The organism is Tenacibaculum aestuarii, from assembly GCF_964510395.1.
Classification (GTDB): domain Bacteria; phylum Bacteroidota; class Bacteroidia; order Flavobacteriales; family Flavobacteriaceae; genus Polaribacter; species Polaribacter aestuarii.
The window spans coordinates 1,038,089-1,095,759 of the sequence record NZ_CAZEFY010000003.1 but is presented as its reverse complement, the minus strand read 5'-3'; the positions used below and the strand labels follow the sequence as shown (position 1 = coordinate 1,095,759).

General features: G+C 32.6%; 52 protein-coding genes and 1 riboswitch (2 of these 53 running past the window's edge). Of the genes, 15 read left to right on the top strand and 37 right to left on the bottom strand.

What is annotated here, in order from left to right:
• Positions 1 to 19: the end of a hemolysin family protein gene (locus tag ACKTSU_RS11285; RefSeq protein ID WP_408036484.1), read on the top strand. The gene continues 1,274 nt to the left of window position 1, outside the view; the window shows 19 of its 1,293 coding nt (coding positions 1,275–1,293); its start codon lies off the left edge, out of view; the stop codon is at positions 17 to 19.
• A 107-nt stretch (positions 20 to 126) separates the two neighbouring features.
• Positions 127 to 2,244: a peptidylprolyl isomerase gene (locus tag ACKTSU_RS11280; protein ID WP_408036482.1), complete on the top strand. Its 2,118-nt coding sequence runs from the start codon at positions 127 to 129 to the stop codon at positions 2,242 to 2,244.
• A gap of 83 nt (positions 2,245 to 2,327) precedes the next feature.
• Here ACKTSU_RS11280 and ACKTSU_RS11275 read toward each other — a convergent pair whose 3' ends face one another.
• Positions 2,328 to 2,663 carry a hypothetical protein gene (locus ACKTSU_RS11275; RefSeq protein ID WP_408036481.1) on the bottom strand — a complete coding sequence of 112 codons (336 nt, stop codon included), beginning with the start codon at positions 2,661 to 2,663 and terminating at the stop codon, positions 2,328 to 2,330.
• A 78-nt stretch (positions 2,664 to 2,741) separates the two neighbouring features.
• On the bottom strand, positions 2,742 to 4,142 hold the full coding sequence (lpdA, locus tag ACKTSU_RS11270; RefSeq protein WP_408036480.1) for a dihydrolipoyl dehydrogenase: 1,401 nt from the start codon (positions 4,140 to 4,142) through the stop codon (positions 2,742 to 2,744).
• Between the two features lie 187 nt (positions 4,143 to 4,329).
• Between lpdA and ACKTSU_RS11265 the strand changes: the two genes are divergently transcribed.
• Complete coding sequence (locus tag ACKTSU_RS11265) at positions 4,330 to 4,800, top strand: heme-binding domain-containing protein (protein ID WP_408036479.1); 471 nt, start codon at positions 4,330 to 4,332, stop codon at positions 4,798 to 4,800.
• Between the two features lie 4 nt (positions 4,801 to 4,804).
• Positions 4,805 to 6,034, top strand: coding sequence for a glycosyltransferase (locus ACKTSU_RS11260; RefSeq protein WP_408036478.1), 1,230 nt, complete (start codon positions 4,805 to 4,807; stop codon positions 6,032 to 6,034).
• Here ACKTSU_RS11260 and ACKTSU_RS11255 read toward each other — a convergent pair.
• From ACKTSU_RS11255 to ACKTSU_RS11235, 5 genes are all read right to left on the bottom strand, one after another.
• Entirely contained in the window at positions 6,031 to 7,245 is a 1,215-nt protein-coding gene (locus ACKTSU_RS11255) for a carboxypeptidase-like regulatory domain-containing protein (RefSeq protein WP_408036477.1), read from the bottom strand. The two genes, ACKTSU_RS11260 and ACKTSU_RS11255, sit on opposite strands and share 4 nt — an antisense overlap.
• A 56-nt stretch (positions 7,246 to 7,301) precedes the next feature.
• Positions 7,302 to 9,335 (bottom strand): M3 family metallopeptidase, encoded by a 2,034-nt coding sequence (locus ACKTSU_RS11250; protein WP_408036476.1) that lies wholly within the window; start codon positions 9,333 to 9,335, stop codon positions 7,302 to 7,304.
• A 77-nt stretch (positions 9,336 to 9,412) separates the two neighbouring features.
• Positions 9,413 to 9,892 (bottom strand): 5-(carboxyamino)imidazole ribonucleotide mutase, encoded by a 480-nt coding sequence (gene purE / locus ACKTSU_RS11245; RefSeq protein ID WP_274634667.1) that lies wholly within the window; start codon positions 9,890 to 9,892, stop codon positions 9,413 to 9,415.
• Positions 9,893 to 9,897: 5 nt separating this feature from the next.
• Positions 9,898 to 11,055 (bottom strand): 5-(carboxyamino)imidazole ribonucleotide synthase, encoded by a 1,158-nt coding sequence (locus ACKTSU_RS11240; RefSeq protein WP_408036475.1) that lies wholly within the window; start codon positions 11,053 to 11,055, stop codon positions 9,898 to 9,900.
• 63 nt (positions 11,056 to 11,118) lie between these two features.
• Positions 11,119 to 11,451 (bottom strand): hypothetical protein, encoded by a 333-nt coding sequence (locus ACKTSU_RS11235; RefSeq protein ID WP_408036474.1) that lies wholly within the window; start codon positions 11,449 to 11,451, stop codon positions 11,119 to 11,121.
• A gap of 288 nt (positions 11,452 to 11,739) precedes the next feature.
• Here ACKTSU_RS11235 and greA point away from each other — a divergent pair, with 288 nt between their 5' ends.
• Both greA and ACKTSU_RS11225 read left to right on the top strand, forming a co-directional pair.
• A complete protein-coding gene (greA, locus tag ACKTSU_RS11230; protein ID WP_274634670.1) occupies positions 11,740 to 12,213 on the top strand; it encodes a transcription elongation factor GreA in 474 nt (157 codons plus the stop codon).
• A gap of 80 nt (positions 12,214 to 12,293) precedes the next feature.
• The gene (locus tag ACKTSU_RS11225) at positions 12,294 to 12,686 is read left to right on the top strand and encodes an HIT family protein (RefSeq protein ID WP_408036472.1); all 393 of its coding nucleotides are present in this window, start codon (positions 12,294 to 12,296) and stop codon (positions 12,684 to 12,686) included.
• Positions 12,687 to 12,940: 254 nt separating this feature from the next.
• On the opposite strand, the gene ACKTSU_RS11220 is transcribed toward ACKTSU_RS11225, so the two are convergent.
• Positions 12,941 to 14,089, bottom strand: a complete 1,149-nt coding sequence (locus tag ACKTSU_RS11220) for a sensor histidine kinase (protein WP_408036471.1) — start codon at positions 14,087 to 14,089, stop codon at positions 12,941 to 12,943.
• 75 nt (positions 14,090 to 14,164) lie between these two features.
• On the opposite strand from ACKTSU_RS11220, the gene ACKTSU_RS11215 reads away from it, so the two are divergent.
• Positions 14,165 to 15,025, top strand: coding sequence for a flavin reductase family protein (locus ACKTSU_RS11215; protein ID WP_408036470.1), 861 nt, complete (start codon positions 14,165 to 14,167; stop codon positions 15,023 to 15,025).
• 7 nt (positions 15,026 to 15,032) lie between these two features.
• Positions 15,033 to 15,398, top strand: a complete 366-nt coding sequence (locus ACKTSU_RS11210) for a DUF3127 domain-containing protein (protein ID WP_408036469.1) — start codon at positions 15,033 to 15,035, stop codon at positions 15,396 to 15,398.
• A gap of 212 nt (positions 15,399 to 15,610) precedes the next feature.
• Here the strand turns inward: ACKTSU_RS11210 and ACKTSU_RS11205 are convergent, their stop codons facing one another.
• The 3 genes from ACKTSU_RS11205 to ACKTSU_RS11195 all read right to left on the bottom strand — a co-directional run bounded on the left by ACKTSU_RS11205 (position 15,611) and on the right by ACKTSU_RS11195 (position 18,123).
• Positions 15,611 to 15,847 carry a DUF1456 family protein gene (locus ACKTSU_RS11205; RefSeq protein WP_274634676.1) on the bottom strand — a complete coding sequence of 79 codons (237 nt, stop codon included), beginning with the start codon at positions 15,845 to 15,847 and terminating at the stop codon, positions 15,611 to 15,613.
• 6 nt (positions 15,848 to 15,853) lie between these two features.
• Complete coding sequence (locus ACKTSU_RS11200; protein WP_408036468.1) at positions 15,854 to 16,489, bottom strand: YqaA family protein; 636 nt, start codon at positions 16,487 to 16,489, stop codon at positions 15,854 to 15,856.
• A gap of 77 nt (positions 16,490 to 16,566) precedes the next feature.
• Complete coding sequence (locus ACKTSU_RS11195) at positions 16,567 to 18,123, bottom strand: NAD(P)/FAD-dependent oxidoreductase (RefSeq protein ID WP_408036467.1); 1,557 nt, start codon at positions 18,121 to 18,123, stop codon at positions 16,567 to 16,569.
• 66 nt (positions 18,124 to 18,189) lie between these two features.
• Between ACKTSU_RS11195 and ACKTSU_RS11190 the strand changes: the two genes are divergently transcribed.
• The 3 genes from ACKTSU_RS11190 (at position 18,190) to ACKTSU_RS11180 (ending at position 21,474) form a co-directional block, all read left to right on the top strand.
• Positions 18,190 to 19,569, top strand: coding sequence for a short-chain fatty acid transporter (locus ACKTSU_RS11190; RefSeq protein WP_408036466.1), 1,380 nt, complete (start codon positions 18,190 to 18,192; stop codon positions 19,567 to 19,569).
• 34 nt (positions 19,570 to 19,603) lie between these two features.
• On the top strand, positions 19,604 to 20,227 hold the full coding sequence (gene aat / locus ACKTSU_RS11185) for a leucyl/phenylalanyl-tRNA--protein transferase (protein WP_408036465.1): 624 nt from the start codon (positions 19,604 to 19,606) through the stop codon (positions 20,225 to 20,227).
• Positions 20,228 to 20,508: 281 nt separating this feature from the next.
• Positions 20,509 to 21,474, top strand: coding sequence for an IS110 family RNA-guided transposase (locus ACKTSU_RS11180; RefSeq protein ID WP_408035591.1), 966 nt, complete (start codon positions 20,509 to 20,511; stop codon positions 21,472 to 21,474).
• A gap of 53 nt (positions 21,475 to 21,527) precedes the next feature.
• Here the strand turns inward: ACKTSU_RS11180 and ACKTSU_RS11175 are convergent, their stop codons facing one another.
• From ACKTSU_RS11175 to ACKTSU_RS11150, 6 genes are all read right to left on the bottom strand, one after another.
• A complete protein-coding gene (locus ACKTSU_RS11175; RefSeq protein WP_408036464.1) occupies positions 21,528 to 22,637 on the bottom strand; it encodes a hypothetical protein in 1,110 nt (369 codons plus the stop codon).
• Between the two features lie 162 nt (positions 22,638 to 22,799).
• Complete coding sequence (locus ACKTSU_RS11170; protein ID WP_408036463.1) at positions 22,800 to 23,603, bottom strand: META domain-containing protein; 804 nt, start codon at positions 23,601 to 23,603, stop codon at positions 22,800 to 22,802.
• Position 23,604: 1 nt separating this feature from the next.
• Positions 23,605 to 24,030, bottom strand: coding sequence for an META domain-containing protein (locus ACKTSU_RS11165; protein WP_408036462.1), 426 nt, complete (start codon positions 24,028 to 24,030; stop codon positions 23,605 to 23,607).
• Positions 24,031 to 24,032: 2 nt separating this feature from the next.
• Entirely contained in the window at positions 24,033 to 24,650 is a 618-nt protein-coding gene (locus ACKTSU_RS11160; RefSeq protein WP_408036461.1) for a Pr6Pr family membrane protein, read from the bottom strand.
• Between the two features lie 321 nt (positions 24,651 to 24,971).
• A complete protein-coding gene (locus ACKTSU_RS11155; protein ID WP_408036460.1) occupies positions 24,972 to 26,891 on the bottom strand; it encodes a CocE/NonD family hydrolase in 1,920 nt (639 codons plus the stop codon).
• A gap of 85 nt (positions 26,892 to 26,976) precedes the next feature.
• Positions 26,977 to 29,472, bottom strand: a complete 2,496-nt coding sequence (locus ACKTSU_RS11150) for a zinc-dependent metalloprotease (protein ID WP_408036459.1) — start codon at positions 29,470 to 29,472, stop codon at positions 26,977 to 26,979.
• 188 nt (positions 29,473 to 29,660) lie between these two features.
• Here ACKTSU_RS11150 and ACKTSU_RS11145 point away from each other — a divergent pair, with 188 nt between their 5' ends.
• Positions 29,661 to 31,616, top strand: coding sequence for a YgiQ family radical SAM protein (locus ACKTSU_RS11145; RefSeq protein WP_408036458.1), 1,956 nt, complete (start codon positions 29,661 to 29,663; stop codon positions 31,614 to 31,616).
• A gap of 29 nt (positions 31,617 to 31,645) precedes the next feature.
• On the opposite strand, the gene ACKTSU_RS11140 is transcribed toward ACKTSU_RS11145, so the two are convergent.
• The 13 genes from ACKTSU_RS11140 to ACKTSU_RS11080 form a co-directional block, all read right to left on the bottom strand.
• Positions 31,646 to 31,900, bottom strand: coding sequence for a hypothetical protein (locus ACKTSU_RS11140; protein ID WP_274634808.1), 255 nt, complete (start codon positions 31,898 to 31,900; stop codon positions 31,646 to 31,648).
• A gap of 137 nt (positions 31,901 to 32,037) precedes the next feature.
• Positions 32,038 to 33,510 carry a nicotinate phosphoribosyltransferase gene (locus ACKTSU_RS11135; RefSeq protein WP_408036457.1) on the bottom strand — a complete coding sequence of 491 codons (1,473 nt, stop codon included), beginning with the start codon at positions 33,508 to 33,510 and terminating at the stop codon, positions 32,038 to 32,040.
• Positions 33,511 to 33,515: 5 nt separating this feature from the next.
• Complete coding sequence (gene prs / locus ACKTSU_RS11130; protein ID WP_408036456.1) at positions 33,516 to 34,346, bottom strand: ribose-phosphate diphosphokinase; 831 nt, start codon at positions 34,344 to 34,346, stop codon at positions 33,516 to 33,518.
• Between the two features lie 65 nt (positions 34,347 to 34,411).
• On the bottom strand, positions 34,412 to 35,101 hold the full coding sequence (locus tag ACKTSU_RS11125) for an NUDIX hydrolase (RefSeq protein WP_408036455.1): 690 nt from the start codon (positions 35,099 to 35,101) through the stop codon (positions 34,412 to 34,414).
• 40 nt (positions 35,102 to 35,141) lie between these two features.
• Positions 35,142 to 35,519: a potassium channel family protein gene (locus ACKTSU_RS11120; RefSeq protein ID WP_408036454.1), complete on the bottom strand. Its 378-nt coding sequence runs from the start codon at positions 35,517 to 35,519 to the stop codon at positions 35,142 to 35,144.
• 40 nt (positions 35,520 to 35,559) lie between these two features.
• On the bottom strand, positions 35,560 to 36,099 hold the full coding sequence (locus tag ACKTSU_RS11115; protein ID WP_408036453.1) for a sigma-70 family RNA polymerase sigma factor: 540 nt from the start codon (positions 36,097 to 36,099) through the stop codon (positions 35,560 to 35,562).
• A 253-nt stretch (positions 36,100 to 36,352) separates the two neighbouring features.
• Positions 36,353 to 36,691, bottom strand: coding sequence for a DUF3703 domain-containing protein (locus ACKTSU_RS11110; protein ID WP_408036452.1), 339 nt, complete (start codon positions 36,689 to 36,691; stop codon positions 36,353 to 36,355).
• A 51-nt stretch (positions 36,692 to 36,742) separates the two neighbouring features.
• Positions 36,743 to 38,356 (bottom strand): amidohydrolase, encoded by a 1,614-nt coding sequence (locus tag ACKTSU_RS11105; protein WP_408036451.1) that lies wholly within the window; start codon positions 38,354 to 38,356, stop codon positions 36,743 to 36,745.
• Positions 38,356 to 38,715: a DoxX family protein gene (locus ACKTSU_RS11100; RefSeq protein WP_408036450.1), complete on the bottom strand. Its 360-nt coding sequence runs from the start codon at positions 38,713 to 38,715 to the stop codon at positions 38,356 to 38,358. Before ACKTSU_RS11100 ends, ACKTSU_RS11105 begins: the two co-directional genes overlap by 1 nt.
• A gap of 3 nt (positions 38,716 to 38,718) precedes the next feature.
• A complete protein-coding gene (locus ACKTSU_RS11095) occupies positions 38,719 to 40,155 on the bottom strand; it encodes a M20/M25/M40 family metallo-hydrolase (RefSeq protein WP_408036449.1) in 1,437 nt (478 codons plus the stop codon).
• Positions 40,156 to 40,203: 48 nt separating this feature from the next.
• Positions 40,204 to 40,998 (bottom strand): hypothetical protein, encoded by a 795-nt coding sequence (locus tag ACKTSU_RS11090; protein ID WP_408036448.1) that lies wholly within the window; start codon positions 40,996 to 40,998, stop codon positions 40,204 to 40,206.
• A 3-nt stretch (positions 40,999 to 41,001) separates the two neighbouring features.
• Positions 41,002 to 42,783, bottom strand: coding sequence for a TonB-dependent receptor (locus tag ACKTSU_RS11085; RefSeq protein ID WP_408036447.1), 1,782 nt, complete (start codon positions 42,781 to 42,783; stop codon positions 41,002 to 41,004).
• Between the two features lie 39 nt (positions 42,784 to 42,822).
• A complete protein-coding gene (locus tag ACKTSU_RS11080) occupies positions 42,823 to 45,843 on the bottom strand; it encodes a tetratricopeptide repeat protein (RefSeq protein ID WP_408036446.1) in 3,021 nt (1,006 codons plus the stop codon).
• Positions 45,844 to 45,968: 125 nt separating this feature from the next.
• On the opposite strand from ACKTSU_RS11080, the gene ACKTSU_RS11075 reads away from it, so the two are divergent.
• Positions 45,969 to 46,652: a cell division ATP-binding protein FtsE gene (locus ACKTSU_RS11075; RefSeq protein WP_298998546.1), complete on the top strand. Its 684-nt coding sequence runs from the start codon at positions 45,969 to 45,971 to the stop codon at positions 46,650 to 46,652.
• 209 nt (positions 46,653 to 46,861) lie between these two features.
• On the opposite strand, the gene mdh is transcribed toward ACKTSU_RS11075, so the two are convergent.
• The 6 genes from mdh to ACKTSU_RS11045 form a co-directional block, all read right to left on the bottom strand.
• Complete coding sequence (mdh, locus tag ACKTSU_RS11070; RefSeq protein ID WP_408036445.1) at positions 46,862 to 47,788, bottom strand: malate dehydrogenase; 927 nt, start codon at positions 47,786 to 47,788, stop codon at positions 46,862 to 46,864.
• 143 nt (positions 47,789 to 47,931) lie between these two features.
• Positions 47,932 to 48,951 (bottom strand): DUF6588 family protein, encoded by a 1,020-nt coding sequence (locus ACKTSU_RS11065; RefSeq protein WP_408036444.1) that lies wholly within the window; start codon positions 48,949 to 48,951, stop codon positions 47,932 to 47,934.
• Between the two features lie 86 nt (positions 48,952 to 49,037).
• Complete coding sequence (gene gyrB, locus ACKTSU_RS11060) at positions 49,038 to 50,975, bottom strand: DNA topoisomerase (ATP-hydrolyzing) subunit B (protein ID WP_408036443.1); 1,938 nt, start codon at positions 50,973 to 50,975, stop codon at positions 49,038 to 49,040.
• A 312-nt stretch (positions 50,976 to 51,287) separates the two neighbouring features.
• Positions 51,288 to 52,397, bottom strand: a complete 1,110-nt coding sequence (locus ACKTSU_RS11055; RefSeq protein ID WP_408036442.1) for a helix-turn-helix domain-containing protein — start codon at positions 52,395 to 52,397, stop codon at positions 51,288 to 51,290.
• A 154-nt stretch (positions 52,398 to 52,551) separates the two neighbouring features.
• Positions 52,552 to 53,076 (bottom strand): hypothetical protein, encoded by a 525-nt coding sequence (locus ACKTSU_RS11050; RefSeq protein ID WP_408036441.1) that lies wholly within the window; start codon positions 53,074 to 53,076, stop codon positions 52,552 to 52,554.
• Positions 53,077 to 53,248: 172 nt separating this feature from the next.
• Positions 53,249 to 54,019 (bottom strand): LA_2272 family surface repeat-containing protein, encoded by a 771-nt coding sequence (locus tag ACKTSU_RS11045; RefSeq protein ID WP_408036439.1) that lies wholly within the window; start codon positions 54,017 to 54,019, stop codon positions 53,249 to 53,251.
• Between the two features lie 114 nt (positions 54,020 to 54,133).
• On the opposite strand from ACKTSU_RS11045, the gene ACKTSU_RS11040 reads away from it, so the two are divergent.
• The gene (locus ACKTSU_RS11040) at positions 54,134 to 55,096 is read left to right on the top strand and encodes a hypothetical protein (RefSeq protein WP_408036437.1); all 963 of its coding nucleotides are present in this window, start codon (positions 54,134 to 54,136) and stop codon (positions 55,094 to 55,096) included.
• A 57-nt stretch (positions 55,097 to 55,153) separates the two neighbouring features.
• On the opposite strand, the gene asnB is transcribed toward ACKTSU_RS11040, so the two are convergent.
• On the bottom strand, positions 55,154 to 56,815 hold the full coding sequence (gene asnB / locus ACKTSU_RS11035; protein ID WP_408036436.1) for an asparagine synthase B: 1,662 nt from the start codon (positions 56,813 to 56,815) through the stop codon (positions 55,154 to 55,156).
• A gap of 252 nt (positions 56,816 to 57,067) precedes the next feature.
• A riboswitch (cobalamin riboswitch) is annotated at positions 57,068 to 57,266 on the top strand.
• A 105-nt stretch (positions 57,267 to 57,371) separates the two neighbouring features.
• Here asnB and ACKTSU_RS11030 point away from each other — a divergent pair.
• Positions 57,372 to 57,671: the start of a hypothetical protein gene (locus tag ACKTSU_RS11030; RefSeq protein WP_408036434.1), read on the top strand. 768 nt of this gene lie beyond the right edge of the window; 300 of the gene's 1,068 nt are visible here — the first part of the coding sequence; it begins with the start codon at positions 57,372 to 57,374; its stop codon lies beyond the right edge, outside the window.

Below are 57,671 nucleotides of genomic sequence, written 5' to 3'. Positions count from 1 at the left end.
AATCAATAAAGGAGATTAACTTATCTGTATTTCTCTAGAGAACTCCCTCAAAAACAGCATAAAAAAACATTGCATTATTTACTTTGAAATTGTATTTTCGCACACTGTTAATAAAATAAATGACGTATGGCAATTTTATCGAAAATTAGAGAACGCTCAATGTTCTTAATTCTTGTAATTGGTTTAGCACTTTTTGCTTTTGTATTAGACCCTTCTACAATATCAGATTTTTTTAGTGCAAATAAAGTAAACGAAATAGGTGCAGTAAACGGCGAAAGTATTTCTCGTCAAGAGTTTGCAGAGGCCTTAGAAGCTTATAAAGCACAAAACGGTAATAGAATTTCTGAAATGCAAGCAGCCAAAATAGTTTGGGAAAGCTTAATTCGTCAAAAAATTTACGAGAAACAATTAGAAGAGGCTGGAATTACAGTTGGAGAAGCTGATATTATGAATGCTTTGTACGAGACTCCTAATGTTCAAAATGATCCAAGATTTTTAACCTCTGGTATTTTCGATAAGAATAAGTTAAAAGAACATTTAGCTACAATCAGAGAAGAAAATGGTCAAGAGTGGGCTGCATGGCAAAACTACATGGCTTCTTTAAAAAGCAATATAGAAAAAAATACGTACGATAAATTAGTTGCAGCTGGTTTAGGTGCTTCTTTAAAAGAAGGAGAAGCTCAATACCTAATTGAAAACACTAAAGTTTCAGGAAAGTATGTATATGTACCATATTCAACTATAGCTGATAGTTTAGTAACATTAAAGAAAAGTGATATTCAAAACTATATTAATAAGCACCAAGACGCTTATCAAGTAGAAGCTTCAAGAGATATTAACTTTGTTAAGTTTACTATTGACCCTACAGCTGAAGATGAAGAAGCTATCAAAACAGAAGTAGCAAGTTTAATAGAAGATTCTGAAGTAAATAATACTTCGGTAAAAGGATTAAAAAATGCAACTAACTACCACGAATTTTTAGAAGAAAATAATTCAGATTTAGGTTTAGATACAAACTACAAATTTAAAGTTCAGGTTCCACAAGTAATTGCAGAGGATATTTTTAACGGAAAAGAAGGAGATGTTTTCGGACCATACAAAGACGCAGGATTCTTTAAGTTATCTAAAATTACTGAAGTAAAACAATTACCAGATTCTGCTCAAGCAAGTCATATTTTAATTCCTTTTATAGGTGCTGCAGCTGCTGATGAAACAGTAGTTCAAACAGAAGAAGAAGCTAAGCAAACAGCAGATAGTTTATTATCAGTGGTTAAAGCAAATAAATCTAAGTTTGCTGATTTAGCTAAAGAAATGTCATCTGACCAAGGTTCTGCTGAAAAAGGTGGATTCTACGATTGGTTTGCTTACAACAGAATGGTGCCTTCTTTCAGAGATTTCGTTTTTGAAGGAAAAACAGGAGATATGGGAGTTGTAAAGTCTCAATTCGGATTCCATGTAATTAAAATTGATGGACAAAAGAATTTCCAACCAGTTGTGAAATTAGCTACTTATGGACGTAAGATTGAAGCTTCAGAAGAAACTGAAGATGCAGTATTCCAATCGGCTGAAACATTTGCATTAGAATTAGCAAACGGTAAAGCTTTTGAAGAAACAGTAAAAGAGAAAAACTTAACTTCATTACCAGCGGTAGGATTAAAGTCATTAGATGAAAATGTACCAGGAGTTGGTAACGAAAGACAAATTATTACTTGGGCTTTTGAACCAGAAACTGAAGAAGGAAGCTACAAGCGTTTTGATGTTGAAGGAGGATATATCGTAGCGGTATTAACAGCTAAAACAGCTAAAGGTTTAATGCCAGTTGATAAGGCAATTGCTACTGTTCGTCCTATTTTAACAAACGAAAGAAAAGCTAAGATGATTGAAGATAAGATGAGCGGATCTACTTTAGAAGAAATCGCTAAATCTGCAAATCAATCAGTAAGAGTTGCAACCGATGTAAACTTACAATCACCAACTATTTCTGGTGTAGGATTTGAGCCTAAAGTAGTAGGAGCAATGATTAACGCTAAAGAAAACGAAGTGGTTAAAAACGTAGCAGGAGATAAAGGTGTATTTGCTTTTGTAGTTGAAAAGAGAGAAGAGCCAACAGCATTACCTAACTACGATACTTTTAGAAAGCGTATCGCTGCTGAAAGACAGAACAAGGTATTCCAAATGTATGAGGCTGTTAAAAAAGCGTCTGATATCGAAGATAACATGAGTTCTTTCTACGGAATTCAATAAGAAATAACATCATACCATAAAAAAATCCCGAACTATTTAGTTCGGGATTTTTTGTTGATTTCAATTCAGTAAAGAGAGGTATTTTAATCTTTATAAAATTTTTTATGGAATGTAGAGTTAGCTACACTTTGGATAAAAGGTAAGTTTTTATGAGTTTTAAATTGATCTATTGTAATATCAATAATATATCCTTTATATTCTAGCCAGCTATGTGATTGGTTGTTAAACCACATGTTAACTTTTCTTTCAATGGGGTAAAACCCGTTTTCCAATAATCTTCTCTCTAGTATTTCTGAGGCATTGCCACAACAACCAATTGGAAAGTTTTTACTATTTGGAAATTTTAGGTTGCCTTTAATTATTTCTGATCTAAGAGATAAAACTATTTTGGTAATTTCTTTTTTTTCAGATTCATTCATGACAAAGAAATGTATTATGTAAAAATAAAAAGCAACCTCAAATGAGATTGCTTTTTAAATATGTTTTAAAACTTTTTATTAAGCGTTTAATGGTTGTCCATCCCAAGCTGCTTTTGCTGCTTCTTTTATAGCTTCAGAATACGTTGGGTGTCCATGACAAATACGAGCTAAATCTTCCGCAGAAGCTCTGTATTCCATTGCTACGGCAGCTTCCATAATTAAGTCAGCAACACGAGCACCTACCATGTGAACTCCTAATACTTCATCTGTATTTTTATCAGCTAAAACTTTTACAAATCCGTCTAAGTCTCCACTTGCACGAGAACGTCCTAATGCACGCATAGAGAATTTTCCAACTTTATAATCTACTTTAGCTTCTTTTAATTCGTCTTCTGTTTTACCAACAGCTGCAACTTCTGGCCATGTATAAACAATTCCAGGAATTAAGTTATAGTCGATATGAGGTTTTTGTCCTGCTAAATATTCAGCAACCACTACACCTTCTTCTTCCGCTTTATGCGCTAACATAGCTCCACGAACTACATCACCAATCGCATAAATGTTAGAAACGTTGGTTTGTAAATGATCGTTAACTTCAACCATTCCTCTTTCAGTAACTTTTACACCTGCTTTTTCTAAAGCTAATCCATCAGTATATGGACGACGACCCACTGAAACTAAACAGTAATCACCAGTAAAAGTAACTTCTTCTCCTTTTTTATTGGTAGCTTTAACCACAATTTCGTCACCATTTCTTTCAACAGAAGTAACTCCGTGGCTAGTATTAATTTTCATTCCTTGTTTCTTTAGAACTTTAGTCAATTCTTTAGAAACATCTTTATCCATCGTTGGAGTAATCGTAGGAGCATACTCGATAACAGTTACCTCAGCACCTAAGCGCTTGTAAACCGACCCTAACTCTAAACCAATAACACCACCACCAATTACTAATAAGTGCTTAGGAACTTCAGGAAGTTTTAAAGCTTCTGTAGAAGTAATTACACGCTCTTTATCAATAGTAATAAATGGTAAAGAAGATGGCTTAGAACCTGTAGCTATGATAATGTTAGTACCTTCGATTACTTCTTCAGTACCATCATTTTTAGTGATTTTTACGTGTGTAGCATCTTCAAAAGACCCTAAACCTTCGTAAACTTCAATATTATTTTTATCCATTAAATATTTGATACCTCCTGTAGTAGTTTCTACTACATTTGCTTTACGAGCTACCATTTTTCCGAAGTCAAAAGAAGGTTTCTCTACAGAGATACCATGCTCTTCGAAATGATTTACTGCATCATAGTAATGGTGCGAAGAATCTAATAAAGCTTTTGAAGGAATACATCCAACATTTAAACAAGTTCCACCTAAAGTTGAGTATTTTTCAATGATAGCAACTTTAGAACCTAATTGAGCGGCTCTGATAGCAGCGATATATCCTCCTGGACCAGAACCAATAACGATTAAATCGTATTTCATGAGTTGTGTTTTATTATTTCATCTATTTATATTGCACAATGTCCATTACCAATAGTTTAACTATTTATGCTGATGTTGAACATTGTTTGCAATTGCCCATTTTGGGCTTTCGTAAAAATGAAGTACAAAAGTACAATTATTTGTCGATAAAATTAGTTTTCATATCTTTAAAACTTAAACGCATTGTATGAAAATTTTTAAAAAAATTATCGGGTTTCTATTACTACTGTTAGTAATCGCACAATTTTTTCAACCAGAAAAAAATGAAGGAGAAATTACTTATGTTCAGCCTTTTATAGAAGAAACCAAGCCAAATGATGCAGTGCATAAAATTTTAAAAACTGCGTGTTTTGATTGTCATAGCAATTCAACACGTTACCCTTGGTATAGCAGTATTACACCCGTGAATTATTGGTTGGCAGATCATGTAAATCACGGAAAAGAAGAATTGAATTTTTCTGAATGGGCTACCTATTCTTTAAAAAGAAAGGAACACAAAATGAAAGAGGTTTGGGAAGAAGTTGAAAAAGGAAAAATGCCTTTAGATTCATATACTTGGACGCATGCCGATGCTCGTTTGTCTTCAGAAGAGGTGCAACAAATCACTGAGTGGGCAAAAAGTGTTCAAAATAACTACCAAACGCAATTAGCGGACTAAATTAATGCAACAACTTTTAATTATTGGGTATGTTTGGGTAGAAAATACAACGGGAGCTGGTAACCGAATGTTACAGCTAATCAATGTTTTTAAAAACCATAATTATACCATTACTTTTGCTACACCAGCTCAAAAAACCGAAAACTCTTTAAATTTAGCTGAATTAGGTATAGAAGAGAAGCCTATTGAATTGAATTCAAGTTCTTTTGATGATTTTGTTAAGGAACTTCAACCTGATGTAGTGTTGTACGATCGTTTTATGATGGAAGAGCAATTCGGTTGGCGTGTTGCAGAACATTGCCCTAAAGCGTTACGAATTTTAGATACAGAAGATTTACATTTTTTACGAAAAGTACGTCATCAACAATTAAAAAAAGGAACGGAGTTTTCTAACGAAGCTTTATTGAAATCTGATGAAGCGAAAAGAGAAATAGCTGCTATTTTACGTTGTGATTTGAGTTTGATTATCTCAACTTATGAAATTCAATTGTTAAAAGAAGTTTTTAAGATTGATGAAGCCTTGTTATATCATTTGCCTTTTTTGTTGAATAAGATTGATGATAAAGTTATTGAAAGTTGGAAGCCTTTTGAAGAACGAGCGCATTTTGTATTTGTAGGTAACTTTTTTCATGCGCCAAATGTTGACGCTGTATTACAGTTAAAAACAATCTGGAAATACATCAGGAAAAAATTACCCAATGCTGAATTGCATATTTACGGAGCTTATGTTACGCAACAAATTCAACAATTACATAAACCCAAAGAAGGATTTATCGTTAAAGGTTTTGCAGAAGATGCTTTAGAAGTGGTTAAGAATGCTAGAGTAGTGTTAGCACCCATCCGTTTTGGAGCAGGAATAAAAGGAAAACTAACCGAAGCCATGGAATGTGGAACACCAAGTGTAACTACTTCGATAGGAGCAGAAGGAATGCATGCAAATTTACCTTGGAACGGATTTATAGAGGATGATTTTGAGAAGTTTACTAACAAAGCAGTCGAATTGTATTCGTATGAAATTCTTTGGAAAAAGTCTCAGCAAAAAGGTATAGAAATAATAAATTCACTGTACGATAAAGACGTGTTAGAGATTTCTTTTATGAAAAACGTTAAAAAAATCCAAGAAAACCTTGACCTACATCGTACACAAAACTTTCTTGGAAGTTTGTTACAATATCAAACTTTACAGTCTACAAAATTTATGAGTAAGTGGATTGAAGAAAAGAATAAAAACTAGTTTCCTGATGGTTGATAGTCTAGTGGAAGCATATTGGCAAAAGCTTCAAAGCCCCAATATCCTTCGTTAAATATAGCATTAGGGTTAATAAGTACGCCCGATTTATCTATTTGAGCATTTCCTTCTAACAAAACAATATTTGAGGTTTGTACACCACTAGCTTTTTTTCGTTTTCCAAACATTTCAATTAAATAATTTTCTTCCTCCTTTTCTTTAGTGTAAATAACCATTAAGTGGTCTTTAAAACTTAAATATGGAGTATTGTTATTGTAAATAATCATATCCTCATAAGGAACATTTTTTTTATATAAGTAATCTTCATGTTTAGGGAGTCTAGCTTTTTGTATAGTTACTATAATACTATCAGACTGATTTTTAGGTTTTTCTATTAGCTTTGATAAATCAATAGAGTTTCCATAGAGTTTGAGTAATTCCCTAGCCATTTTTATTTTTTCTTCAGAAGGTCTATCGGGATTTGGCACTCTTTTAAACTGATTTACTACAAAACCTTCTTCTTTTAGTTTCTTTGAAGTTAAACTTCTTAAAAAGTGCATTTGAGAACCATTGTATGCTTCGAGTCGATTTTGTTTCCATTTCTTGGATACATTTTTTTTGAGATTTTTGTAGTGTGCAAAGCCGCTAAAAAATAACTGTTGTCCTTTTAGAGTAAAATCAATTAAATCATAAGTGATTATGTAGCCTAAACCTTGATGTTTAATTTTTAAAGGGTTTTTAGCAAATGCTGTAAGTGTGTTAGTTTTGGGGCTATATTCAAAGTATAAGTCTTTTTCATTTAAGATTTTGCAGGTTTGTGCGAGTTTCGTTCTTCCTAAGAATGTTTGTTTAAACCGAGCCAAATTATACTTCCAGTCATCATCATAAACTGTTTTTTTTATTACCACCTCATTTAAAACACCGTTATCTTCTTCGAGTTTAATTTCAAGGGTTAGTTCTTTACTTTGTGGAGTAATTAAAAGTTGCTTTGTTTTGTAACCTAAAAAAGAAACAACTAATGTGTAGTTTCCTTCTTTAATATTTAACTGAAATTCACCCTCAGAATTAGTGACCGTTCCAATAGTTGTATTGTTAAAGTATACAGAAGCCCCTTCTAATGCCTCATTAGTTTCTGATAATACATTTCCTTTAATTAAGACTTGAGAAAATGAAATTGAGTTTATTAAGAGTAAGAAAACAAAAAATCCCTTTTTCATGAGAAATATTTTTTCATAAAAATAGGGACTTATTTAAAGTGATAAAATTTTATTTGTTAATTCTTGTCAATCAATCCAGCACGCCTTAATAAAGCATCTGGTTTTGGTTCTCTTCCTCTAAAACGTTTGTATAATTCCATAGGTTCTTCTGTTCCTCCTTTAGACAATACATTGTTTTTAAATTTATCAGCAACTTCTTTATTAAAAATACCTTCTTCTTTAAAATATTCAAAAGCATCGGCGTCCAAAACCTCTGCCCATTTATATGAATAATATCCAGCTGAATATCCGCCTTGGAAAATATGAGAAAAAGAAGTGCTCATGCAGTTTTCAGCAATGTCAGGATATAATTGAGTGCTTTCAAAAGCATTCGTTTCAAATTCTTTCACAGAAGTAATGGTTTCTGGAGAATCTCCAGAGTGCCAAGACATATCTAATAAACCAAAACTTAATTGACGCAAGGTTTGCATGCCTTCATGGAAACTTGCAGATTCTTTAATTTTTTCAACATATTCCATAGGGATAATTTCTCCAGTTTCGTAATGTTTTGCAAACAACTCCAACGCTTCTTTTTCGTAACACCAGTTTTCTAAAACTTGACTCGGTAACTCCACAAAATCCCAAGAAACAGAAGTTCCTGATAGGCTTTTATAAGTCGTATTGGCAAGCATTCCGTGTAAGGCGTGACCAAATTCGTGGAATAGGGTAGTAACTTCGTTAAAAGTTAATAAAGAAGGCTTAGTTTGCGTTGGTTTGGTAAAGTTACAAACGATAGAGACTTGAGGTCTTTCATTAATTCCATTGCGAATATATTGTGACTTGTAAGAAGTCATCCACGCACCGTTACGTTTTCCTGGTCTTGGATGAAAATCAGCGTAAAAATAAGAAACAAAATTACCATCAGTATCAGTTACAGCATACGTCTTAACATCTTCATGATACTTATCAATAGTGTCTATTTCTTCAAATTGTAAGTTATACAATTTGTTAGCTACAGTAAATACACCGTCAATTACATTTTCTAACTTAAAATAAGGCTTCAGTAGCTCTTGATCTAAGTTAAACAACTCTTTTTTTAGCTTTTCAGAATAGTAAGCACCATCCCATTTTTGTAACTGGTCTATTCCGTCTAGTTTTTTAGCATAGGCCTCTAAATTATCAAATTCACGTTGTGCAGCAGGTTTCGCTTTTTCTAACAACTCATTTAAAAACTCCATAACCTTTTCAGGAGTTTCAGCCATACGCTCTTCTAATACAAAATGAGCGTGGGTTTTATAACCTAATAGGTTTGCACGTTTGTGGCGTAAGGTTACAATGTCTTTTACAATTTGCTCATTGTTGTATTCATTTTGTTGAAATCCTTTTTTACCAAAAGCTATTGCTAACTTTTTTCTCAATTCTCTATTATCAGCATAGGTCATAAAAGGAATATAGCTAGGATAATCTAAGGTAATCATCCAACCCTCTTTACCTTTTGAGTTAGCGAGTTCTTTAGCAGCTTCTTTAGCGCTTTCTGGTAAGCCTGCTAAATCATCCTCATTGGTAATTAATAATTCAAACGCATTGGTTTCAGCCAACACATGCTCACCAAACTGTAACGATAATTTTGCTAACTCAGCATCAATTTTACGAAGCTCAGCCTTGTCAGCTTCCTTTAAGTTAGCCCCATTGCGTGCAAAACTTTTATACTGTTTATCTAGCAACATTTCTTGTTCAGGAGTCAAGTTCAAATCAGAAAGTTGATCGTACACAGTTTTTACACGTTTAAACAACCCCTCATTTAAAATCATATCGTTTCTAAACTCACTTAACCAAGGAGAAATATCTTTTGCTATTTTTTGAATTTCTTCATTTGTTTCAGCAGAGTTTAAGTTAAAAAAAATAGAAGTAGCTCTATCTAATTTATTACCTGTATTGTCTAAAGCAACTGTAGTGTTTTCAAAAGTTGGAGCTTCAGAGTTTTCTACAATAGCATCAATTTCATCTTTAGCTATTTGTATAGCTTTTTTTATAGCAGGTTTATAATTTTCTTCTTTAATTTGAGAAAAAGGGGGCGTATTAAAATCTTGTAAAAGTGGGTTCTTAGTCATAAAAAAATAGGTTTAAAATTGAAGAAACCTCACAAAGGTACTCTGTGAGGTTTACTTTTTATAGTACTAAAATACTATTATTTTTTTACTCTTTCTGAAGCCTGTTCAACTTTCAGTTTAAGCCCTTCTTTGTAAGCGATAATTTTGTCTAAGACACATTTGTCAGAAGCTCCAATAATTTGCGCTGCTAAGATTCCTGCATTTTTAGCTCCATCTAAGGCAACTGTAGCTACAGGAACACCTCCAGGCATTTGAAGAATAGATAAAACAGAATCCCAACCATCAATAGAGTTTCTGCTTTTTACAGGAACTCCAATTACTGGTAACGGACTCATACTAGCTACCATTCCTGGTAAATGTGCAGCACCTCCAGCACCAGCAACTATAACTTGTACTCCGCGTTTGTGTGCATTGTTAGCGTAATCGAATAATTTTTCAGGAGTTCTGTGAGCAGATACGATATCTACTTCAACTTGAATATCAAAACTTTCTAAAATTTCAATTGCTTCTTGCATGATTGGAAGATCTGAATCGCTTCCCATGATAATTCCTACCATAATTTTTATTTTGCTATTACCTTAATAGTTTCTTTTACTTGTTGAGCGACTTTTCTCGCTTCATTTATATCTTCATTAACAATAGTTACATGTCCCATTTTACGGAAAGGTTTTGTCGTCTTTTTTCCGTAGATATGAGGGGTAACTCCGTCAATCTTTAAAATTTCTTCAATGTTTTCGTATACAACATCACCTGTATATCCTTCAGCACCTACTAAATTCACCATAATTCCAGCTACTTTACTTTCGGTATTGCCTAAAGGAAGGTTTAAAATACTACGTAAATGTTGTTCAAATTGATTGGTGTAACTCGCTTCGATTGAATAATGCCCTGAATTATGAGTTCTTGGAGCTACTTCGTTTACTAAGATTTGGTCATCTTCAGTTTGAAACATTTCTACCGCAAGTAAACCAACAAACCCAAAAGTATCCGCTACTTTTAGTGCTATTTCACGTGCTTTTTGAGCAATGCTATCTTCAATTCTTGCAGGACAAATTACATATTCTACTTGGTTTGCTTCTGGATGAAATTCCATTTCTACAACAGGATAGGTTTTGGTTTCTCCGCTAGCATTTCTAGCAACAATAACAGCCAATTCATTTTTAAAAGGAATTAGTTTTTCAGAAATACACTCTCCTGTTGGTAACCCTTCTAAATCGTTAATTGAACGAACTATTTTTACACCATTTCCATCGTAGCCAAATCTTGCCGATTTCCATACGAAAGGAAAGGTAATAGCTTCGTTACTGATAGAATGTTTTAATTCTTCTAAGGAAGTAAAGCGAGAAAAAGGAGCTGTTGGAATTCCCTTGTCGTGATAAAACACTTTTTGATGTGCTTTGTTTTGAATAGTTCTTAAGTTCTTCGGCTTAGGAAAAATAGTTAATCCTTCAGCTTCTAAAGCATCTAAGGCGTCAATATTTACATTTTCAATTTCTATAGTAAGTACATCTACTTTTTTTCCGAAGTTGTAAACAGTATCATAGTCTAGTAAATCTCCTTGATGAAATTCGTTACAAATTTGAGCACAAGGTGCATCGGTATTACTATCTAAAATAACAGTATGGATGTCAAATTTTTGCGTTTCGGCAAGTAACATTCTTCCTAACTGACCGCCTCCTAGAACGCCCAATTTAAAGTTTGAAGAAAAATAATTTTTCACGATAAATGTGTTAGTTGTGTTGTAGCTGCAAAAATAAGAATCTAATTCTTAGTACAAATAGTATTAACGAGATATTCTTAATCGATTTCCACTTAAAGGAGTAGCAAAATACATTAATGCTGAGCAACCTTTTCCATCTTCAGGAGCCCCTCCATGTATACGGTTGTATAATTTTCCATCACACTGACATACTATAAAGAGCCCATCATAAGTCATAGGTGAACTACAATCTCTTTCAGGGCACTGTAGGTCAAAAACACGAAAATCATTGTTGTTCAAATTTAAAATTAAAATATCTCTTCCTGCGATATAATTAATAGAATGACCTCCTGGTACTAACAAATTATATGGTTCAACATTAAACTCAGGGGATGTTATGTCTATAATAACATCCATTGTTATCCCAGAAAAACAATTGTTTATTGGAGTGTTCTCGCTACAGCTTAAAAAAATTATAACAAAAAATAAGTAAAAGAATTTTTTCATTGTTTTAGTACAGAGTTGATATCATAACGTGACGAAGTTACAAATATTTTGTACATTTGTGTAACAATCTCATTCCTTCGGGTGTGGGATTTTTAAATTTAACCCACAGGGTTTTAGGAAGAAAGGTTATATGCTTCTTGGCTAAATGTTGAGTAAAGTATATAGGATTTTGTTTATAATTTAAAAAAAGGAGAAAAGATGAGTAATGTATCATATTATACGGAGGAAGGATTAAAAAAGCTTAAGGAAGAATTAGCGCAATTAGAACAAGTTGAAAGACCAAGAGTTTCTCAAGAAATTGCTGATGCTCGCGATAAAGGGGATTTAAGTGAGAATGCTGAATACCATGCCGCAAAAGAGGAGCAATCGCTGTTAGAAACAAAAATTGCAAAACTAAAAAATGTGGTAGCAAACGCTCGTGTTGTAGACGAGAGTCAGTTAGATACATCTAAGATTTTAATTCATTCAATTGTTAAAATTAAAAATACTACTAACGGTATGGAGTTTACCTATACTTTAGTAGCTGATAGTGAGAGTGATGTAAGAAACGGAAAATTATCTGTAAACTCACCAATAGGTAAAGGTTTATTAGGTAAAAAAGTAGGTGAGGTAGCTGAAATTCAAGTTCCTAATGGAATAATGAAGTTTGAAATTGTTGAAATTTCTAGATAGATTTTTAAAATAATTATAGTTAAAGCGTTGCTTATGCAGCGCTTTTTTTATTTTTACTAAACACAAAAAAGCAGCATAAAATGGCAAGTATTTTTACAAAAATAATCAACGGAGAAATTCCATCATATAAAATAGCAGAAGACGATAACTATTTTGCTTTTTTAGATATCAATCCTAATGCTAAAGGGCATACGTTGGTAATTCCGAAACGAGAAGAAAATAAATTATTCGATTTATCGAAAGAAGAGTATGACGGATTAATGTCTTTTTCTTACAGAGTAGCAAAAGCCATTGAAAAAACAATTTCTTGCGAACGTGTAGGAATGAGTGTAATTGGTTTAGAAGTACCACATGTGCATGTACATTTAATTCCGTTACATACGATGGAAGATATTCGATTTACAAAGAAAGAAAAATTAACAAATGAAGAGTTTGTAGCAGTTGCAGAAGGAATTGCGAAGAATTTTGAGTGATTTTAAATGAAAGAATTATTTAAAGATATGTTATTGGGTTTTATGATTGTTTTGGAAAAGTTTCCGATAATTACAGGGGTTATATTTTTTGTATTAACAATTTATCTTGTTAAATATAAATTACCGATAGCTTATAGGGGAGAAAAAGGAAATCTATATGTTTATTATCAAAGATTAGGTTTACTAATAGTATTACTGTCAACTAGTATAGTTATCTTAATTTTACAATTGTTTAGAGTTGTTAGAGAAGTTCTTTAAACCTTGTTTAATAAAATCTCAAACGTAGTTCCTTTTCCTAATTCAGATTTTAATACATGTATTTTTCCGTTGTGGTAATCCTCAATAATTCGTTTAGAGAGCGATAATCCGAGTCCCCAACCACGTTTTTTAGTGGTAAAACCAGGATTAAATATTTGTGTAAACTGTGATTTAGGAATTCCTTTTCCAGTATCAGAAACGAATACTTTAATGTTTTTAGAACTTTTACTAATGCTAACAGATAAACTTCCTTTTCCTTGCATAGCATCAATAGCATTTTTAATAAGGTTTTCAATTACCCAACCGTATAGTTCAGTGTTTAAATTGCAAAAGAGCTCGTCTTTTTCAGTAATAAAAGAAAAAGAAATTTGTTTTGAGCTTCTGTTTTCTAAGTAATCGAAAGCAGTTTTTGTAATGGTAACAATATTATGTTGCTTTAGTTCTGGTAACGAACCTATTTTAGAAAAACGGTTGGCAATGGTGTTTAAACGACGAACATCTTTTTCAATTTCATCAACATAATCACTACTTACATTTTCAGCACGTAAAATAGCAATCCACCCCAATAAAGAAGAAAGAGGAGTTCCTATTTGATGCGCTGTTTCTTTGGCCATACCTGTCCATAACTTATTTTGTTCGGCAACTTTATTCGATTTATAAACCATGTAAATAATGGTTAAGAAAAGTCCTAAAATTAGTACTAGTGCAAGCGGATAATATTTTAGTCGATATAAAAGATCGGAGTTTCTATAATAAATGTATTCTTTAACCCCCAAATACTCGATTACAATTGGCTCATTTTGATTTTTCATAATGTACAATTGTTGTTGAAGGTATTTAGGATCTTTCGACTTGATAGAATCCAGATTGTTAAATTCTTTAATATCACCATTTTCATGAACTGAAATGGTAGGAATGTTTTCTATCGTTTGATAAACTTTTGTTACTAAATTAAAACTACCATTAGAATCAGAATTAGCTGCAGCTTCTTTAATGGCAGTAGCATAAATCTCCATTTTAGAGCGCTCGTCTTTTTTAAACTTTTGAAAGAACACATAGGTATTCCACAAAATAAATAAAACGATAAGTAAAGAAATGCTAATAGCAATGCGTTTTATCCAATAAGTGTTTTTAAAAAATGCCATCAATCAAATATAAACTATTCTGTAGAATAACTAAATTTATAAATAGGTAGTATATTTACACTAAAATAATAGAGAATGTTATCAATAAATCCTAAAGATATACCAACTTCAAAACTCCACGGATATTTATTAGGAGCCGTGGCTCCGAGACCTATTGCTTTTGCAAGTACCATTGATGAAGAGGGAAATCCGAATTTATCACCATTTAGTTTTTTTAATGTGTTTGGTGCAAATCCACCAATTATGATTTTTTCTCCAGCACGAAGTGTACGAGATAATACAACCAAGCATACGTTAGATAATGCTGAAGCAACTAAAGAAGTTGTTATTAATATTGTAAATTACGATATTGTACAACAAATGTCGTTAAGTAGTACGATGTATCCAAAGGGAGTAAATGAGTTTGTAAAGGCAGGATTTACAATGTTACCTTCAGATGAAGTAAAGCCATTTAGAGTAGCTGAATCACCAGTACAATTTGAATGTAAAGTAAAAGATATAATCTATACAGGAGAAGAAGGTGGAGCAGGGAATTTAATTGTGTGTGAAGTGGTGAAACTTCACATAAATGAAGATGTCTTAGCAGAAGATGGAAGTATAGATCAGTATAAAATAGATTTAGTAGCAAGAGCTGGAGGAAGTTATTATAGTAGAGCTAGAGATGGCTTTTTTGAAATTCCGAAGCCTTTAACAACGTTAGGAATTGGAGTAGACCAAATTCCTGAAGAAATAAGAAATAGTAATGTGTTAACAGGTAATAATCTAGGAATGTTGGGTAATGTAGAACAATTACCTAGCGATGAAGATGTTAATAACTTTGCTAAAGAACATGCACAGTTTGTGGGTATTTCAACTGAAAAAAAACATACTTTTGCACAAGAGTATTTACAAAATAATGATGTAGAAAGTGCTTGGAAGGTACTTTTAATTAAATAGATAAGAAATGGAAGTAATAGGGAAAATCAAATTAATTAACGAGACACAAACATTTGGATCTAACGGATTTAGAAAGCGTGAACTAGTAGTAACTACTGATGAGCAATATCCTCAAATGATTTTAATTGAATTTGTTCAAGATAAATGTGATTTATTAAACAATTATCAAGTAGGACAAGATGTTAAAGTTTCTATTAATTTAAGAGGAAGAGAGTGGATTAACCCTCAAGGTGAAGCAAAGTACTTTAACTCTGTACAAGGTTGGAGAATTGAAAACTTAGCACAAGCTGCACCTCAAAACATTCCACCAGCAGATCAATTCGAGCCAGCTCCAGATTTATCTGCTAACGAACCAGATGATTTACCTTTCTAAGAATATTTAGAAAACTATGAATACAAAAAAGAGCGCTAAATTAGCGCTCTTTTTTTGTGTTGCGGAAAACTACATTTTTGTTTACGGATATACCTTTTATCAGGTCAAAAGACAGCTATATATTTGTAACATAATCATTCAATAAAAGGAATTGAGTGAGGAATTTAAGGGGAAAATAAAAACCTTCTGATTGAGTTCAGAAGGTTTTTTTATTATTTCTTTTCAGGCATTGGACCTCTTAGGTGGATAATAAGCCCGTTTAAAAAGTTTCGTAAAAACTGATCGCCACATTCCATATACTTTGGGTGATCTTCTTTTCTAAAAATAGCGTTGATTTCCGATTTAGAAACTTTAAAATCAACCAAAGCACAAATGTCAATAATATCAGTGTCTCTTAATTTGTGCGCTACTCGTAGCTTTTTAAAAATGTCGTTGTTGTTGAGTGCCATATTATATTAGTTTACTACAGAAAATATAGCCCAAGCATAAATGGCAAAACGTGCAAAACGAAATAAGCCAACAAAAACTACATTTTTAAATGGATATTTAATCATACCAGCAGTTAAACAGCTAATAGCAAAAGGAAGTGGTAGTAAGGCTCCCACTAAAATTAAAAAACCTCCCCACTTACTTGTGTTTTTAAGGTTTTTAGCCATTTTAACTTCTAAGTAATTCCTTACAGAATCAATTTTTAAAGAGGTTCTTCCTATAAAATAAGCGCATAAACCTCCTAAATAAGAAAGGGTTGCTAACAAAGAAATATTTACAATAGGATCTTCTGTTTTTTTAGACCAAGCGATGAAAATCTCTGGCGGAATTAATCCTAAAATCGTTTCAGATATAAAAAAAGTAATTAATACTCCTGTTCTAGAAAAGGTTTCAGTCATGGTTTGTAAACCATCATTGATGTTATAAACGTATTTATTAAATAATAATAATCCAATAACTACCCCTACAATTGGCCAAAAAGCTTTTTTTAAGCTTACCCAAATAAACATGTAAAATCCAGTGCGATTATAATAGTTGTGTAAACGTTTATAATGCGGCTTGTTTATTTTCTTTTTATTGTATCTTTTACTTTCTTTACTCATCGCTAAAAAGCCTCTAATTTTTAGGAATAGCAAAAGTACGAGGTAATTAGAAATTACGCCAACAAATATTTGTTAATTTATAGGTTTGCAATGGCAGCTTCTGCACAGCGCTCACCGTCCATAGCAGCCGAAATAATTCCTCCAGCATAACCACCTCCTTCACCACAAGGGAACAAACCTTCAATTTGTGGATGCTCTAAGTTTTCTTTTCGTGGAATATTAACAGGGGATGAGGTTCTAGATTCTACCCCAACAATGTTTGCTTCCGCAGTATAATACCCATGCATTTTTTGTCCGAAAGCCGCAAAACCTTTACGTAATCTGCTTCCAATCAATTTAGGAAGTAAGGAATGTAGGGGAGAAGAGTTTAATCCGGGTTGATACGAACAATCATTTAAAGAAGAAGACAATCTACCTTCTACAAAATCGGTTAAACGTTGTGCTGGAGCAACTTGACTTCTCCCGCCAGCATTGAAAGCCATTTTTTCTAAATCTTTTTGATATTGTAAGCCTTTTAAAACTCCGTATTTTTCATACTTCGGTAAGTCTTTGTCAACATTAATTTCAACAACAATTCCTGAATTAGCAAACTTGTTATTTCGACGCGAAGGCGACATTCCGTTTACCACCACTTCACCATTAGCTGTTGCTGCAGGAACAATGAATCCACCAGGACACATACAGAAAGAATACACTCCACGGTTCCCCACTTGGTGTACTAAACTATACGCAGCAGCAGGCAATAACTCATCACGTTGACCAGTACAACTGTACTGAATTTGATCAATAATTTCTTGAGGATGCTCTACACGAACTCCCATAGCAAACGATTTCGCTTTTAGCAAAATGTCTTTTTTATGGAGAAGTTCATAAATATCTCTTGCCGAATGCCCAGTAGCTAAAATCACAGCATTTACAGCCATTTCAGTTCCGTTTTGTAACTGTATAGCTTGTAGCTTATTGTTTTTAACGATAAAATCGGTAACACGAGTTTCAAAATGAATTTCTCCACCGTGTTTTAAAATCGTTTCACGAATGTTTTGAATGATTTTCGGAAGTTTATTCGTTCCAATATGTGGATGCGCATCTACCAAAATTTGATCGGTAGCACCGTGATATACTAAATTTTCAAATATTTTACGAACATCACCGCGCTTTAAACTACGGGTGTATAACTTTCCGTCAGAATAGGTTCCAGCACCACCTTCACCAAAACAATAGTTAGAATCTGGGTTTACCTCATGAAATTGGTTAATAGCACGCAAATCTCTACGACGATCTTGTACATTTTTACCACGCTCTAGCACAATAGGTTTGTAACCTAGTTCAATACAACGAAGGGCCGCATACATACCTGCAGGACCAAATCCTACAATATGAATTTCTTTTGCATTCGATACATCTTGGTACTCAAAAATATAATCAGGAGTATCGGGTTGAGGTTCGTTTACATAAACCGCTACTTTGTAGTTAAAAACAACCTCTTTTTTACGCGCATCAATCGATTTACGTAACACTTTTACACTAGTAATATCAGCAATACTAATACCCAATTTTTTAGCAGCTTTTAACTGTAATATATTGTCTTTACGTTCTTCTACTAGATTAACACGTAATTGAAGTTCTTTTACCATATTGCAAAACTAGGTAAAAAACTATTTATTCTATTTGATTATTTTTAGCAAATCAAACTTTAAACAATGAAGATTACGCAGGTTATAGAAAATATTTTCAAAAAATATTTGCCCTCACCTTTTACCATCGCTATTTTATTAACGTTCGTAACACTTTTGTTAGCGCTGTTTTTTACCAAACCAGAAGAAACTTCAGCAATTAATTATTCTTTAGAGGTGTTACAATTTTGGGAAAACGGAATTTGGTCTAACGGATTGCTCGTTTTTGCTTATCAAATGATGTTGATTTTGGTTTTAGGGCATGTGTTGGTGTTGAGTAAACCTGTAAGTAATTTAATTTTAAAAGTAACAAAGTTCTGTACCAATACGGCAAATAGTGCTGCTATTGTAAGTTGTACAACTATGTTGGTAGCTTTCTTTAATTGGGGATTAGGACTCATTTTTGGTGCGTTGTTAGCACGTAAAGTAGCAGAACATGCGCAAAAAAATAACATCAAATTGAATTACCCGATTATAGGAGCCGCAGGTTATATGGGGTTGATGGTTTGGCATGGAGGAATTTCAGGATCGGCACCGATAAAAATTAACGAGAGTGGACATATAAAAAGTATTATGCAATCGGTTTCTTCGGAAGAAGTTTTAGCTCAAATACCTAATGTGATTGATTATTCTCAAACCATTTTTAGTTGGTGGAATTTGCTGATTTTTTTCGTGGTAGTAGCGGCGGTATCGGCAACCTTTTATTTTTTAGGGAAAAAAGCCAATCCTACAGCGATTAATCTACCAGAATATCAAATGCATACTGATGAAAAGGTTAGCACACAAGCAGAAAGATTGGATAGTTCTAAATGGTTGGCAATTGTTTTTGGTGTGTTGATTTTAGTAGCGTTTAGCTACCGTTATTGGGCAGATATTCAGCAGTTAAAAATTACACCTAATTTAATTAACTTTTTTATGTTAGGCTTGGGGATTATCCTTCATGGAAGTTTTAGAAAGTTTACTTCTGCTGTTGGAGAATCAATTAGTGATGTTTCTGGAATTTTAATTCAGTTTCCGTTGTATTTTGGTATTATGGGCGTGATGAAAAGTACAGGAATGGTAACCTTAATTTCTGACTTTTTCGTGTCGATTTCAACCGCAACCACCTTGCCTATTTTTACTTTTTTTAGTGCTGGTTTGGTGAATATTTTTGTGCCGAGTGGGGGAGGGCAATGGGTAGTACAAGGTCCTATTGTGGTAGAAAGTGCCTTAAAATTAGGTGTTCCGTTACCTAAAGCAATTATGGCATTGGCTTATGGAGATCAAATAACCAATATGTTACAGCCTTTTTGGGCATTACCTTTATTAGGAATCACCAAATTAAAAGCAAAAGAAATTTTACCGTATACGCTTATTGCAATGGTAGTAGGAAGTGCCATATATTTGTTGGGGTTATTACTGTTCTAATAATCCAATAATCTAAGAATCTAATTATCTAAAAATGATTTGGCTTTCTGAAAAAATAGAATTTCCACCGTATGAATTGGCCACAGAAGATGGTTTACTGGCTTTGGGCGGTGATTTATCGGTTGAGCGATTGGTGTATGCTTACCAGCATGGAATTTTCCCGTGGTTTAATGAAGGTGAACCAATTGTTTGGTATTCTCCTTGGGAACGTATGGTGTTATTTCCTGAAGAGGTAAAGATTTCCAAATCGATGAAGCAAGTGTTGAAAAAAGGTGGTTTTACTATAACAGAAAACAAAGCCTTTGACGATGTTATTTTTAACTGCCGACATATTGATCGTTTCGATCAATTAGGAACTTGGATTACCGATGACATGGAAGATGCTTACATCAATTTGCACGACAAAGGCTATGCAAAATCTATCGAAGTATGGATGGATGACAAATTAGTTGCTGGTTTGTACGGAGTAGATTTAGGAAACGGTGTGTTTTGTGGCGAAAGTATGTTTAGCAAAGCAAGCAATATGAGCAAAGTAGCGTTTATTCATTTAGCACAAAAAGGAGGCTATAAACTCATCGATTGTCAAGTATATAACGATCATTTAGCAAGTTTAGGCGCGAGAGAAATTCCTAGAGAGGAGTTTTTGAAGTGGTTGTAACGTTGAGTATATGCAAAGCAGGCTACAACCGTTGAATTTACTACTATTTCGCCTATTTTGTATATACATCTTAAGTTAGCAATTGTTTAAATTTAGTAATAAAAACCAGAAAGAAAAAAGCGTAGAGTAAGGTTATGATATACGTTGAAACCTAGATTTCGTCAACATTGATAATCCCTACGCTTTACTACTTTAAATTCGTTCAGTTCTGTGAGACCAAGATCTCGATTTCAAGTTGTTGAATTGATAGTAGTTATTTTTCTTTCCAATCCTTTTTTCTTATGAGTAAAAATAAACAATTTTTAGGAATCGATGTAAGTAAAGATGTTTTAGATGTGTATGATTATCAAGGTAATTGGTATCAGTTTAAAAATGATGCATCAGGCTTTAAAGAGCTGTTGTTAATCACAAGTGATTTAACTCATTGTATAATGGAAGCCACAGGGTATTATCATGTACGATTAGCTTATTTTTTAACAGAAAAAGGAGTTTTGGTATCAGTAGAAAATCCGTTGAAAATAAAACGTTTTATTCAAATGAATTTATCAAAAGTAAAGACGGATAAGAGTGATGCAAAGCAGCTATATAATTATGGTGTAAGTCAAGCCCCTTCTATATGGAAAGGAGAGAGCAAGGAACAACAAGAATGTTTACAAATAGTACGTTTGTTGAGTGTTTATACGAAACAATCTACTCAATTAAAGAATAAGCTTCATGGCGAATCAGTATTAGGAACTCCATCGAAATTGGTAGTTGGTTCCTTAAAAAGACAGCTAAAAAATATACAAAAAGAGATGGTTAAATTAGAAGATTTGTTGCTAGAAAATGTAAAAAAGAGCTATCAAGAAGAAGTGACTTTATTAAAGTCTATTCCAGGAATAGGGGGTAAAACAGCATTAATGTTATTAGTTTTTACCGATGGATTTAAGCGTTTTACTTCAGCAAAAGAGTTGTGTAGTTACGCAGGTATAACTCCTACTATTAGAGAGTCAGGCAGTAGTAAAAAAGGAAGACCTCGAATAAGTAAAATGGGTAATCCAAAGCTTAGAAATTTATTGTTTATGTGTAGTTTTAATGCTTGCAAATACAACAAAACATGTAGAGAACTTTATGACCGAATTGTAGCTAAGGGTAAGAGTAAAAAACTTGCTTTAATAGCGGTGTGTAATAAGCTACTAAAACAAGCTTTTGCAATAATAAAAAGTGGTTTGCCTTATGATGCAAATTATAAAAGTACTTTGGTTTAAAAAAGTATAAAATTTACTTGTTTTTTACCTCAGTTCTTTGTTACAGCCAGTTTTTAATTAAATATTTCTTTTTCAATCCGCTTAATTGTCTCATGTTTCTTTTTGGCAATGTCAAATAAGTAACTGTAATCCAATCTTCCTACATAGTCTGGTTCTCTTAATTCAGGATAGCAAGATTTCCAAAATAAAAGTCCGACTTCCATTGAAATCTTTGAAAAATCATTTGCTTTTTTTATCCAGTCTTGAGGTTTTAACCAAATCCTTGCTTTTTTAGGAGAATAGTGAACTGAAGAGTTTCTTAAATCCTCATAATTTTCAAAAAACGATTTAAAAGGTTCCTTAATCTGCTTCTCATCAGTTGTATTGATGATAGCTTTTTTGTCCTTTCTGATTATTTTTTGAAAGTTCTCAATCTTAGATTTTAGCGATAAATACCCATTATTTTTCACTCCATTTAAAATTGCTTGTTGTTTCTCATCTAAATTTTCGAGGTTTCTTAAACAAAAATCATGTCCGATACTATTTACAAAACATTCAATAAAAGAATAAAAAGATACAATCGAAAGTCGGCTATTTACAGCTACTTCAAGATTTAGTTCTGTCAATTCACTTCTTTTCTCATTATTAAACTTTTTCCCCTTTGATTCTTCTTGTTTTAAAATCTCACCGTACTTTAAAAGTAAATCAAAGAAATATTGAGCTTTAACTAAAAGATTGAAAGAGTCTTTTAACATGAAATCTTCTTCAATACTTCCTAATCCTTTATGCCCAAATATGCCTATTTTATAATGAAAAGGAACATAGTTATAATTATAGAATTGTGAAAAATCCATAAATTTCTCAAACCAACCGTAATCAATTCCAGAGTTTAAAAAATTATACTCATCATCCTTATTCTTAAATAGGTCATTCCATGCTGTAGCAATTTCTGATATAGAGCATTTCAAAGGAAATTTATCAATGAATTGGTCAGTCATTTTTGTTAGAGTAGACCTTATTTCTGGCAATCGTTCCTTTATTAATTCGGAATCACCATTTTTGAGAAAATCATGAACTGCTGTAACAATATCCTTGATTTGTTTAAGGTCAGTATTTGGAACAAAATTGCCGACCATATGCAAGTAAACAGCATAATCAAAGGTTTCGTTAATCTTTTTTTCCATATTACTCATTTATGCAATGTCTCTCTTTAAATTGGCTGTAACTTGTTTATATAAGTATTTTTAGTGTTTTTATACTAACGATATGGAGGTATAATAGTACTTTTTTATCCAAATATAGAAAATAAAAAACTCCCAATATTTTATTGAGAGTTTTTGTACTTATTAATCCACCTTTTTAAATACTAATAAGGTTTTATCAGGGTTTAAAAGTGTTAATCGGTTATTAGCAATTGTGTAAGAAATAGTACTTGCTAAAGCTTTGGTAAACTCTTGTTCTTTATCGCTACCCTTAGCACATAACATTTCTGTTGAAGCAATATTGGTAAATCGAATTTTAGTTCTTTCAGAAAATAGCTTACCCGTAATTCTGTTGCATCCAGAAGTTCCCATAAACCTATTTTCAGCAGCATTTATTTCTATATAGGGCAATTCTTTACCAAAATCGTCTTTGTTAACTTTTACACCGTTCATTTCTTCTAAAGCCCAAATATCGTGTAGGCGGTAATTGGTAATGTATTGTCCGCATCCTTCTAAGGTTGTAAACTCCGTTTCTTTTCCTTTTTTGAGCTTTAAAGTTACCGAATAAGGAAATGATTTACCCGACATTGCATTGATACATTCCATTTGAATGATTTCTATTTTAAGAGCAGCCAATTCGGTATGTAAAGTATACATTTTTACATTGTTGTCTTGTGCGTAAATGGGTTCTGTATGCGGAGTAAAAATTGAGTCGGTTGGTGTTTTGAAGGTAATCATTTTGTCAGAAATTGTCACACTCCAAAAAGGTTCAACACCCTGCCCCTTAAAATAAGCGTCAGTTATAAGCTGTTTGTTAATTGAGGCTTCTACTTGGGTAATAGAATCGGTAGCAACTGAGTTTTCTGGTGTTTTATCCTTTTCTTTTTTATTAGAACAAGACACTACTGTTAAACATATACTAAGTAGTATTGGAAGATAGTTTTTCATATTATTCTGTTTTTTTAAATCGCATTATTGGTACTTCGTTAATTTGTAAGTTTAGTTTACCTTTTTCATCAATGCTAAACTTGTTAACTTTTTCAATAGTGTTTAAAAACACCTGTTCACCTTGTCCGCAATACATCATGGTTGATGGCCCCGGATCACTAAATGAAATAGATTCGTGATCTAATGTATACGAAGCAGAATATCCATTACAACTATTATTTCCTTCAATTTTTTGGGTTTCTTTGTTAAAGGAGATAGTAGGTTTTTTGTCAGGGTACAAGCCTTGAAAAGCAATTCGAGGTCCTGAAATATATTCTAACTCCCAAGTAGTTTCGTAAAGTTTATTATTGTTCGCATTTTTTAACGAAGCACAAGAAAAAGAAATTAAAGTGAATACAAAAAGTGTTATGAAAATGTTTTTTTTCATTATTAGTGGTTTATAGTTTTATTGATTTTTAGTTTTTTTCCGATTAAAATTAAAAAACTCATAAGAATGAGTGAAACGATTAGTATTACTGAAATATTAATTATTGATTGTTGTAATCCAATTTTTGTAACATTTAGAAAAGGATAAGGGTAAAAACCAGATAGGTTACCTCTTATCATTACGTATATGATATAGAAAATAGGATAGGTTAACCAAGGTAAAATATATTTGAGTTTAAAATTATTTGATTTTGCATATAATAACCAATATATAAACATGTAAATTGGAATAATAGTATGTAATAATTCATCAACAACGAATTGTAACCCTGTAGGATTCCATGTTGCTCGAAGTACAAATTGATATACGAGTCCAACAATTAAAATAAAGGTAGTAATAGCTGTTAAAGCGCCATTTTTATTAAGAACATTCATTTTTCTTGTAATCTTATTAGTAAAGAATAAAGCGACTAATGTGTTGGTTAGGATAGTGAAAAAGCTGAAAAAACGAATAATTGCTTCTTGGAAATCAGTTTGTCTGTTTATGATCATTAAAACAAACTGAGTAATAATGGCAAACCAAGTAATACAAAACCCAATAATTTCAGCTTTCTTTTTCATTTAAGACTTTTGTTTATCAGTGTCTTAAATATACTGTTTTATTTTAAAGTGATGAATTTCAATACTTAATAAGTAGAAAAATCCATTTGATAATTTATGTTGTTGTCTTGTGAATTTTTGAAGACAAAAATCCAGCTATGTTTAGAAGTAGTATATACCTTTTTATCATTTTTTAGTAACATGGTTTAAAGTATAGATGTACATATTGGAAAAAGGTTGCGTAAAAAAATGAAAGAAATAAAATAGTTGTTGATTCTAAAATCAAAAAACTCACAATACAAAAGTTGCATTGTGAGTTTTTATAAGGGAAAAAAGACCCTTTTATTTTAACACAGTAAATTCTATACTAGAATCAGTAAATACCGAATGTGTTTGTGTTTTAAAGTCTTTTTCGTCTGCTTTGTAAATATTGTCTACATAGGTTTGCGGATTCAAATCGATTAAAGGAAACCAGGTACTTTGCACTTGTATTTGCACTTTGTGTCCTTTTTTAAACGTATGGAAAACATCTTGTAGTTTAATATTTACAGCTGTTTTTTGATTAGGAGTAAATGGTTCAGGATTAGAAAAACTATTTCTAAAGCGACCACGCATCACTTCACTACGTACCATTAAATGGTAGTTGCTTAGTTTTAAGTGTGTTTGCATTTCTTTGTTGTCATTTTTCAAATCGTGTGGATGCACATCAATAACCTTTACAATCCAATCGGCAGCTGAACCCGTAGTTGCTACTTGTAGTTTGGCTAAAATATCACCAGCAAGCGTAAAATCTTCGGTTAATACATCCGTTTCAAAAACCAATACATCAGGTCTGCGAGCAGCAAAACGTTGGTCGTCTGTCATATATTTACGAGGAGTAAATACTGTTTTAATATCTTCAGAATACGGAACAGGACGTTTAATATCACTGATAAAACTAATTTTATTGTTTCCTTTTTGCTCTGTTGTTAATTCTTGGTCATTAGATAAGAAAAAGGTTTGTTTTTGGGCATTTTCAGGAGGCCATACATCGTATGATTTCCAAGCTTTTTTACCTGTGTCAAATACATAAGCTTCTGGTAAACCAGAATTTTTAGTGCCATCTCCTTTTAAGAAGTGATTAAAGAATTTTGTTTCTACTTCTTTTTGAAATTTTAAAGAGATAGAGTCTCCGAAGTAGTAGTTACCAACTTTGTTTGCTACTTTATTTCTTGACCATCCGCCGTGATCCCAAGGCCCAAAAACAACAGTATTGTAGTTATTTGGTTGATTTTTTTCAATGTTTTTATAGGTTTCTAAAGGTCCATATAGGTCTTCAGCATCAAACCAACCACCTACAATCATAGTTGCTACGGTAGAAGGGACTTTATCTAAATGTTGAATGATTCCTTTACTTTGCCATACAGAATCGTAGTTAGGGTGTTCTACTATTTCCTTCCAAAAGAAATCGTCAATACGTTCTTTGTTTTCAGCAACTTTTGTGTCTAACTTATCGTATTGAAAATATTCGTTTAAGTTTTTTAAAGGTCCTTTATCTAAGAAAAACTGATATTGATCTTGAGTTTTCATATCAGGGAATGAGTACCATGCAGAATCGGTAGGTTGATCTTTATAGGTTCCGAAGAGAGAAACAGCTCTAAAATAACTTAATAAAAAAGCTCCGTTATGGTGAAAATCATCAAAAAAGAAATCACCAATACAGGCTTGCGGAGAAGCAGCTTTTAAAGCAGGGTGTGCATCAATTGCAGAAACAGTAGCGTAATGTCCTGGGTATGAAATTCCCCAAGTACCTACATTTCCGTTGTTGTTAGGCACGTTATTTACTAACCAATCAATAGTATCATAAGTATCACTAGTTTCATCGGTTTGTTTTTCTGTTTTATTAGGAATGTAAGCACGCATGTTGTCATACACGCCTTCACTCATCCAACGTCCGCGAACATCTTGGTAAACAATAATGTTTCCTTCTTTCATTAAAACTGGGTTTGGGCCAATTTTTTTTCTGAACTTATCTTCTCCATAAGGTTGACAACTATACGGAGTACGTTGTAATAAAATAGGGTAGGTTTTACTGGTGTCTTTTGGTGAATAGATGGTGGCATGTAGCTTCACGCCATCTCTCATTGTAATTTTTACTTCTTTTTTATTGTAATTATCTTTAACGTAGGTGTCTTCGGCTGTTTCTGTTTTGTTAGCTGTTGTTTTTTTACAACTAGCAAAGGAAACAGCAACAATAAATAATAGGGCTAAAGCTTTTTTCATTATAGCTGGTAGTTAATTATATAGCGAATAAAAGTATAAAAAATAACAGCAACCTAGTATGTAGATTGCTGTTATTAAGAAGATGTTATTTGTTTGGCTCTAGAATATTGTCTATTCTATCAGCAGCATCTTGTAAATGATAACGAGTTATCGTGTTACGAGCAGAAGGAATACTTCGTTTAATATCTCTTTGTAAACGTTTTAATTCACCTCTAACTACAGGTTTAATATCTGATTGATTAATCGTAACAGCGGTTTGTTTAAAATAACCACGATCACTTCTTGGTGCTTTTTGATCTTTCGCTTTATTTAATAAAAAGTCTAATTGATCTAAATGCGCACGTTGTAAATTTCTACGGTAAGGATCAATGGTTTTGTTAGCGTATACTTCGCTCCAAATCCCTTTACGTAAATCACCCATCATTTCAATAAGAGAATAAGCTTTAGTTCCGTTTAAAGTTTCGTTCTCAATCATACGTGTTAACCTTCCAGTTTTTAAAACTCTATTTAAGGTTTGTACCTGCAAGCTTCTGATACGTTCAATAATTCCTGAATGTTGTGTCTTACTGATGATGTTTTCATCAATTAACCAAGTAGGAGTTTTAAATAATTCATTGTTTACAAATTGTAAAGCTCTTTTTTGATGCTCTTTTGGTACGTGTATATAAACAGCTCCATCTTGATCAGCAGTTTTAAAATATTCGTATACACCACCAATGTTAGAACTTACATGTCCCATATATCTATTGAACTGACCCACTACTTGTCCATACATAGTTTTTAAATCCTCATATGTTTCACCATCTTCAGTAGTCCATTCTTCTAAACGAGGTAAAATACGCTGTAAGTTTTTAATACCGTAAGCACTAGCTTTCATAGCATCGTCACCTAAATCTTCAGTTTGAGAACTAGGGTCAATGATATTACGAACTTGTTGGTGTCCAAATCTATACACAGGATCTCCAGCTTTTTCTTTAATCCATTGATTTAAGATTGTTTTTTCATCTTCAGCCGATTTTTCTAAGATTGGTCTGTATCCCCAACTAATAGAATATTTATCGTAAGGTCCAATATTAGGCATTAATGCAACACCCTTATCTTCTGGTTGTGCTATATAATTAAAACGAGCATAATCCATGATAGAAGGAGCAGTTCCGTTCTTTTTTGTGAATTCAGCAGAACGTAAAGAATCTACAGGATACGCAACAGAACTTCCCATGTTGTGAGGTAACCCTAATGTATGTCCAACTTCGTGAGAAGAAACAAAACGAATTAAGCGTCCCATAACTTCATCTTTAAATTGAGTACTTCTAGCATCTGGATTGATAGCTGCTGTTTGTACAAAAAACCAGTTGTGTAATAAAGTCATTACATTGTGATACCAGTTAATGTCTGATTCTAAAATTTCTCCTGAACGAGGATCACTAACGTGAGGTCCATTTGCGTTAGGAATAGGAGAAGCTAAGTAGCGAACTACAGAATAACGTACGTCTTCAGGACTCCAATCAGGATCTTCTTCTTTAGTAGGAGCATCTTTAGCGATGATGGCATTTTTAAATCCAGCAGCTTCAAAAGCAACTTGCCAATCTTCAATACCTTGTTTGATGTATTTACGCCATTTCTTTGGAGTAGCTCTGTCTATGTAGTATATAATTTGTTTCTTAGGTTCTACTAATTCACCTCTTTTAAATTTTTCTAAATCTTCGTCTTTTACTTCTAAACGCCATCTATCTAAATATGTAACCGATTTACTTTTTTGAACATCTAAACCGTAATCTGTTTGAGAACTAGTAAACCACCCAACACGCTCATCAAAATAACGTCTTTTCATAGGTGTTTTAGGAAGTAAAATCATAGAGTTACTTAATTCCATAGTAACAGAACCTACACTTGAATTTGAAGGAGGAGCTGCAGAAATATATGTTTTAACATTTCTAATTTCTATGTTTTGAGGGTAGCTGCTAATTCTATCGATGTAAGACCTAGTCTTATCCATTTTAGAAATTTTGTACTGCTTTCTACTTCTTTGAGGAAAACCGATTGCTTGTACATCTCCTTCAAAAAGAGGGCTAGCATCAATTACTGTAGCTGTAGAATCTTTACTAAATGCTTTAATAGGAAAAGCAAATAAAATAGGCTCAAAATTAGAGTTTACAACAGCTTCGTGAACAGGTAAAATAGTATCAGCAACAACATTGTGCGATACAACTTTTAATAAAACTTGTTTTTTGTTTTTTACCCAACGTAATACTTGTGTGTTTTGTTTACCACCACCAAATCCAATTCCGCTAGCGGTTTTGGCGATTCTGGTAACCATTAACATTTCACGATTTAATAACGAATCAGGAATTTCAAATAAAAAGTTAGCGTCTTTTGAGTGTACTTTGAATAATCCTTCGTCGGTTTTGTGTTCTTTGGTAACTACTTTTCCGTAAGGTTGAATGCCTCCTTTTTTAGGTTCTGCTTTTTTAGGAGCCTCTTTTTTAGTGTCTTTTTTCTTTTTTCTTTGAGCTTCAGCACTCAAAGAAATTCCAAAAGAGAAAATGATTACTAATAAGGTTGAGAGTAATCTGTTTGTCATTGTGTGTTATTTGATTGATAAAGAGCGAAATTTAGTGAAATTGCTCCCTATAGAATCTTAATTAAATGTTAAAGGAGAAAAGAGAGATAGGAAGGGCTTTATAAAATGAACCAAAATAAGAATTTTCTAGTGATGAGTTTGTATTGAAATATAAAAGTAATTGATAATTAACGTACCTTTGCAACGGCATGAGAATAAGACGAGTTTCAGATTGGTTACCTACTACAAATAAGGAGGTTAAGTTACGTGGATGGGATGAATTGGATGTAATTCTATTCAGTGGAGATGCATATGTAGATCATCCATCATTTGGACCTGCAGTAATTGGACGTATTTTAGAGAGTTATGGCTTGCGTGTGGCGATTGTTCCACAACCAAGCGTACACGATAATTTACAAGATTTTGAGAAGTTAGGTACACCAAGGTTATTTTTTGCGGTAACAGGTGGTTGTATGGATCCGATGGTTAGTAATTACACGGCTAGTAAACGTCGTCGTGATAAAGATGCTTATACGCCTAACGGAGATAAAGGATTCAGACCTGATTATGCAACTTCAGTATATTCTAAAATATTAAAAGAAAAGTTTCCAGATGTTCCTGTATTGATTGGAGGGATTGAAGCTTCGTTACGTCGTGTTACTCATTACGATTATTGGTCTGATAAATTATTACCAACGATTTTAGAAACTTCTAAAGCTGATATGTTGGTATACGGAATGGGAGAGCAACCACTAAGAGAAATTGTTGAGTTATTGCAAAAAGGTGTTCCGTTTTCGAGTTTAAAAACCATTAAGCAAACAGCTGTTTTGTTAGATGAAGGTGAAAAAGTTCCGAAGAATAAAAATTGGGATGATGTAGAAATCAGTTCACATGAAACTTGTTTGAAGGATAAAAAAGCCTACGCATCTAACTTTAAAGTGATAGAGCAGGAGTCGAATAAACTATATGCGCGTCGTATTTTTCAACAAGTAGGAAATAGAAAGTTGATGATCAATCCACCATTTCCTACCATGACGGAAGAAGAGATTGATGCGTCGTTCGATTTGCCATATACACGATTACCACATCCAAAATATAACAAGCGTGGACCTATTCCTGCGTTTGAAATGATTAAGTTTTCTATCAATATTCACCGTGGATGCTTTGGAGGATGTAGTTTCTGTACTATTTCTGCGCACCAAGGGAAGTTTATTGCTAGCCGAAGTCAAGAATCTGTATTAAAAGAAGTGGATCAAGTTGCGCAGATGGATGATTTTAAAGGGTATTTATCTGATATCGGAGGTCCTTCTGCAAATATGTATAAGATGAAAGGAAAAGTACAGGAGATTTGTGATAAGTGCGTTGCTCCATCATGTATTTCACCTGTAATTTGTAGTAATCTAGATACTTCACATAAGCCTTTAACAAAATTGTATCAGGCAGTTGATGCGCATCCAAAAGTGAAAAAATCATTTATTGGAAGTGGAATTCGACATGATATGTTAGTTCCTGAATTCAATAAGAATGCAGACCCTAAAGAATTGGACGCTTATACGGAAGAGGTGATGACTAAACACGTTTCTGGTCGATTGAAAGTTGCACCAGAGCATACGTCAGATCCTGTATTAAAGTTAATGCGTAAACCGTCATTTAAATATTTTCACTTATTTAAAGAACGTTTTGATCGCATCAATGTAAAAAAGAAATTAAAGCTTCAGTTAATACCATATTTTATTTCGAGTCACCCAGCTTGTGAGGCGGAAGATATGGCAAATTTGGCGGCAGAAACGAAAGATATGGGTTTCCAATTAGAGCAAGTTCAAGGATTTACGCCAACGCCTATGACGGTTGCTACGGTAATTTATTATAGCGGATATCATCCATATACATTAAAAGAAGTAAAAACTCCGAAAACAAGAAAAGAGAAGGAAGATCAGCACAAGTTTTTCTTTTGGTATAAAAAGGAGAATAAAGACTGGATTAAGAACACCTTAACTAAGGTTGGACGTACCGATTTATTGAAGAAGTTATTGCCAGAAGATACCTCTTGGCGTAAAAACAAGGCAGGAAAAGCCAAAAATACGTTTGACGATACGGTAACATATAAGAAGAGTGATAAACCTTCGAGAAGAAAAAACAAAGGTTTTAAAAAGAAGAGACGATAAAAGAAAAATCCGCTATATAGCGGATTTTTTTATGCTTCGTTTTCTAAACGGTTTCGTTTCATTTCAAAAGCTTCAGAGGCTTGTTTTATAATAGTTAAGGTATCAGAAGCTCTTACCATAACTTTTTCTAGTTCCTTATCAAGATCTTTAGATTGGATGTCAAATAATTGAACTTCTACCACACCGATTTTTTCGATTAAACTTTTTTGTGTGTTTTTAATGTCTTCCATTTTTATCAAAACGGCGTTCATCGTATCGAGTCTTTTTTGTTCTTGATCTGTCATAATTTTAATTTTTGATTCCTTTTAATATATGAAAAAATCAAGAGTTAAGCAAATTGAGTGTTTTGTAAGGGGTTGATTTTTAGTGTTATTGGTGAGTTTTAAATAAAAAAACAGGAGTTATATCCTGCTTTTATGTATTACTCAGAAAGTTCTAACACACTGTTTTTTACGCGAAGTCTTATTTCACTAAGTTTGTCATCTATCAATAACTTTCCGTCTCTAAAGACTTCTTTTAGCTCACCTTCTTGTTCTTCAGCCCAACTTACTTGATCATGTAAGTTGTATTCTCCGTCTTCTAAAGTAATTTTTAATAATCCTTTGGCAGATTTTTTGGTTCCATCATCGGTAATAGGATCTTTAAAAATTTCTCTTCCTTCCCCATCTACTTCTCCGTAAGTAGCTTTCATGGCAAATCCAAAGGTATCTCTGGTGTTGTATTGATAGGTAAAAGAACCAATTCCTAAGACTACGTTGGTAGAAGCAAATCCTTTTTGTTTCAAACGTTCACAAATTTGTGTGGCTCTTTCAAGGGTAATGCTATCGCCATAAATAGCTCCAATATGACTGTCTAATTCTTTATAGCCTTTTTCGTTAGTTGTTCCTCCAAAAACTTCCCAAAGCAGTTGTATAACTCCTTTTTGTTCTACTTCTGTCTTACCGTTAGGGTTTCCACAAATAATATCCACAGGATCACCGCTGTCAGGTCTAATCACTACTTTACCGTCTCTGGCTAAGACCTCTTCTTTTAAGTTTGGTAAATATTCGGTAAGTACTTTCCATAAATCCCAAGTATCAGAAACAATAGAAACGATACCGTTTGGATATACTTCAGTAATTAATCTCTTAAAAGTCTCTTCTTCACCACTATTGGTTCCCATACACATTACAGAGTGTTCAGTTGCCGCAACAGAACCGCCAATTAATTCGTTGTCAGAATTTGCATTGTAATATTTTTCTAAAAAGTCTACAGCAGGAATTGTGTCTGTACCAGTAAAACTTAATAGGTGACCAGCAGCACTCATTTCTGCAGCTTCTAAACCAGCCATTCCTCTCATAGAAAAGTCGTGTCCTTGCCAATCTACCATTTCAGGAACAGATGAGGTTTCTTGCGCATATTTATCTAATATTTTTCTGTATTGTTTTGCGATGGTTGCAGAATTACATGGTAACCAAACTGTAGTAGATAATAAGGTTTCAAAATAGTTGGTTAGCCAAAAGAATTCTGGTAAAGTATTATACATGGTAAACATTGGTACTCTAATTGGAACTTCAACACCTTCAGGCAATGCTTTAAAAGTCATAGGAATGTATCCTAAATCGTGTAATGCTGCAATATGTTCAATACCTACCGAGTTTTCACCCAAATAATTATTGATTCTTCTACTGTATTGTTTGCAAATTTCTTCTTTTAGTTTGTTAAAGAAGTTAGTTTGAAATTCTTCAATGATATATTTTTTGATGAAGTATTGTAGTCCGAAAAAAACTACTTTTTCAACTCCTTGAATTCTACTTTTTCTTGGTGTCCAGTTTGAATATACTAAAGTAGTGTTGTCAGGGTATTGTCTTCTGTGGTCTACTTTATAACCGTCTGTATATAGTAATGGATTCATAACTTTTAAATATTTATTTTTATTTGTATGCAATTTTTGTTTTCAATAGTTTTAAAACTATCTGTTGTGAAAATTTTAGTGAAATGTTTTTCAAGCTCACCAAAACCTTTACTAAATATTCCGTGACTTACTGCTAAGTACAAGTTTCCTGCATTTTTAGCTTTTAGCTCTTTAGCTAGTCCTAAAAAGGTACCTCCACCATCACAAATATCATCCACAATTAAACAATCTCTACCTTGTAAATCATTAGCATATACTTTAAAACCTGTTAGCTGACCAGTTTTTACGTTTCGGCTTTTAGAGCATTCAACAACTTCATAGTTTTGAAGATAAGCAGCAACTTTATATATCTTTTTTAAAGCACCACCATCAGGAGAAATTAATATCAAATCACCCGATAGCTGTTGTGTTACTTGTTCTATGAATTTGTGATTATCAATAACTTTACAATTGTTTAATAGGGCAGGAGTAACTTCCGAATGTGGATCGAAAATAGTTATAGATTCGTACTTCTGTGAATTTATAATATCAGCATATACTTTTATTGAAAGAGGTTCACCTGATACCATCAATCTATCTTGACGAGCGGCTGGAAAATAGGGAAGGACAACGTGTAACTTTTTAATTCCCATATTTTTTAATGCATTAGTAGCTAATAAAAGCGTACCGACATCATTAAAAGACTGAATGCGATGTGTAATGGTAACTTCTGGCACATTTTCAAGTTCAGAAATGATTTTAATATGCTGTTCCCCTCCTGAAAAAGTAAAGAAATTATAGCCTATATTGTTTTCTAATCCGTAGGGAGTAAAGTCTTTATCTAGGTTTAAAACCATATTGCGTAATTTTTACACAAATATAATGCGGTTTTTTAAAATAAAAAATGTTTTAGTGTTTTTTTTTACGCAAACTTAATTTCGAAGTGGAATCCTTTCTTTTCTAGTTCTTTATACTTTTTAGCATTAAACTTAAAAAGTTTTGCAGGTCTACCACTAGAAGTCTGGTGTATTTTGTTGGTTTCGGTAAGTATTCCAAAGCTCATAATTTTCTTTCTGAAATTACGTCTATCGATTTTTTGATTAAGGATTGTTTGATATAAGTTTTCTAAGTCTGAAAAAGGGAATTCTTGATTAAGTAGTTCGAATCCAATTGGTTGGTAGTTTATCTTACTTTGTAGTCTTTTTAAAGCAGTGGTTAAAATAAGATTATGATCGAATGCTAATTTTGGAAGTTTGTGAATCGGAAACCATTGTACTTCAGCGGCATCAGTATCAGCACTAATTTTAAAATGATTGGGACTTACCAAACCAAAATAGGTAACAGAAATAACTCTGTTTCTCGGGTCTCTTTTGGGAGTTCCGAATGTGTACAATTGTTCAAGATAATCAATAGTAACTCCTGTTTCTTCTAATAATTCTCTTTCAACTGCATGTTCTAGTGATTCGTTTTCTAAAACCAATCCACCAGGTAATGCCCAAGCTCCTTTAAAAGGTTCAATCCCTCTTTTTATTAATAAGACAGAAAGTTCTTTTTGTTGGTAACCAAAAACAACAGCATCTACAGCAATTTTTATATTTTGTGATATCTTCATTTAGTGTTGAATTTACACAAAATTACGAAAGTTTTAAAAATTACAGATTCTTATTTTTAAACTTGGATGTTAGTTTATTCAAATGTGTTTTTTGATTGTCTTTTTGTAATGTAAACTGCACAATTTTAGCGGTAAAGGCAACAAAAGTTCCAATAGATAGAAAAGTGTAAATAATCGTAAATATTTTACTAATGTTATGTGTGGGCACAAAATCTCCGTAACCTACCGTAGCCATAGTCATTACAGAAAAGTATAAAGAGTCTATAATCTCCCAATGCTCAATTCTGTGATAGAATATAGTGGAACTTGTTAATAGCAAAGAGAGAAAAAAGAATAAGTATCTAAACTCTGTGTCTTTTTTGATCCCTATAAAAACTAGTTTGCAAAAACGATAAAAGTTAATAAAGAACGAGATCATAGTTAAAAAAATAAGTTAGAACAAAGGTTGAATATATAACTTACTTACAAACTTTACAATCTTCTTTATCTTGAATTTCTCCCACCAATTTCCCTTCTTCGTTAAGTGAAAATCCACAACAATCCATAAAACCTTGAGCAATCAATTTACGAGCACGTTGAATTTGAGATTTCGTAGTAGGTAAATTTTGTTTTAAAGTATCAGCAACTTCTTGCTGTTTTAAACCTTTGATGTCTGATAAAAATAATGGATCTCTATATTTTTTTGGTAAATCTTGTATGATTGCACGGAGACAATCTTTTTCGGTATGTTCAAGCTCTTTTGCATCTGTTTGCGCTTCAAAATTTTCAAAATCAACTGTTTGATTGGTACTTTTAAAGTAATCCATCATCGTATTACGAGCAATAGAGAAAATCCAAGGTTTTAGTTTGGTAATATCTTTAAGAGTATGAAGTTTGGTATGAACTTTTACAAAGGTTTCTTGTAAGAGATCATCGGTCACAGTAGTATCTTTCACTTTACTTAAAATAAAGCGTTTTATATCATCAGCATATTTTGTCCAAACTTGTTGTGTAGTCATTATATAAATTTACGAAAAAAGTCACTCTGTGTAAAATGATAGTTGTTGTTGTCATTTTATTCAGAATGACAAAATATTAAAAAGTTGATTTAATTAACAGTTGCAATTGCTGCAGGTACAGTTTTCACATGTACAATTTGAACAGTCACCCGTTTTGCATCCCTCACAATTACAGGTACATTGATTGTTATTTTTCATGATTTATGTTTTAAGTTCATATAGTAGACTGAAAACAGCGCAAAAAGATGCATGATTATGAAAAATATTTTTGAAGCTCTTTTCTAACAGGAATAGGTTTAATTGCTGAAATATTTGAACCTCCTGTGTTTCCTACTGGAACCCAAATTATGGTAAATAAAATTGAAGCAATAATTCGAAAGAACTGCCCAATAATTTCTTTGATACTGTTTGTTTTTATTCCGTAAATCAACATCCAATAATGAGATAAAGTATGCCTATATACATGTTTTTGTCCCAATATATGAGCATTTTCTAAATGATAAAAAGAAACTCGGAAGCGATTGCTTTTAAGTGCCTTTTTAGCTAAGATTAATTGATTATAAAATTCTTGCTTTCGTTGTAGTCTTGTCATGATATATTGATTTTATATATCAGACTATATCAAGAAAATAAAGATGCATTTTTAATTCACTTTTTCTCCATTTACATAGGTTGCTATTACTTTTGTATTCGGAATTTCTTTTCCGTCAATAGTCATTATATCCTTATCAAGAAGGATAAAATCGGCTACTTTACCAACTTCGATGCTTCCCTTTTCGTTTTCCTCAAAATTAGCATAGGCATTCCAAATAGTCATTCCTTTTAAGGCATTTTCTCTAGATAAAGCATTTTCCATTTGGTAACCACTTTCGGGATATCCTTTTAAATCTTTTCTGATGGTTGCTGCGTAAAATGTATATAATGGACTAACATGTTCAATAGGAAAATCGGTTCCTAAAGCAACTTTTCCGTATTCTTTTAATAAGTCGTTAAAAGCGTAAGCTCCTTTTATTCTTTCTGAGCCAACACGGTCTTCTGCCCAATACATATCAGAAGTTGCATGCGTAGGTTGAATAGAAGGAAGAACATTTTTAAATAAATTGAAGTCATTCAGATCTACAATTTGAGCGTGTTCAATACGCCAACGTCTGTCTGTTTTATTTTTTAATACTTCGTTGTAGGTTTTTAACATTATGTAATTAGCGGAATCACCAATAGCATGGGTGTTCATTTGATAATCGGAAGCAGAAATTCTCTTCGCTACTTTTTGTAAGTTCTCATAGGAATTTACCAAAGCACCAAAATGTCCTTTTTTATCAGAATATTCATCCTTTAGAGCAGCACCTCGAGAACCTAGAGCGCCGTCAGAATAAACTTTTACTGAACGAACGTTTAATCTATCAGTTTTAATGATGCCTTTGTTGAGGTAGTAATCAAGGTTTTTTTGATTGTTTGAAATCATAGCGTATATACGCATTTTTAAATCCCCCGATTTTTGTAAACTATCAATTAACTCAATAACTTCTTTATCTAAACCAGCATCGTCAACGGTGGTTAATCCTAAATCAAAACATAATTTTTCAGCATCTTTTAAAGCTTGAATTTGCTCCTTTTTTGATGGTTTTGGGTTGTTAACAAAGTTCATAGCATTATCAATAAGCACCCCAGTTAGTTTACCGTCTTTTTTTATAAACTCTCCACCATCTACTTTAGAATCGGTAGTAATTCCAGCTAAATCAATAGCAGCTTGATTTACTAACATTGCATGACCATCAATTCTGCGAATGGCTACAGGCGTGTTTGGAAATATACTATCCAATTTTTCTTTGGTAGGAAATTCTTTTACTTCCCAATCGTTTTGATCCCAACCACGACCTGTGATATAAGTTGTGTTTTTCTTTTTTTGAAAATTTATTAAACGTTGTAGTACTTCGTCGTAACTTTCTGTTCCTACCAAGTCTACTTTTTGCTGCTGTAAACCTAATCCGTAAAAATGACAATGTGCATCAATAAAACCTGGATAAATAGCACTATTATTTGCATCAACAATGTTTAAAGAAGTGTATTTTTCTTGAATATCTTTATTGTTTCCTATGGCTATAAACTTTCCGTCTTTTATAGCAAAGCTTTCCGCTTTATCAAAAGCGGTATTTACGGTATAAGCATTTGCGTTGATGACTAACGTGTCTACTTTTTCTTTTGGTTTACAAGAAAATAGTAGGCTAAATGTTAGTAGTGGAAATAATACTTTTTTCATTAGTGTGTGTAAATTAAATAGGCGATATATAATAACAAAAGCTGAAGAGGAACTCTTATAATAGCAATTTTTTTAGACCCAATAGCTGGTTTTTCTCTAAAAACATCCCAAATATGAATAGGCAAAAAAAGCAACATTAATACAAACATTGCTAAGGCTGCTTGTTTGGTAGTTTGATTAATTAGTAATCCGATACCAATAGCCAACTCTAATAAACCAGCTATATAGTTTATAATTAATTTAGGAAGGAAATTAGGAATAAAGCGATTGAAAATCTTAGGTTTTACAATATGCATAATACCTGCAAAGGCGAAAAATATTCCGAAAATAATTCTTAATGCTATGATAAGAGTATCCATTATTTAAGGTTTTAAAGCTTCTTCGTTGTATAAATATTTATCCATTAAATATACAATACTAGCCATAGAAGCACTTCCTAACTCAAGTTCACGTTTGTTTACTTTATCAAATGTGTCTGTAGCCGCATGATGATAATCGAAATAGCGTTGCGAATCTGGTCGATAACCTACCAAGGTAACATGATCATCTTTTAAAGGGCCAATATCTGCACCACCGCCTCCAGCAATAATATCATGTAAACCGTAAGGAGCTAACAGTTTTTTCCAGCTTTGTACAAGTTGTAAGTTTCTTTTATTCGCATCAATAGAAAAACCTCTAGGGGTGTGTCCACCTGCATCAGATTCTAAAGCACCAATGTGTAATTCGTTATTTTCCTTTGCTAAACGAGCATATTCAGTAGCGCCACGTAAACCGTTTTCTTCATTCATGAAAAAGACAATTCGGATGGTGTTTTTAGGTTTGATGTTGTTCTTTTTGAATAAATAAGCAACTTCTAACGATTGTACAATTCCGGTTCCGTCATCGTGTGCGCCTTCCCCTAAATCCCAAGAATCTAAATGTCCGCCAACAACCATAATTTTATCAGGATATTCGCTTCCTTTAATTTCTCCTACAACATTGTGAGAAGGAGCGTCTGGAAGATTCTCACAATTTTGTTTAAAGTAAAATTGTAAGTTCGGGTTTTCTTTTAAATGCTTGCTTAAGTTTTCAGCAGCACGAGAACTAATAGCTGCAGCAGGAATATATTGTTCCTTCGGAATATCACCATACCCCATAGAACCTGTATGCGGATAATCGTCAATTCCGTTGGTCATAGAACGAACAATCACTGCTTTTGCTCCAAATTTTCCAACTATAGAAGCTCCTCCATAGCGTTGACCTACGCAACCTCCATAAGCTTGAAAGGTATTGATGAGTGTGTTGTCAAAGGCACCGTTAAAGAATACGATTTTATCTTTAGCTTTATTTCCTAAATTTTTGGCTTCGTCAATGTTTTTAACTTCTATGACTTCTGCGGTAATTCCGTTAGTTGGAGTTGCAATAGAACCCCCTAAAGCACAAATAGGAACATTGACTTTTTCTCCGTTAAATTCATAATTAGCTACTTCTTTTTCTCCGCGTATCCAATGTGGCACCATAATAGGCTGTAACCAAACAGAATCTAAACCAACTTCTTTCATCAATTTTTCTCCCCAAATCACAGATTTAGCTGCTCCTTCAGATCCTGATAAACGGCTTCCGATATTTTGAGTTAGGTCACGTAACCACTCGTATGATTTTCCTTCAGTTAATGCAGAACTAAATAATTGTTTTATTTGAACAGAGTCTTGTTTGTAAGCTGTTTCACTATAGGTTGTAGTTTGTGAGTCTTGTTTTTGTTCTGTTTTACAAGCAAAGCAGAAGATACTTGCTGTAAGTAGAAAGGTTAGTTTTTTCATATTATAGTGTAAATTAGGGAGATAAATCTACACAAAAAAGAATAAAACTTAGTTGATTTGAAGATGAATATGATCGTCGTGTCTCACCGCTTTACATCCTTGAAATCTAATTTTAGAGCTTTTTAGGTGCAAACGTGTTTTAAGATGTGGTTCAATAAACACTTTTTGAGTTCGTTGTAGGTTGGTAATTATTTCTAAGAAATCTTTATTTACCTTATTAGAAAAAGTGAGGTTTTTATTGTTAGTTCCTAGTGTTAGGTATTTGGGATAATCGTACTGCCAGTATTCTTTTTCTTTACAAATAGCTGTGGTATTTGTTTCGTTTTGTGTTGGGTTTTCAAAAATACCATAACCACTATTGGAAGGCTTACTGTTTGTTACTTTTCCAGAAGAATCTTTATAAATAAAAGAAATATCAACTTTTTTTCCATCATTGTGACTTAAGTGAGGGAAAAGTGGGAAACCATCAAAAAAAGGGAAGTTAGCATCTAAATAAATAACTTTAGTATTTGGGTGTTTTTTATTGAGTTGATATCCAATCTCTTTAAGCGCATCGTTTAATTCTGGTTTTACATAGTTTCTATTACATAGAAAAGTTAGTACATTATGATAACTAACCAATTGATTGTTTTCAATTTTAACCCTTCCAAATACCTTTGAAGAAGCCCAAGGAACTATTGTGAAAATAGTGATTAAATAAATTGAACAAAACAAAAGAAAACTACCTAAAATAGGGAGTCTTTTTAGTTTAGCAATGAGTATAACTAAAAGATAAACAAAACCACCAATTTGCGTAAGGATGGTTAGTACTATAAAAAGTATTAAATGTACTAAAAGCTTCACTTTTTAAAATAGTGTATCAAACTTCCAGGTTAATCCTCCCATTGCTTGAAAACCTTGTACGTTAAAATTATTAAATCGTTGATAACTGTTATTTAGTACGTTGTTAAGGTTTAAAAACACAGAAAATGAATCGTCAAAATGATATCCTCCGTTAAAGTTTACATCAAAATAGCTTTTTAAATCTGTTGATGTAAAAGTATCGGTAGGTAAAGCATCATACACACGACCTTTTCTGTTTCCTACAAAGTATAGGTTTGCGCCTGCATACCATTTATCGGTCTTATAAGTTCCGAAAATCTCTCCTTTTATTTTAGGAGTGTTCCAAGTTTCAGTTTCGTTGGTTAACGTGAATTTATTAAACTGTGCATTAGCTCCAATAGTAAGGTTTTTTATACCATCAAAAGCGATTTCACCAAAGAAAGATAACAGTTTAATATCGTCATAAACTACTTTAAAAGAGTTTCCATATTCATATCCGTAGAAAGTAAATCCGTTAGTTCCAGCAATGTTGTCGCCATCAGACTTTGATTGATTCAAAGCAAAAAACGGATTATTTTCAATATCAGCATAACTGACTTTTGTGTTATAGCTAAATTGATGATTTAACTTTCCTCTAATTCCTCCAAAAGCATCAAATTTTTTGTTTGTTTGACGCATATCAAGGGTAGGAGATACGTGAGGGTTGTCATCTGTGTAAGATTGGAACATGTTCGTGGTTAAATCACCTGATGCGCCAACAAATACATTTGCAAAATCTTTTACGATAGGATATGAGATTTCGACATCAGGATAAATGAAAAAGTTAGATTCACTATTTTCCGTATCCATAGAAAAGTAACTTTTTGCACCTAGTTTAATGGCCAAATCTTGTAGGTTAAACTTATATGTTGGATGTACTCCTAAAGTAATAAAACTATAATCGATAGCAGTAACAGCATCGTAAGCATAAGCGTAACTTCCTCCTAAATAACTAACAGTAGTGTTTACATATAAGTCATTTAATTGACGATGAAAATTATCTAAAGGAAAACGAAATTGAGCATTTCCATCTATCAAAAATTCAGAGCTTTCAAAAGAATCAGAAAAATAAGAAATAGCTCCGTTAGCTTCATCTAAATAAGAATCATCTGGCTTTATTTGCCCGAAGATTTTAAAGTGATTATAGCTTTGTGATTCTTCAATAGTACTTAAGGCAAACTCGGTAAACGTAATATTGGTTGGTAAACCATACCAGTTATATTTGTCTTTTTCAGCATCTAAACCTGCAGACCATTGAAAATAGCGTTCTTGTTGTGTGTAATTTAAGTTTAAATCGATGTTGAAAAAAGTACTACTTAGCTCAGTATCTGCAACTGGATCAGAGGATAGTAGAAATTTTACATGAGCTCCTAATTCACTGTTGTAACTTTGGCTACGTCTCATATAGGCTTCTAAGAAAGGAGACAATACGTTTCCAAATCCAACAGACACGTAGTTATCATATAACTTTTCTCTTTTTCCTAAGTCTACTTTTTTCATGGTACCACTTTTAGGAATAAAAGTAGAGGCCACAGGAACTGAAAATATTTGATACTCTAACGCTTTTTTTTGAGTTTCTTTAGTGTGTTCAATTACTGGTTTTTGCTTTATTTTAAAGGCATCGGTAATTTTAGGAACATACGAAGTTACTACGTTTACAACTTCTGTTTTTATAATAGTGTCTTTTGCTTTGTTAGTGGTATTTTTTTCTTGTGCATTTGCATAGGCTATCACAAATAAAGCAAGTAAACTTAGGTGCTTTTTCATCGATCTAATCATTTAACTTTCGTTTGTTATTAACAAATTTTAGTTTTGGGTAGTTACTGATTCGTTTGTTTTGGCTTCTTTGTTTTTAATGGTACGAAGTTCATTTTTAGCTTCTTCAATTACATCTTTATACTGAGTAAAATTTTTAATAATATTCTCTAAGATGTAAGTTGCTTGGTACGCATCTTTCAAAGCGTAATAATTTTTCGCCATGATTATATAGCTTTTTACTCCCCAATATTTGTAAGAAGAATAATTAGCAATTAAGTCTTGAACAGCTTTGGTAGAAGCTTCGTATTCTTTGTTTTCGTGTAAAAAGAAGGCGTTGTAATATAAACACTCAGCTTTTAGCTCACCTGTAGCTTTTTTACTAGCTTCATTAAAGTATTCTTCGGCAGTTAAAAAGTCATTCTTTTTAAAAGAAGAGCGAGCTAAAATTATTTTTGCGTCTTCAGCAATATTAGTGTCAACCTTACCTATAGTTAATACTTTTTCAGCATAGACGATTGCGTTAGCATAATCATTTTTGTTGTAATATCCTTTCATTAAATTACTTTGGGCAAAAATGATGTTTTGCGGATAGTTCGCATCTTTCTCTAATTGTTGAAGTACTAAAATACCATTATTCCAATCTTGTTTTTCTAAATAGATATTAGCAAGTTTTGTTAATGATTCCTCTGTAAATTCATTCTTATTTTGTTTTGAAACATAAGAGTAATGAGGAATTGCTTTATCAAATTGCTTAGTGTTGTTATAAGCTTGCGCTAAATAAAAGTGAGCTTTTAATACATTTATTCCGTTAGGGAATGATTGTAAATACTTGTTGAATCCTTCAATAGCTTTTGGATTGTTGTTTTCTAAGAATTTGTTCTCAGCAGATTGGTAAGTAGCATTATCTAATTCGGCGTTGGTAACATTAGCAAAAGGTATGTTTTTAACCCAAGCAGCATATTCATCAACTTTTCCTAAATCGATATATACATTTTTAATGTTCGTAACCGCTTGTCTTGCTTCGTTAGAGGTTGGATGTTTTGCAACTACTTCTTTATATTTTTCAATAGCTTTTCTGTTGTTATTACTACCGTAGTATAACAGACCTTGACGTAATAATACATTAGGAACGTAATTACTTGTAGGATAATTCGCTAATAAACGCTCATAGGTTTTTTGAGCTTTTGAGGTATTGTTTGTAGTAGTATATGTAGTAGCTAATTGGAACAAAGCATCATCTTTAAGCTGAGATTCGCTATACTCATTAATCAGTGTTTCTAGATCTTGAATTTTAACATCGTTTTTACCTAAGAAACCATTACTCATTGCTGTTTGATATTGTGCATAATCGGAACCAACACCACCTTCTTGAATTACTTTGTTGTACGCTTTTATAGCATTTGAATAACTTTTTGAAGCATAAAATGAATCTCCTAAACGGTTAGAAGCATCATCATTCAAATCGTTATCATCTATATTTTGATCTAGGAATTGCTGAAAGTATTTCGCTGCATTCGGATAACTTTTTAACTTGAAGTTCGTGTATCCAATTTGGTAGTTAAGCATTTTAGCTTCTTCTATGTCTTTATTGGTAACAGAAAGGAAGCTGTCTAAAGCTTTTTGATAATTTCCTAAAGAGTATTCGGTTTCAGCTAACCAATAAGCACCTTTGTTACTTACAGTTGGGTTTTCTGATTGTGTCGCACTAGTAAAATACGATTTAGCCTCGGCAATTTTATTTTCATTAAATAACTGAATACCTCTGTATAACGATACTTCATTAATAATACTTTTACTTTCAGGAGTTTCAGAAGTGCTTAAAAAGTCTAAAGCACCTTGATAGTCTTGTTGGTGTAAGTATGAAGTAACTAATAAATTACTAATTTCAGCTGTATTGGGTGAAGTAGGATATTTAGTTAAAAATCCTTTTAAAACATCAGGAACACTTTCGTATGGATTACCTTCTTCATAACTCAATTTAGCATAGTTTAACGAAGCGCTTTCCGTGATTTTAGCGTCAAAATCCATTTCACTAGCATTTTTAAACGCATTTAAAGCTTCTAGTTTTTTATCTAACTCTAAATAACATTCAGCTAAATGATAGTAAGCATTTTGTGCTACTTTGTTGTTTCCTCCAATAATTTTGTTGAAGTTACTAATAGCAGTTTCATAATCTTTTTGTTGATAATAAGCATATCCTAAGTAATAATAGTCTGTATTCGTCCAACGACCATTTTTACCTTTGTATTCTGTTAAGTACGGAATTGCTTTATCATATTTTTTAAGGTTGAAATAACTTTCACCTACTATTTTAGAAATTTCAGAAACCTCTTTTTTATCTTGAGTAGTTTCTAATAGTTTTTCTCCAATTTGAATTGATTTATCAAATCTTCCAGCTTTAAAACTAATATCTAAAATGTAATAATTTGCTTTAGCTTGGTAGGTAGCGTCGTTGGCTAACTGACTTAAATTGTCTTCAGCTTCTCCAAAGTTTTCTTGTTTGTAAGCAATAAAACCGTAGTAATAACGAGCGTCATTACCATAAATAGGATTCCCTAATAACGTTTGAAAACGAGATTTAGCATCCTTTAAATAATTAGAAACTAAAAGTGCATATCCCATTTTATAGTTTAACTCGTCTCTTTCTTCTGGACTCAGTAACTTTTCATTTACTTTTTGATACCATTTTAAAGAATGCGCTGCCTTTCTGTTAGCAAAATAATAGTTGCCTACATTTAAGTACGCTTTTTCTTTTTTGTTATTGTAAGGATAGTTTTCAACGAATTGAATAACTCTATTATCGGCATCATCTTGCTGTAGCTTTATGGCACACATAGCATCATAATAATCAGCATCTGCCTTTAAGTTATGATGTTCTTCTGAATTGTGCGAAATCTTTCGGAAAATTTCTTGAGATGCAGCGTATGCTTTATTATTATACAAACGCATTGCTTTATGAAAATCGGCATTTGAATGACTATTTATAGCCGATTCTTGTGCCGTTATTATCGTTGTAAAGGTTAAAAAAAGAAATAAAAAGCAGCTTTTTTTGAAACAATTAACTCTCATATTTTTTAGTTATCTAGAAACTATAACGTTAGTTTTTTATTTTTGTTGGGAGACATTTTATCAAAAGTAAGAAATGTTACAGAATTACGTTATAAAATTTTAGATTTGTAAAAAACATATACTCCATGGAAAATCCTGTTTTACACCTTGAAAATGCTGATATTTATCAACAAGACAATTTAGTGCTGTCAAAAGTAAATTTTACGTTGAATAAAGGTGATTTCTATTACTTAATTGGAAAAACAGGAAGTGGTAAAAGTAGTTTGTTAAAAACCTTGTACGGAGATTTACGTTTGCAACGTGGTTTAGGTAATATTGTTGATTTTGACTTAAAGAAGATAAAGGAAAAAGACATTCCGTTTTTAAGAAGAAAACTAGGAATCGTTTTCCAAGATTTTAAATTATTGAATGACAGAAGTGTTTTTGAAAACTTAGAGTTTGTTTTAAAAGCTACAGGTTGGAAAGATAAAACCGAGATGAAAAACAAAATTAATGAGGTCCTAGACAAAGTAGGAATGAAGGAAAAATACTACAAACAAACCTTCGAGCTTTCAGGTGGAGAACAACAACGTGTAGCAATAGCAAGAGCTTTATTAAATGATCCTGAATTAATATTAGCAGATGAGCCTACTGGAAACTTAGATCCGAAAACTTCATTAGAGGTGATGGAGCTGTTGAACGAGATTCATCAAAGTGGAAAAACGATTCTGATGGCAACTCACGATTATCAATTAATTGTAAAGTTTAAACAGAAAGTGATTAAGTGTGAAGGCGGAGAGTTGTTTGAAGTAGTTCAGCAAGCGGTATAGAATAAAAAAAACAAACCCACTTCAAGAGGATGAAGTGGGAAAATTGCTATGAAAAACTATGAAAAGAAACACTACTAATGTTTCTCTACTATAAAGACGTTTAGATTCTGAAAATCTTACATTAGCGCAATAACTTTAACATTTTTTTATAAAAAAAATCCCGAACAAACAATTGCTCAGGACTTTTGAAATTATGTGCTCTTAATTTCTTAGAAATTTAAAGCAGCATTGTTGTTTTTAACCGCTTCAGCTGAAGAAGTTAAAGCTTCTTTTTCTTCAGTACTTAAGTTAATTTCAACGATTTTTTCAATTCCGTTTTTACCTAATACAGCTGGTACACCAATACATAAACCAGATAAACCGTACTCACCTTCTAATAAAGCTGAACAAGGGAAAATCTTTTTTGTATCACAAGCAATTGCTTGTACCATTCCAGATACAGCCGCACCAGGAGCATACCAAGCAGAAGTACCTAATAAACCTGTTAAAGTAGCACCACCAACTTTAGTATCTTGTTTTACTTGCTCTAATCTTTCTTCTGATAAGAATTCAGATACAGGAACAGAGTTACGAGTAGCTAAACGAGTTAAAGGAACCATTCCTTTGTCTGAGTGACCACCGATAACCATTCCGTCAACATCAGAAATAGGAGCTTCTAAAGCTTCTGCTAAACGATATTTGAAACGAGCAGAATCTAAAGCACCACCCATACCGATAATTCTGTTTTTAGGTAATCCAGTTGCTTTGTGTACTAAATAAGTCATAGTATCCATTGGATTAGATACAACGATGATGATAGTGTTAGGAGATTGCTCTACTAAACTAGCAGCTACTGTTTTTACGATACCAGCATTGATTCCTAATAACTCATCACGAGACATTCCTGGTTTACGTGCAATACCTGAAGTAATTACACAAATATCAGACCCAGCAGTTTTGCTATAATCTCCAGTAGTACCTGTAATTTTAGTATCAAAACCATTTAAAGAAGCAGTTTGCATTAAATCCATTGCTTTACCTTCAGCAAAACCTTCTTTAATATCTACTAAAACAACTTCAGAAGCGAAATTTTTAATAGCAATGTACTCAGCACAACTTGCACCTACAGCACCTGCTCCTACAACTGTAACTTTCATTTTATATGTATTTTTTGTAATTAATATGTTTATAAGTGCGTATTACGCACAAGATGCACAAAAATAGGTATTTGGCTATGGATATAAAAGAAAAACCCGTTGATATTTCAACGGGTTTTTAGTAATGTTTATTTTTTGTAGAATTATCTAAAGCTAAAAGCAATACCAGCATTAAAAGCATTGTATTCTTGAAGTGTGTAATCTACGAATAGTTTAAAGAAACCTACGCTTAAACGAGTACCAACTGTAGCTTTAAAACCGCTGGCATTAGAATCTAAGTTTAAGGGATCGCTCAAAGTTCTCTGGTTTAGAGAACCGTTATAAGAAAGTGTATATGTTCCTGACATATCTAAAGAAGATGAACCTCCTGTATATCCAACACCTCCATACACATTAATTACAGGGAAATTTAAAGAAGCAATTGCCTGTACAGTATAAGAGTTTAAATCAAAGTTAACCTTACCATTTTGTATGTCAATATTATCATCTGGGTCTTCATCTGTAATAGTGTAATCAACTCCCATGTTTGTATAGGTAGCTAATAAAGAAACATGCAAAGGTGTTTTATCTAAAGGACCAAACCAGTCGGTAATTTCCTTTTTTAATCCAATACCAAACAAACCTCCTTTTACGTCATCGCTTCCTACCTTAGGAACAAATCGTAAAATAACATCGGTTTTAAAAGGTAATCCCATACTCGCTTGAATAGCAGGAGCGGGAACAGCATTTAAAGGTAAATCTTCTTTGATACCTCCAGGCATTTCAAAAGTACCAGTATAAGTGATTCCATTTTCTTGAAAAGTAACTGTAGCTAAACTGCCATCATTTTCAGAACCAGCCACAGTGGCAGAAGTTATGTTTCCTGTAGGTTGGTTAATTGATTTTAAATTTGATAAAGAAAACATTTCATCCTTTGAAGGAACCATTGAGCCATTAAAACCAATTGAGATGTCAAAACCAAATTTTTTATGCACTTTGGCAGTATGGTACCAACCGTTGTTCATGCCATATATTAAACCCTTCATAGCAGGAGCCATATAGGCATTGGTTAGGCGATTTGTATCTTCTGAATCAGCAAATAAAATTCCTTCTGGACCATTTTGAGCATTAATTTTCAAAGTAAATGTAATTACACTTAAAATTAATAAAAGACTTTTTTTCATAATTATAGGGTTTTTAACGTGGTAAAAATATAAAATAAAAAAAAGCCCAATAATTTTATTGGGCTTTTTATAGTTAAGAAATTGGTTTAAGCATCAATATTTGCATATTTAGCATTCTTCTCAATAAAATCTCTACGTGGCGGAACTTCATCTCCCATTAGCATAGAGAAAATTCTATCAGCTTCAGTTAAATTATCAATAGTTACTTGTCGTAAGGTTCTAAACTCAGGATTCATTGTAGTGTCCCATAATTGTTCAGCATTCATCTCTCCAAGACCCTTATAACGTTGAATGGTTACTCCACCACCCAATTTTTGAGCAATTAAATCACGTTGGTTGTCATCCCATGCATACTCACGTTTTTGTCCTTTTTTAACCAAGTATAAAGGAGGGGTAGCGATGTAAATATATCCCTGTTCAACCATTTCACGCATATAACGGAAGAAGAATGTTAAGATTAAGGTAGCAATGTGAGAACCATCAACATCGGCATCACACATAATCACTACTTTATGGTAACGTAATTTTGTTAAGTTTAATTCACGAGGATCTTCTTCTGTACCAATAGTAACCCCTAAAGCAGTAAACATGTTTTTGATTTCTTCATTTTCAAAAACTTTGTGTTGCATTGCTTTTTCTACGTTTAAGATTTTACCTCTTAAGGGAAGAATAGCTTGGAAGTTACGATCACGACCTTGTTTAGCAGTACCACCTGCCGAATCACCCTCTACTAAGAAGATTTCACACTCTGCTGGATCTGTTTCTGAACAGTCAGATAATTTACCAGGTAAACCACCAATACTCATCACAGTTTTACGTTGTACCATTTCACGAGCTTTACGAGCTGCGTGACGTGCTTGTGCTGCTAAAATTACTTTTTGAACGATGGTTTTGGCATCATTTGGGTTTTCTTCTAAGTAATCTGTTAACATTTCAGATACTGCTTGTGATACAGCAGCACTTACTTCACGGTTACCTAATTTGGTTTTTGTTTGCCCTTCAAATTGAGGTTCTGCAACTTTTACCGATACAATTGCTGTTAATCCTTCACGGAAATCATCACCCGCAATTTCAAACTTTACATTTTTTAGTAAGCCAGATTCATCGGCATACTTTTTTAAGGTATGTGTTAATCCACGACGGAAACCTGATAGGTGAGTTCCTCCTTCGTGAGTGTTGATGTTATTTACATATGAGTGTAGGTTTTCAGCATACGAATCGTTGTACACCATAGCAACTTCTACAGGAATTCCATTTTTTTCACCTTCCATCGAAATTACATCTTGAATTATCTGTGTTCTTGTTCCGTCTAAAAACTTCACAAATTCTGATAAACCTTCTTCAGAATGAAATACTTCAACAATATCATTGCCTTCATCGTTTTTATTACGTTTATCTGTTAGCGTAATAGTGATACCTTTGTTTAAGTATGCTAATTCACGCATACGAGTAGCTAAGGTATCATAATTGAATACTGTAGTTTGTTGAAAGATAGATTTGTCTGGCAAAAAGGTAACGATGGTTCCTGTAAAATCCGTTTCTCCAATAGTTTTTACAGGGTATAAAGTTTTACCTCTTTCGTATTCTTGTTGCCAAATTTTACCTTCTTTGTGTACGGTTGCAGTTAAATGATCAGAAAGTGCGTTAACACAAGAAACCCCAACACCATGAAGTCCTCCTGATACTTTATATGAATCTTTGTCAAACTTACCACCAGCACCAATTTTGGTCATTACAACTTCAAGAGCAGAAACACCTTCTTTTTTATGAATTCCTACAGGGATACCACGACCGTTATCTTTCGTAGTAATTGAGTTGTCTTCATTAATTGTAACTTCAATGGTATCACAGTGGCCAGCTAAAGCTTCATCGATTGAGTTATCTACTACTTCGTATACCAAGTGATGTAAACCACGAACCCCAACGTCCCCAATATACATGGACGGACGCATACGTACGTGCTCCATTCCTTCCAGTGCTTGAATACTGTCGGCGGAATAATTATGTTTTTTTTCTTCGCTCATTATCAAGTGAATTAAATTAAAGTCTTTTCATGAAAAAATCGCCCGAAAGCGACTTTTGTAGTCTTACAAATTTACGTTTTTTTAACCTTAAAATAAAGTTTTTAAGCGGTTTTGAGTAAAAATTATCAACATTTGTTAAAAAAAACAAAACCGCTTTAAAACGCTTAAAAACTAGTTTAAACAAGGTGTTTTACTTTTTGTGGTTTGTTATTGAAGCTGATAAAGATAAAAAAGCCTTAGAAGTTGTTTTTTTGATAGGAGAAAGGAAGTTGATATAATATAAATATAGAAAATAACGACCTTTTTGAAATATTAAATATAGTAAGGAATGTTAAGTTCTTCTTGTTGTTTCTGTAGAGTTGTTGGAGAAATTCCAAACTTCTTTTTAAAACAATTAGAGAAATAAGAAGAGCTATTGAAGCCAACTTCAATAGAGGTTTGGTTTATGTCAGAAGTCCCCACTGTTATTGATTTGATTGATTTTAAAAGTCTAAATTCCTTAACAATCTGATTAATAGATTTCCCTGTTGTTGCTTTACAATTTCTATATAGTTTAGTTTTACACATCATCATCATAGAAGCAATATTCGGGATATTAAAGTTAGGGTTTTGATAATTTTTTGAGATTGTACTTAATAATGAGAGTAAGAAGTTTTCTGCTTCAGGATTTAATCTAAAACATACATTGTTATGTTTAAAATCGGTGTATTTAGAGTAAGTATTTGAGTTTGCTATTTGTGATGAAATGATGAGTTGCTTTTTAGTTTTTATAAAATAAAGGAGTTCGTTAAGTTTACTAATGGTTGAATGTAAAGAATTGTTTTCTTGATTATAATCGTAAGGATGTAAAATAATTTTAACAGGAAAGCAATCAATTTTTTTGTTTAGTCTTTTTTGAATCGAAACAGAACAATCAAAAGCTTTTTTTAAAGAAGGGAAAGAAGCTATGAAAGCCTTTTCTTTAGTTTCGATTTGACTTCCTCCATAAGAATGAATAAGGTTTTGAATAATTGTTTTTTTATATAATAATGTTTCCTGAGCTTTATGTTTTTTTAATTTACATAACAATAATTTTTTATTAAATGCTTTTGCTAAAAATAAAATGGAATGCTCGTGAAAGTTATAATTAAATTCTGACTGTATTACTTTAAGTTGTTGTTCACTTTTAAAAAAAGCATATGCTAAATGACTATTAACAGATGAGATCTTATATGGTTGCAGGTTAATAGATTTGTGATACAGTTTTTTAATGTCTTTTTTATCAATTGCTTTTATTAGGTAAAAAACGCTGTTTTTTTTGTAGTCAACCCAACAGTTAATACACTTTTTAAAAAGTGTTAGTTGAAGTTTGGAGTAAAAAGCAATAGCTAATTCTATTGCTGTTTTGTTAGTTGTTATATGTTGAATAAGGTAAACAGCCATGTGTAAAGTTAACAAATAGATAAGTTCAAAATAGTTAACTAGATGTTAAACAGGTAAAAAACGGGGTGCTTTATGGGTAAATGTTAAAAAAGCATTTTACAATATTGTAAAATGCTTTTTTAATGTTGATGTAAATTTTAGTTAGCAATCGGTTTTAGTGAATGTTTCCGTCATAATCAAGTTTTAGGTTTTTCTTTTCTCCATCTTTTCTTATCTGTACTTTAAATACTTGTTTAGATTTGCTATTGTCTCTGTAGGTAACAAGATATACGTCTTTGTATATAACCCATCCAGGATACTTGTTGTTAATAGCTGTTCTAACAGTTTTTGGAAGTAAAATGTTTTTGTAACGTTCTATAGAACTCATGATTTTACCTTTAGAGTCATAAGTGGCAGTAATTAAACCAGATGTCTCATCATTTTTTGACTTAAAAATAACCTCATAAGCTTCAAATTCTTTGCCAAAAATTGGGTCTTCAGTAATATCATACCTAGCGGCTTCGTTTTGTAGGTTTACAGCAAATTCAGGAGTGTCTTCACGTTGAACTTCCTTAAGGTAGCTTAAATTTAAAGGTTTAATGGTAACAGGTTCCAAAATAATGTTTTTTTGTATATCATTTTGGGAGTGAGCCAGGTTGGTTAGACCTAGGAAAAGTAAACCAAATACTAATTTTTTCATGGTACTAAGTTTTATGGTTAAATAATAAAAATGGGGAGTGTGAGTAATAGTTAATTTAGGGTGTAACAAAATTAAACACTAGACTTAGAAAGGTGTATTAAAATTGTTCTTTTTGCTATTAAAATTGATTCAATAGCAACCTGATTTGTAAAATTTAACATGATTTTATAATTTAAAAGTTCCAGTTTATGATAGGAAGAGCACGCTTTTCATTTTTATTCCATAAACCAATTTGAATACCTTTTAATGATTTTGTGTTGTTAATTAATCCAATTTGAACACCTTGAAGGTCTTCTGTGTAGTTCAAAACTCCTATTTGGGCTCCATTAGTTAAGTTTTGTTTTTTGTTGTTGTTATTTTGGATTCCAATTTGGATTCCATTGGTGAATTCTGAAACGTTAAATCCTCCAATTTGAGCTCCGTTTAAAGTTTGTGTATGATTTCCAATGAAGCTCCCGCTGAGACCATTCATAACGTAGCTGTCATTTCCTAAAATACTTAATGCCATTCCGTTTTGTTTTTCAATTATATTTCCTATTCCTGCAATTGCTATCCCGTTCATTTTTATGAAATACTGACCAATGAAAGCACCTGAAATACCATTAACTTGAGTTTCTGCTGTTGATCCAGATGATAGATTTATTCCATATACAATTTCTGAAGGTTCTGAATCAAGTTTATTTTCAAATTCTGTTAAACTGGTTGATAAAGGAGATTTAGGTATAAGTGGCAGAAGTATACCAAGACCGGGAATCTCTAATCGTACCCCGAATGTTCTGGTTAGTGTAGAGTCTGTAAAAATTGATTTTGGAAAAGTGCCGATTGATACACCAGCAATATCTGTGTTTTTAGAATGAGTTGTCCAAATAGGGGCTCTAAATTTTCTGCTTTGCGCTTGTGTAGTTAAGCAACAAACTAGTAATAGTAAGCAAATATTTTTCATAATTTATTGATTTTGTTTATGGTAAAATTATTGTGATTAATCAAGTTTTAATTGTTTGATTAGCGGTTTTATAAAAATATTTTTGTGATTATCACAAAATGATTATTTTTAAAAATGTTTCAGAAGGTTTTATTAGAGCGAATAAAAAAAGAGTTAAGAGGCAAATCACTTAACGATACATTGGCTGTTGTTTTACAGATTAGTTATGATGCTGCGCACAGAAGGACGAGTTTAAAAAGCAAGATTTCTTTAGATGAGGCAGTTTTGTTAGCTAAACATTTTAACTTTTCATTAGATACATTGTATGGAGAAGTAGTGAAAAATTATGTATCAGTAGAAAAGACACTTCAAATAAAGGATGAAGATAGTTTGCGAGAATATTTTGATACCTCTTATAACTTATTAGTTGAAACAGCAAAAGATAAGAGTTTTAAAATCTACTATTCAGCAAAAGACATCCCGCTGTTTTATTTAATTGATGATTCGTTATTAAGTAGATTTAAAATGTATGTTTGGATGAAGTTGCTGTGTGTAGAATTTAGAAATGTTCGTTTTGATAGATTCTACCCTAAATTATCTACTATACAGTCAGGAAAGCGGCTTGGAGATTTTTACAGCTTTTTGAATGTGTCTGAAATTTGGGATACAACAACTATCAATAGTACGCTAAAACAGATTTACTTTTATTATGAAGCAGGGCAAATCTCTGCGATTGAAGCAATGAGTCTTTGTAGAGAGTTAAAGGTGTTGTTGAATAGTATTTCTGAAAAGGTTTTAGAAAATAAAGGATTTGAACTTTACTATAATGAACTTTTATTGATGAATAATAATGTACTGGTGTTTAACCAAGAGCAACAGCTTCTATTTGTCCCAAATTCTATGCTTTCATATTTTAAAACAGCAGATAGCGAAACATGTTTAGAAGCTAAAAACTACATGGAGAATCAAATTAAGCATTCGAAACTTTTAAATACCTCTGGAGAAAAAGAGCAAAATAAGTTCTATAATAAAATGATGCAGAAAATTAATGCTCTGATCAGTTTAATAAAAGCAGATAGTATTTTAGATTTTGAATAAAAAAACCTCACCAATTGGCGAGGTTTTACACAACTAAAATCTGAACTAAGATTTTTCTTAGTAAGCATCTTCATGTACAGCTTTGATGGCTCTACCAGAAGGTTCGTTTTGGTTTTGAAAACTTTTATCCCAAGCTAATGCAGTTGGTGTACTACACGCAATTGAAGGCACAGAAGGCACAGTTAATGCAGCAGCTTCACTAGGAAAATGTTCTTCAAAAATGGTACGATAGAAATATTCTTCTTTTGCTCTTGGTGTTTGAGTAGGGAAACGATGTGCAGCATTTTCCATCATTTCATCGGTAACAGCAGCCTCAACAACTTCTTTTAAAGTGTCAATCCAGTTATAACCAACTCCGTCAGAGAATTGTTCTTTTTGTCTCCAAGCAACTTCTTTTGGTAAATAACTTTCAAAAGCCTTACGTAATACCCATTTTTCCATACGTTCACCGTTAATCATTTTATCTTCAGGGTTAATACGCATAGCCACATCCATAAATTCTTTATCTAAGAATGGAACACGTCCCTCAATTCCCCAAGCCATTAAACTTTTGTTAGCACGTAAACAATCATATTGATATAGTTTATCTAATTTACGTACTGTTTCTTTGTGAAATTCTTCAGCATCTGGAGCTTTGTGGAAGTATAAATATCCTCCAAAAAGTTCGTCAGCACCTTCACCTGATAAGACCATTTTTATACCCATTGATTTAATAACACGTGCCATTAAATACATAGGAGTAGAAGCACGAACTGTTGTAATATCGTAGGTTTCTAGGTTGTAAATTACATCTTTTATAGCATCCAATCCTTCTTGAATGGTAAAGGTAATTTCATGGTGAATAGTACCTAAATGTTCTGAAACTTTTTTTGCTGCAGCTAAATCAGGAGATCCATCTAACCCAACAGAAAACGAATGTAGTTGTGGATACCACGCGGCATCTTTGTCGTCAGATTCTACACGCTTCGCCGCATATTTTTTAGCAATTGCAGAGGTAATAGAAGAATCTAATCCTCCAGATAATAAAACTCCGTAAGGTACATCACTCATTAATTGACGATGAACAGCAGCTTCTAAAGCATCACGTACTTCATCAATAGAAGTTTGGTTATCTCTAACAGCTTCATATTCCATCCAGTCACGAGAATACCATCTTTGTAATCCATCTTCACGAGTGTAATAGTGCCCAGGAGGAAATACTTCAATCTTGTTGCAAACTCCTTCTAAAGCTTTTAATTCAGAAGCAACATAAAAGGTTCCATGTTTATCCCACCCCATGTATAAAGGGATAATTCCCATATGATCACGAGCTATTAAATATTCATCAGTCATTGAGTCATATACAGCGAAGCCGAAGATTCCGTTTAGGTCATCTAAAAACTCCACACCTTTTTCTTTGTATAAAGCTAAGATAACCTCACAGTCAGATTGTGTTAAAAACTCGTGTTGTTCTTTAAGTTGTTTTCTAATTTCTTTGTGGTTGTATATCTCTCCATTGGCAGCTAACACAAATCTACGATCATAACTAAATAATGGTTGTTGACCAGAAGCTGGATCAACGATTGCTAATCGCTCATGCGCCATTATTACTTTTTCATCGCTGTAAATTCCACTCCAATCCGGACCTCTATGACGAACTTTCTTAGCCATTTCTAAAATTTGAGGTCTTAATATATCTGAAGGTTGTTTTAAATCAAACGCACATACAATTCCACACATAATTTCTGTTTTTAATTAATTATTGCAATGCAAATAAACTAATCATGTTGTTTTGTGTAAATGATATTTTTATTTTCAGTTTTAATTTTAAACTTAAAATTAAAAAAAGATGATTATTTGTAATTATTTTTTAAGATAAAAGTTATTGTTGCTTGATTTTTTTTAGCAAAAGGTTGATGTGTATAAAGTTAGGTTGAAGAATTAGGAGAGATACAGATTATTATTGTTAAAGTTTATGATTCTTTACTTGGACTAAAATATATTTGCCGCGGTTTTTCTTTGAAGAAAAGAAAATTAAAAGGGAATTAGGTGAAAATCCTAAACTGTACCCGCAACTGTAAGCTACGTCTATTCTAAATAGATACTTATTATTTCTTACACCACTGTTTTTTTTACGGGAAGGTAGTAATAAGATGTTAGTCAGGAGACCTGCCAAAATTTTATTTGTTGTTGTCCTTTCGGGATTAAGAGGATGAACAATAATACACACAAGCATTTAAAGAGTTTAATGTTTGGAAGTGTTTTTATTTTCTGAAATTTTAAATTAATTATAAAGATGATACGTATTTACAGTATTGCATTGTTATGTCTATTTATGACATTTTTTTCTTGTTCAAGTGATTCAATAAAACATGAACCAACTCCAATTTATGATAATTCTTTTATTGTAGGTTATGAAGGTGAAGGAACAGTAATTGGGTATTTAGATGAAAATCAGGTTTTTACATCTAATGTGTATGAATCGTTAAATAAAAACACAATTTCTTTTTCAGAATATGAAAACAAACTATTTACAGTATCACAATCAGGTCCTGATTTTGTTACAAAATTTGATTTGCAAAATTTAGCTGTAGAA

Coding starts and splice junctions, on each gene's coding strand:
- ACKTSU_RS11280 (WP_408036482.1), top strand. CDS start 127: ATGGCAATTTTATCGAAAATTAGAGAACGCTCAATGTTCTTAATTCTT.
- ACKTSU_RS11275 (WP_408036481.1), bottom strand. CDS start 2,663: ATGAATGAATCTGAAAAAAAAGAAATTACCAAAATAGTTTTATCTCTT.
- lpdA (WP_408036480.1), bottom strand. CDS start 4,142: ATGAAATACGATTTAATCGTTATTGGTTCTGGTCCAGGAGGATATATC.
- ACKTSU_RS11265 (WP_408036479.1), top strand. CDS start 4,330: ATGAAAATTTTTAAAAAAATTATCGGGTTTCTATTACTACTGTTAGTA.
- ACKTSU_RS11260 (WP_408036478.1), top strand. CDS start 4,805: ATGCAACAACTTTTAATTATTGGGTATGTTTGGGTAGAAAATACAACG.
- ACKTSU_RS11255 (WP_408036477.1), bottom strand. CDS start 7,245: ATGAAAAAGGGATTTTTTGTTTTCTTACTCTTAATAAACTCAATTTCA.
- ACKTSU_RS11250 (WP_408036476.1), bottom strand. CDS start 9,335: ATGACTAAGAACCCACTTTTACAAGATTTTAATACGCCCCCTTTTTCT.
- purE (WP_274634667.1), bottom strand. CDS start 9,892: ATGGTAGGAATTATCATGGGAAGCGATTCAGATCTTCCAATCATGCAA.
- ACKTSU_RS11235 (WP_408036474.1), bottom strand. CDS start 11,451: ATGGATGTTATTATAGACATAACATCCCCTGAGTTTAATGTTGAACCA.
- greA (WP_274634670.1), top strand. CDS start 11,740: ATGAGTAATGTATCATATTATACGGAGGAAGGATTAAAAAAGCTTAAG.
- ACKTSU_RS11225 (WP_408036472.1), top strand. CDS start 12,294: ATGGCAAGTATTTTTACAAAAATAATCAACGGAGAAATTCCATCATAT.
- ACKTSU_RS11220 (WP_408036471.1), bottom strand. CDS start 14,089: ATGGCATTTTTTAAAAACACTTATTGGATAAAACGCATTGCTATTAGC.
- ACKTSU_RS11215 (WP_408036470.1), top strand. CDS start 14,165: ATGTTATCAATAAATCCTAAAGATATACCAACTTCAAAACTCCACGGA.
- ACKTSU_RS11210 (WP_408036469.1), top strand. CDS start 15,033: ATGGAAGTAATAGGGAAAATCAAATTAATTAACGAGACACAAACATTT.
- ACKTSU_RS11205 (WP_274634676.1), bottom strand. CDS start 15,847: ATGGCACTCAACAACAACGACATTTTTAAAAAGCTACGAGTAGCGCAC.
- ACKTSU_RS11200 (WP_408036468.1), bottom strand. CDS start 16,489: ATGAGTAAAGAAAGTAAAAGATACAATAAAAAGAAAATAAACAAGCCG.
- ACKTSU_RS11195 (WP_408036467.1), bottom strand. CDS start 18,123: ATGGTAAAAGAACTTCAATTACGTGTTAATCTAGTAGAAGAACGTAAA.
- ACKTSU_RS11190 (WP_408036466.1), top strand. CDS start 18,190: ATGAAGATTACGCAGGTTATAGAAAATATTTTCAAAAAATATTTGCCC.
- aat (WP_408036465.1), top strand. CDS start 19,604: ATGATTTGGCTTTCTGAAAAAATAGAATTTCCACCGTATGAATTGGCC.
- ACKTSU_RS11180 (WP_408035591.1), top strand. CDS start 20,509: ATGAGTAAAAATAAACAATTTTTAGGAATCGATGTAAGTAAAGATGTT.
- ACKTSU_RS11175 (WP_408036464.1), bottom strand. CDS start 22,637: ATGGAAAAAAAGATTAACGAAACCTTTGATTATGCTGTTTACTTGCAT.
- ACKTSU_RS11170 (WP_408036463.1), bottom strand. CDS start 23,603: ATGAAAAACTATCTTCCAATACTACTTAGTATATGTTTAACAGTAGTG.
- ACKTSU_RS11165 (WP_408036462.1), bottom strand. CDS start 24,030: ATGAAAAAAAACATTTTCATAACACTTTTTGTATTCACTTTAATTTCT.
- ACKTSU_RS11160 (WP_408036461.1), bottom strand. CDS start 24,650: ATGAAAAAGAAAGCTGAAATTATTGGGTTTTGTATTACTTGGTTTGCC.
- ACKTSU_RS11155 (WP_408036460.1), bottom strand. CDS start 26,891: ATGAAAAAAGCTTTAGCCCTATTATTTATTGTTGCTGTTTCCTTTGCT.
- ACKTSU_RS11150 (WP_408036459.1), bottom strand. CDS start 29,472: ATGACAAACAGATTACTCTCAACCTTATTAGTAATCATTTTCTCTTTT.
- ACKTSU_RS11145 (WP_408036458.1), top strand. CDS start 29,661: ATGAGAATAAGACGAGTTTCAGATTGGTTACCTACTACAAATAAGGAG.
- ACKTSU_RS11140 (WP_274634808.1), bottom strand. CDS start 31,900: ATGACAGATCAAGAACAAAAAAGACTCGATACGATGAACGCCGTTTTG.
- ACKTSU_RS11135 (WP_408036457.1), bottom strand. CDS start 33,510: ATGAATCCATTACTATATACAGACGGTTATAAAGTAGACCACAGAAGA.
- prs (WP_408036456.1), bottom strand. CDS start 34,346: ATGGTTTTAAACCTAGATAAAGACTTTACTCCCTACGGATTAGAAAAC.
- ACKTSU_RS11125 (WP_408036455.1), bottom strand. CDS start 35,101: ATGAAGATATCACAAAATATAAAAATTGCTGTAGATGCTGTTGTTTTT.
- ACKTSU_RS11120 (WP_408036454.1), bottom strand. CDS start 35,519: ATGATCTCGTTCTTTATTAACTTTTATCGTTTTTGCAAACTAGTTTTT.
- ACKTSU_RS11115 (WP_408036453.1), bottom strand. CDS start 36,099: ATGACTACACAACAAGTTTGGACAAAATATGCTGATGATATAAAACGC.
- ACKTSU_RS11110 (WP_408036452.1), bottom strand. CDS start 36,691: ATGACAAGACTACAACGAAAGCAAGAATTTTATAATCAATTAATCTTA.
- ACKTSU_RS11105 (WP_408036451.1), bottom strand. CDS start 38,356: ATGAAAAAAGTATTATTTCCACTACTAACATTTAGCCTACTATTTTCT.
- ACKTSU_RS11100 (WP_408036450.1), bottom strand. CDS start 38,715: ATGGATACTCTTATCATAGCATTAAGAATTATTTTCGGAATATTTTTC.
- ACKTSU_RS11095 (WP_408036449.1), bottom strand. CDS start 40,155: ATGAAAAAACTAACCTTTCTACTTACAGCAAGTATCTTCTGCTTTGCT.
- ACKTSU_RS11085 (WP_408036447.1), bottom strand. CDS start 42,783: ATGAAAAAGCACCTAAGTTTACTTGCTTTATTTGTGATAGCCTATGCA.
- ACKTSU_RS11080 (WP_408036446.1), bottom strand. CDS start 45,843: ATGAGAGTTAATTGTTTCAAAAAAAGCTGCTTTTTATTTCTTTTTTTA.
- ACKTSU_RS11075 (WP_298998546.1), top strand. CDS start 45,969: ATGGAAAATCCTGTTTTACACCTTGAAAATGCTGATATTTATCAACAA.
- mdh (WP_408036445.1), bottom strand. CDS start 47,788: ATGAAAGTTACAGTTGTAGGAGCAGGTGCTGTAGGTGCAAGTTGTGCT.
- ACKTSU_RS11065 (WP_408036444.1), bottom strand. CDS start 48,951: ATGAAAAAAAGTCTTTTATTAATTTTAAGTGTAATTACATTTACTTTG.
- gyrB (WP_408036443.1), bottom strand. CDS start 50,975: ATGAGCGAAGAAAAAAAACATAATTATTCCGCCGACAGTATTCAAGCA.
- ACKTSU_RS11055 (WP_408036442.1), bottom strand. CDS start 52,397: ATGGCTGTTTACCTTATTCAACATATAACAACTAACAAAACAGCAATA.
- ACKTSU_RS11050 (WP_408036441.1), bottom strand. CDS start 53,076: ATGAAAAAATTAGTATTTGGTTTACTTTTCCTAGGTCTAACCAACCTG.
- ACKTSU_RS11045 (WP_408036439.1), bottom strand. CDS start 54,019: ATGAAAAATATTTGCTTACTATTACTAGTTTGTTGCTTAACTACACAA.
- ACKTSU_RS11040 (WP_408036437.1), top strand. CDS start 54,134: ATGTTTCAGAAGGTTTTATTAGAGCGAATAAAAAAAGAGTTAAGAGGC.
- asnB (WP_408036436.1), bottom strand. CDS start 56,815: ATGTGTGGAATTGTATGTGCGTTTGATTTAAAACAACCTTCAGATATA.